Genomic DNA, 57671 nt, shown 5'->3' with positions numbered 1-57671 from the left:
TGATACTTTTTGTAAATGGATTTAGCCGTATTCTCAAACCGTTTTTTATCCGTAACCGAAATAGTTTTCCCTGCTTCCGTATGCGTCCATCCCCCGTCACTGTCTTTCGAGCCTGTGTATGAGGTTGGGCTTGAAGCCGCCCACATGAGAAGGTCAGCATAAAGAAGCTCCTTATCTTTCATCGACAATTCGCTTACATCAGAGTTCTTTTCTATTTCACGGAAAACACGGATTGAGTTTAAAGCGATCTCGTTTACATCGAAGCCGACCAATCCGATTAAATAATCCTCAATCGTCACATAAAAAGCAGCCGTAATTTCTACATCTTCCGTCGATTCGAGTGTGTACGGATTATCCGTAAATGTCGATTCTCCGTTAACGAAATGCTTGAAAGTCCAGCCTACATCGGGAATTGCCGTTAAGGTGATAGAATTTTCATCTATCACCTTTTCGGTCTTTCCTTCACCTGATATGTGTACGGTCGATTTCATATCAGGCTACTGTTAAGTATGTCATGTATTGAGGTTTATCAGGTACAACCAAAGCTGTTAGCTCCGATTCGATGTATTGTGTATTTGTTCGTGTGTCGTACCACTGTTTCAATACGGTTCTTCCCCCGTCGAACCATGCGAACCTTGCCGCAGGGTCAGGTACAACAATAGGCTCTACCGCTTTTATAGTACCCAGTTTGCCGTCGGGAACTAACACCCATACATTCGGCTCGAATGATCTGATTTGGTCTTTGACAACCTTACCGGCTACTTTGTCGAATTTTTCTACTGCAACGATATTATCAATCACTTTAATTGCACAACCGATAATGCCTTCCAGCTTTGTTTTGACAACCGATTCATCCAATACCGCAGCCAAAGGAGCAATGTTATTTGCATCTGCCAACGGATAGATATTTAAAGCAATCGCAGTCCTTATTTTCGAGTGTTCAATTGCACGCCTGAATGTCAGGTAGTCTACTTCAAAGTGCATGGCTGCAACACCTTTCTTCTTAAGGTTGTACACTTGGTCTTTCAAGTTCCTGATAGGGTCTGAGGTCGCACCTTCCGCATTGGTATCATTGGTAAACCAACGAGCCGTAGTCGTAAGTATAGTTCTGTTAGTATCTGGAATTTTCGCACCGAAAGTAATGTCTTTGATACCCGAAGGGTTATTGGCTGCATTCAATGTGAAAGTACCTGTCGAAACCATTCTGTCTCGTTGATAGGTCAAACCGTTGTAGTTACCGCCGATCAGTTTTGATGTATGGTCGAAAGCTAGGTCACGCATTTTTTGACTTAAGTTGGTAGAAAAACGTCCTGTCCTTTGGGCGAAGATCATTTCCTCTCTCAGAATCTTTTCGTTTAGTGCGTACCCGTGTTTAGCTCTGGGTATTGTTCCCGAACTAAGTTCAAAACCTTCGTGATGTTTATACACGGCAGGAGAATCAATATCTACATAAGTAGGCATAGTGTTCAGACCAAGTTCCGCCTGTATTTGATGATATGTGAAATCAATCTGAATATCACTGTCCCATTCAAAACCGTCTGTTTTGCGTCCGTTGTGTAGAGTAGAAAGGTAATTGTCTACAAATTCCTGATACGTTTCGTTTGCGAAGCCGTATTTTATAAGGTCATAATAACTGTTATCTCGTGGTGTCATGGCTTAGATTCCTTTCTGAAATTTAATTTGTGGTAATACTTCTTTGATGCAGTCGGGAATCGGCTGTATGCGATCTTCCATGATCTCGCCATGAAATACCGATGCTACGGTTGCATATTGGTCGCCTTCTTCTACCCAGACATCATTTTCTGTCAGTCCTGATGGTACTGCATATATTTTTGCTCCCGTTCCGGCTTTCGATGCTTTCACCAGAATGTCGCCTTTCGCAAGTGTCCCGAAAGCATTAGCCGCAATCGTAAAAGTGACAACACCGTTTGCAGAATCCAGAGCAACGCCAGCAACGGCAACACCTGTGCCTGTCGTTCCTACTGTGGTGGGCGATTTCATTAGGTTGGTCCCGTTTGTCGGTTTGGGATGGCTTGCATACGCCTGAACTTTCACTGTTGTATCTGTCGCAGTTACATTTTCAGCTACTTCAAAGGTTTCTATGATCTTGGCTTTCCCCCCAGCACCGTCAATGCTGACAAGTGAGCCGGATCTTATGATCGTACCGATAGGTGGAAGATATTCAAGCGTACCGCCTGAACGTTCTTTTTGGTTGATAGTCAGCCATACGGGATAAGAACCGCCGTATTTCTTTGACTTTACACCATTTGTATTAAATGTTCCCATAGTGTAGTTATAAGTTTGTGTTAGGTTATTTTATTCTGCCTGTCTCACGTAAATGCTTCATATAAGCATCTTTGCTGGTTTTGGTTGAGCTGTTGGAAGAGCCACCGCCAAATGCCGGGACATAGCTGTCACCACCATACAGGTCAGCATACGCTTTATCATACATTTCTTTCCCTTTTTTTGCCAGATCGGAAACTGATATTTCTTCGGTAGGTTGCAATTGCGGTAGGATTAGATTTAAAACCGTTTCGTGGCTTGCTCCCTGTTCCTGCATAAGTTTTTTGGCTTCGTCCAGCTTCTCGGTTTTTAGGACAGCTTCTTTTTTTTCCGCTTCTGCCTTCTCAAATCGTTGCATTCGTGATTCCAAATCAGTCAACTTTTCATTATCGGCATTTTGTAGTCCCGATTTGTCTGGATTGTCAACTGTTGGCTGCTGACTGTTAACTGCAATAGGTTTATAACTCTTTTTGAAGTCATTCACCTTTTCCGCTACATCGTGATTCAGTTGCCCATCCATAGATTTCAAAGCATTAGCATGTTTTGAAATGTAATCGCCGATCTTATCTTCCTCTGTCGGTAGAAAAGGCATAACCGAATGTTCCAAATAATCGTCCCATGTTCTCTGTGATAAGCTGGTTTCTCCAACCAATCCTTTTAGGTCTGTGGAAAGTTTTTCTTTCTCCATCGTGTGTGTTAGTAAAGTTTGTGTTAGTACTTGTATGAAAAAGAGAGAGACAAAACGGTCTAAAACCGAAAAAAGCCCGATAAACAGCCATTTATTAGCTGTATATCGGACTTTCAAGTCTCTGTAAAATATGAATAAAGTTTGCGGAAGAAGAAGGATTCGAACCCACACGCCCTTTCAGACGACGGTTTTCAAGACCGCTACAATAGCCATTCTGTCATTCTTCCATTGCGGAAAGCGGAGTAATCGAACCCCAGACTTTACCGCCCAATGTTTTTAGCAAAAACTTACCAACCCTATTGGTTTCACTTTCCGTTAGTTAAAGCGAAGTACGTCAGTGCGAAAAAAGGCTAGTGGAGAATAGCCCCACCATTACTAACGTACTTGCTCCTGTTCTATTGATACAATTTTCTTACAACATCTGCATTTTATCTCAATGGTAAACCCGTCGCTTTGGATTACCTCAAATAAACGCTTCCTGCAATTCGGACAGAATTTCCAGTTAGTTGAATGAGGCAGATTGTAAGAATATGTGTTAAGTTTTTCTAGTATTTCTGGCATTTACCAATCTTTTTTACAAATGTATGCAGTCCTTAATTACTATGCAAATTTCGGTGTTAGGAGCTTTCTACTACATCCCTTATTTGCCTAGAATACTATAAATTCACTATATTTGCTATGTGTAAAAATACATAATCAGAGACATAACAAGTCCGATATTTCCTTTAAGGGAAGTGTCGGGCTTTTTTTATTTTATCGACCTTGATACACGAACTTGACACAACTTTCAATGCTGACGTTTACACCTTAGAATATCTCAATACTCTAAGGAAAGAAGATTCGTCCTATAACATCATCGCTCAAAAAGGCTCTCAGGAACTATTCTTACAATGCGAAGCCGATATATGTATTTTCGGGGGAAAACGTGGAGGTAGTAAAACCTTTTCACTTCTCATGGAAGCATTGGGCGATGTTTCAAACCCTTTCTTCTATGCTACACTATTACGGAAGGAAAAAGAGGACAGCAGAAAAACAGGCGGCATAATTGATAAATCCGACGGTGTATATTCCCAATTCGGGATATATAACAAATCCCAGCAAGACATGACGTGGAATTTTGCTTCTGGCGGCAAACTCAAATTCGACTATTATTCCGACAGCTTCGAAGATTTCAAAAAACGTTTTCAGGGCTTGGAACTTTCCTATGTCGGAGTAGATGAAATAACACACATGCCTTACGAATATTTCAAGTACTTACTTACTTCTAACCGTAACGCTCACGGAATTAAAAATCGTTTTCGTGGAAGTTGCAATCCTGACCCCGATTCTTGGGTGGCAAACTTCATAGATTGGTGGATTGGCGAAGATGGCATGCCGATTCCCGAACGCAACGGAGTAGTCCGCTATTGCTTCATGTATGGCGAAACCGTGAATGAAATCTATTGGGGCGATTCAAAGAAAGAAGTTTACGAGCAAGCCAAAGAACGCATAGACAAACTTTGGAGAAAAGAATACGATGTGTTTGGTAACAAAGAGGATATGTTCATTAAGTCCGTCACATTCATAGAAGGCAAGCTCGAAGAAAACGTAAAGCTAATGAAGTCCGACCCTAACTACTTGGGGAACTTGGCAAACCAAAGTGACGAGCAAGTAGCCAGAGATTTAGACGGAAATTGGAAATTCAAAACTGCGGGAGTAGGATTATTGACGTTCGAGGACATGGAGAAGTTTTTCAACAACTCCTATCAGAATCAGGGCGGTAAATACATAACATGTGATGTGGCATTTGAAGGGGGCGACAAATGTGTCATGTGGTACTGGGAAGGCTATCACGCACGGGATGTTCGTGTTATAGCCGTAGATTCTAAAAAGACCGTAGAATATGCTAAAGAGTTCCTCCAATTACACGGGGTACTCGAAGATAATTTCTTATACGACGTAAACGGATTGGGGCAAGTATTTAAAGGCTACATGCCAAAAGCCAAGCCTTTCAACAACAAGGAAATGCCCACCAATGGCGACCGCACCATGTTCGAGAACCTCAAAGCTGAGTGTGCATATAAATTCGTTCAGAGAATGAAAGCAGGCGGTTACAGCATCGAACATTCTCTCAGGCTACGCAAGTTTAGCGGTAAAAACTATAAGAACGTATCACTCGAAAATATTCTCCTTAAGGAACGTAAAGCAGTAGCACAAGACGACAAAGACACAGACAAAAACTGGAAGCTCATATCCAAAGTCGAAATGAAAAAGATTATCGGACGCTCACCCGATTTCATGGAAAGTTTCTTCATGCGGGAATACTTTGAAATAAAGAAAATCAAAGCCAGACGAACTGGCGTATGGTTTCTATAAAACACACAAACTATACAATGAACCTTAAGCAAAAAATAGATTATTCGGTAAACCTTATAAAAAAAGCGGAGAGGTTGGCACTTCAATATGATCCTTCAAATGGGTTTTATCTGGCTTTCTCTGGTGGTAAAGATTCACAAGTAATATATGAATTAGCAAAAATGGCAGGGGTGAAATTTCAAGCTCACATGAATCTTACCTCTGTTGATCCACCACAGGTAGTAAAGTTTGTAAGAAAACACTACCCCGACGTTCAGCTTCATCGACCTAAAGAAAGTATTTACAAGCTCATACCTAAAAAGAAGTGTTTACCCAGCCGCCTTATCCGTTGGTGCTGCGATGTACTAAAAGAACAGTCAGGGGCGGGTACGGTCACGATACTCGGTATAAGGAAAGCCGAAAGCCTAAGAAGGTCAAAAAGAAACGAAATAGAAACAGGCAAGAATAATTTTTCCGGCTCCTTAGACCAATTCGATACCCATAATGAAACACAGGTGTCATGTATAAAAGGGATAGATAAGATTCTGTTATCCCCGATTCTCGATTGGTCTGAACGTGATGTCTGGGACTTCTTGAAATTAAGAAATTTACCTCACTGCGAATTATACGATTTAGGATATAGAAGAATCGGCTGCATCATGTGTCCGATGGCAGGAAAAAAAGAAATAGCACGGGACAGGCTTATGTTTCCCAAAGTCGAAAAAGCCTATAAAAAAGCAATAAAGAATCTACTTGCATCAAATCCGAAATATGGTTCAAAATTAAATAACGACGAAAATTTGATTTTTGAATGGTGGGCTAGTAGGCAGAAGCAGAATGTATTCATTGCTCTTAACCTTCAACAATACAAAATAAACTTTGACTAACACTAAACTTATACAAATATGCCTATAACCGTAGATCAGATTTATAACCAACGGGAACGCTTTTACAGGAATCAGCCTAATCGTGGATTCCGTACAAATAAGTTCTTGCGACGTGAAATATATCAAGCCGAATACCTCTCGGAACTTGACCCCGAAGGTCACAGAATTAATGATAATACATACTATGAAAACATACTCAAAGAAGTACCTATATTAGACGATAAGAATGAGCCGACAGGCAAAAAAAAGATTGTCGAAACTCCTATTGAACGTGTCTCAGTTCCATTACAAAAAGTAATATTACAGAAACACCTTACACATCTATGTGGCGAGAAAGTAAAGTTCATACATCATAACCTAAATCCTTCCGATCACGAACACGAAACATTTATAAAGTTCAAAAATGGATGGGAGAAAAGGAATATGGAAACTGCAAAATACGAATTTTGCCAGTCAATCAAAGCTACGGGCGATGCAGCGTTTTGTGCCGTTCGTGACAACAAAACCTTTTCATACCGAGTGTTTTCCGTACTCAAAGGCGATGGCTTGCACCCCATACGAGATTCACGGGGGAACTTACGGTTATTCGGACGTAGTTTTACAGCCTACGATTTCGAGCGTCAGGAAGAAGTACCCTATTTGGAAATATGGGACGATAAATATTGTACACTCCTGACATATTCAACCGAAGGCGTAGAAAAACAATCAATATCGTGGGATGCTAAAACCTTCAAACACGTTTTATCCAATACAGCCGATACCGACGGCTGGTACGTCGTAGACAAACCTAAAATTCACGGATTTACTTCTATTCCGATTGAATACCTCAAATGTGAAGAAGGGGCTTGTTGGTCTGGCGTACAGGATTTGATTGATAAACTGGAACTCGCACTTTCTCAACTTTTTGAAAACAACAAATCGTATGCTTTTCGTATTATGCTCGTCAAAGGTGATGTGGAAATCACAGGTGATTTAAGAGGGCAGGCAAGGGCGTTACTTTTCGACAATAGCGATGGCGATGCTAAGTTTATGGAAAAAGCCGATGCTTCAAGCTCTTTCGAATTACAACTTCGGGAAACGTTGAAATACATTCTCATGGGTAGCTTTACAGTCCTTCCCCCTGAAAATACAAATGGCGACCTTCCTAGTGTTTCCATAAAGCTGCTCTATTCCCCTGCGTTGGAACAAGGGCTGAATGACAAAAACTTCTATAATAAATCCATAGACAAAATAGTATCACTATTCAAAGAAGGTTTTGCAATCGAGGAAGGGAACTCGGTTTCAGACTTTGAAAAACTCGACGTTCGTGGCGACCTTGATATTTATATACATCAAAATGACAGTGAAGTCACCAACAACTTAGTGATGGGTGTGACATCTGGATTCACTTCAATCGAAACAGCACAGGAAAACAGCATCTATGCCGCAGCCGATGAACTGAATCGCCTCAAAAAACAGAAAGATCAGGAATTAAAAGACGAAAGAGAGAAGATTTCTTTCGAATCAGCAAATGACGGAATGAATAATAACAATACTCAGCGAAAAATCGTTGCAAAAGCCACATGATACCACTATCCGAAACACTGAAAAGGAAAACCGAAGCAAAAAAATATCTCGATCAGGTAATAGATCAGATGTCATTTGCCGATTCAGACCTTAAGGCAATCATTAAACGAAACGCCATTGATCTGATTAACGTTTCCATGTCATATTCTGATTTGGGAAAGGCTTTCCATTTTTCACATAATCCGACACTTGAAAGTAAGGTCAACGACATACTCTACAAACTCAGAAAAGATATATTCAATATCATTTACCTGCGAGCCGAGTATGTCAATGATCTCGCTTATGAAAAAGAAGGACCCGCAAAAGATAATAAATTCCTGCTTTTGTTTCTATCTTCTAAGATTGCTGAAAAAACACTCGAAGCTCGTATAGATCAATATATAAAACTGATACATTCCGAAGTTGAAGCATACATTGCCGCAGGAATAAATAAAGGTCTATCCGGGTATCAAATCCTTAATGCTTATATCAACTCACTAAAAGTTCCTTACAAAGCATCGTTATTGCTTGAAGCATTTAAACAACAAGGATTCAAAGTAGAGCGTATCCTTAATAAAGGTATCACATTCGGAACGGGTAAATATGTTTCCGCTTTCAATAGTCTTTTACGGCTGGAGCAGCAAACTATATTTCATGCCTACAACAATACCCTCAATCATATTTGGTTGGGTAAAACAAATATAGTCGGTTGGTACACCACCAGAGCAAGTTCTTACCCCTGTATATTATGTGACGACAATGTAGGCGTGTTTCATCCCAAAGAAGAATTTTTCTACGGCTATCATTTACGATGTTGTTGCTTAATGCTTCCTGTATATACTTCGGATATAATTTAATAAAATATGAAACCAACTAACACAAAACTTATCCCCCTTGATAACAAAGGAAAATACACAAACCATTTTGGAAATTTCAAATCAAAAGCCGAAGCCGACAGATACGAAGTACTTTTGAACATGGAGAAAGAAGGACAAATAACCCAACTGCAAAGACGGGTCAGTTTCACATTATTAGAAGCCGTAACTGTCATTCGCTATGAAAAAGAAGTGCTAAAAACTAAGACTAAAACAATAAAGAAAAAAGTCTGCGTCGAATACCCCGTCAACTTTGAGGCAAACTTCACCTATCGCAATATAAAAGGTAAACTTCGTGTCGAAGTCGTTAAAACAGATAAAGAATACAAAGACCCAACTTACATCATTAAACGTAAACTCATGCGTTACTTACATAATATCGTTATAATTGAAAATTGACTTTTCTTAATAAGTTGATGATATTCTTAGTAATATAAAAAAATAAACATACCTTCTTGCATATTTTAGAAAATGATTTTCTATATTTGTCGAACTAGAAATATTTATATAAGTTTATCTATATATAGAAGAATAGCATTTCTACTATCTGATATTTATCTACTATTATTACCAACCTGAACAAAAATAGAATTATCTTGTTCTAATCATAGTAATAGTAGTCTTTCAAAATAGAATAAAGAAAATGAAAAAAGATTTACTTCAACAAGCAATAGACTATATTGCAACAGAAAAAAAGGGTTACAGAGATGACTTGGAAAGACTTTTTGGTGAAGAAATAATCAAGAAACTAGCAAAAAAAGGGTATATTTCTCAAGGCTCAACACAAGACGATAATGATTCTAATAATTTTAAAAGAACTTGGGGGATTGTTTCTGAAAGGATGGATATGCATAATACTATTTTCACCTTTAGTCCTTCCCAAAAAGATAAAGAATTAGGTCGGAAATTATATAATTTGGGATTTAGATAATTTAGTTCCTAAATCCCTGTTTCAGCGAATTGTCTTAGTAGTTAATTAATCTTATGTCTTTTCTACATTGAAAACTCATTGCTATTCTGTGCTGTGGATGCCGACCTTTATCCACGACCATCTTACATATTGTGTTGAAAAACCTGATTTGCTCAAATTAAGTGCAGATCAAACTATAAACCTTGATAACGTAGAAATATCTGACGGAGAAGGTAATAATTATTCTTACATAGATTTGTCGTTAAAAAAGGCTAAAGAGGAAGGTGAACCTGCCAAACGCGATATATGGGTTGGGATAAGAGGAGAGAACAGAAATAATAGATTAAAGAAGCGTAAGTTCTGGGAAGGTGAAAGAAAACCAGATAAAGTAAAATACCTCTATTCATTAGAGTTAGAATGTGTAGATGTCAGCAGGAATGGACTTATTCAATATAAATATAAGATTCCAGAAAAATTCGACTTCGTTAATAAAAAGCACCCATTTATTAGTAGTACAGATTTGAGCCTTACCCATGCTTTATACCATGCTATTAAGGAGTTTTTTCACGAACATAAGTTCCATAAAGATCATAAGGATTCTTTAATAAATCCCTGCCCCAGTAGTACAAAACCACATTCAATCAAGGCTCCGGATAATCCGGCATTATTGCATTATTTAGCGGAGTTTGAGACAATTCTATTAGAATCAATACACGATATAAATAGAGCCTCTAATCGGATTACAAGACTTCGTAAAGTTAAAGATGGACAAGGGTTTAAGAAAGCCATAGATGTTTCAAATACTTTGCTCGAACAATGTGTGAAAATGTTGGGATTCGGTGTCTATTATACTTCACTTTGTTCATCCAGATATAATTGTGCTTTTAAGAAGGAGTATGCGGGCAATGTCCGACATATATCACCAGTTAATACCATCAAAAAAAAAGAATATTACCAATGTGCTATTAATATCGAAAACGCACTTAATTATATTAAAGTCGTTGAAACTCAATATCGGGATTTTATCAATATCGGAAATGCATATTTGTTAAGATTGAATGATGATTATATGTCTCATATTCAGGAACAAACATTGAAAAATATTTCTGATATTAGTGTATTACAACAGAAAAGTGAAAACTCATCAAAACAGACAAATTTGAATAGTATCGTTATAGCCTTAATTAGTATAGCTATTACCCTTTATGGGGTTTTGCTTGCTCCCGATAAGAAGGATATAGAACGTATTTTTCATGGACATTTCCAAAAATCAGATTCTGTTACTAATATGAAAATAAATAATGAAAACACTATCCTACTTGACTCTATAAGGCATTTATTCCCGAAAGAAGAAACTTCTAAAGGCATATCTGGGACAAAAGAAAAAATACCTACTAAGCCCAAACGTCTCTAAACCTTTCTCCTACAATACTCACCCATCAATAACGCATCCACTATCCCGTCATGTGCTTTTTCGGCTCTGGCTGATTTTGTCAAATCCTCATTTGGGAACAAACGCTTTGCCGCCAACAACGAAGTTGCTTTTGTATCTATTGCCTTACTATTCCCCGATTTATACACAGGTCTTACACCCTGCCACATTTCCCGTTGCCATTCCTTCGGAGCAACCTTAGTGTAAGCTATTCCCATCCCTGTAAGCATACCCTCTAAAATCCCCAGCGACCAGCCGAAATTAAAAGTAGATTTTGCCGCAGCCCCGAAGATTGCATGCACATCTTCAACTACAACATGAATATTATTACAGTTGTATGGTGAAAGAATATCCCTTATTCCTGATAGGTCAATTTGATTTCCAATGCACGGAGTAACCATTTTCAAAATGACCCTTTCGTCTTGAAATAGTACGATAGCCCCGTCTTTACCGACATCTATCCCTGCTCTTATTTTCATTGTAAAGTTTGTGTGTCCTTACGCAAAAGTAGCCCTAATTTGCACTATTTTAAAATTTGCGACATTGTAGTTTTGTATGTATATTTAATTAATATTCAATTATTTAAAAACGTTCTATATGACGCAAAATACACATGATAAACAAGACAAGTAAGAAGAAAAAGGGAATACAGATCGGCAACTTTATAGTGACATTCGACACAGGCAATCTTAAAGCAGTAAAAATAACGTCCGTTGCCGAAAATTGGAATGTTCGATACCGGGAAGATAATATACTTTATGCTTGGATTTTGAATGAATTGAAAACTGAAGAAGGGCGAGAAGTTTTGCACCTTGCTTTTGCTTGCTGGTTCGCAGCATCGAACGGTATTCCCGACGACACTTTTTTAGAAGATGTCGTTCAGGCATATACCCGTTCAATAGAGCGTATGAAAGAAGGAGTTAAAAGGCTTTCCGAAGAAGAGGATCAGGAATTATTAGATAAAATGAAATCCGACTTTGGAAGTCCGAAACCTACTACGGATAACACTCATTAAGCCTTTACGAAAAGTATTCTATGTTTTCTATACACTTAGGCTTAATCACTCACTAAATTTGTAATGAACACGTCGTGACGACGGAAAATCATGTAGTTCGCACTGATTTATACTTAAATCGTGTTGAGGGGGAGCGGCAAACTCCCCCTCTTTTTATTTCAGTATTAAAATAACATCCTCAGTAAGACCAGTACATTTTGCAATAACAGATATTTCAACACCGCTTTTCAGTAATTCCTTTGCAATTTGTGCCGTTCTGTTTTCTTCTTCCTTTTGTTTGAATATATCATTGCAAATAAGTTCAATACAATTTTGGAACCTTTTCTTTCCTTCATCAGTATTCAAATTTACGCCACAAAATTCTGAACGGTCTTTATGCAAAATCATATAATAAATCCCACTAATTAATATAGCTGTAAGCATTCTTATGTCAATACAGGAATCTTTAAAATATTTATCATATTCAGCTAAAGAACTATCCGTGTCCAACTCTCTTAATTTCGCTGTTCTTCTGGTAATAGGGTTATCTTCTACTAACTCATAAATCAGAAGTTGTTGCATAGATTTATTGTCCAACAATGAACGGGAAAGTTCAATAATTACTAATTTAAAGTAGCTGGGCAAATCGGATTTATTAAATTCAAAATCTAAAATATCATTCAACCAATAATCATATTTTTTAGTAAATTTTTCAAGAAGTTTATCCAAATCAGGATATCTTTTATAAAACATAGTCGGTACTACATTCGCTCTTTCCCCGATTTTAGCTAAAGTTAATTTTGAAAACCCCAATTCTTCTATAAGTTCTTTGGTAGCGTTCATAATAGCAGCATCTACTTCTTCGCTGTTTCTTCTTGTTTTCTTTGGTGTAGGATTACTCATTAGCATAATAATTTGTCTACTAAGATACTATATATGTTTATGTGAACTGGATTGTTTTGTTTATTTTAACTAATGCAGATAGCAAAATGTTAATATCCGACTTTTTGTGAGTAGCCAAAATCCCCACTCTGATTCTGGCTTCTCTATTTCTTACAGCAGGATAGCAAATCGCATTTGTATATATGCCCTCTTTCAGCAATAATGCAGCTACTTCTTTAGCTTTGAAATTATGCCTTATCATTATAGGAAAGATCGGCGACTTTGTTTCTTTGTAATCAAAACCTTCTTCATCAAGTTTCGATTTCAAATATTCCACATTATCCCATAACCTTTTTCTGATAGAAGGATCTTCCTCAATAAGTTCTATTGCTTTGATAACCGAAGCGGTCACTTGCGGTGTTACAGAAGCCGAAAACATAGTAGTATTGGCATAGTAGCGTAAATATTGTACCAATTCTTTTGAAGTGGCAGCAAATCCCCCTACACACCCGAAGGACTTACTGAAAGTCCCGGTTACAATATCAACCTCACCAAGCATATTATAATATTCCAATGTACCCCTGCCATTTTCACCCATAACACCTATACCATGTGCATCATCTACCATAAGAAAAGCACTATATCTCTTACAAAGGGTTGATATCTCAGGGAGTAAACCTAAGTCACCATCCTGAGAATAGACCCCATCAACTACAACCAGTTTTGTAGTATATAAATTCTGAACATTCTTTAACGTCATTTCAAGATACTCCATATCATTATGACCTATATTCTTAATATTAGTGCCTTTCAATCCGTCAAGTACACTCGTATGTACAAACGAATCAATTAATGCTATATCATTCTTCCCTAAAAGACAATTAAGCACTCCTGTATTTGCACCAAAGCCGGAAGAAAAAATCAATGAATCTTCCTGACCTACAAAATTTGCAATTTTTAGCTCTAATTTCTTGTGGATATCTAAATAACCGCCGATTACAGGAGCAGCACAAGCCCCCGTGCCGTACTTTCTCATCGCTTCGATTCCTGCCGCAATTGTTTCGTCCCGACCCGACATTCCCAAATAGTCATTGGCTACAAAGCTGACAACATCTTTAAATAGACCTTCATTAATATCAAAAATATTCATTCTCGAACTTATCCTAGAATTGCTCTCTACCCAGTAAATCAGATGCTTATTTTCTTTACACTGATTAATCCATAATTGATTAAAAAGTTCGGCTCTTTGGTATATATCCATATCAAGAGATATATTAGTGTCTTTAATTGAATACAACTCTTCCTCTTTCATAATGTTAGATTACATTTTATTAAAAAATAATTAATTAATAGACTAATGGATTAATTAGATAATAAATTATATCTAATTAATCCAATCTGCAAATATAATATATTAGTCTATATATCAATATAATATATATTTAAAAATAATATTTACAATATTATTTCATCTTAATTATAAGATATATATTAGTATCTATATAATTATCTAATTAATAAGTATATATAATAATAATGTCTGTATATCTTAATTATATATGAATAATTAAGATAGTATTGATTATTTAATATACATTTGTAATTACTATATACCACATATTTAATGATAATCAATTTATAATAAATACTAAAAAAAGCACCATTAAACTATATAAACTACTAATTCTTTAATTCAAATTATTATGAAAAAGTTATTATTAATTTTCAGCATTTTGTGCATATGCACAGTAGGTAGCAATGCACAACTAAAGTATCGTTCAAATGGAAAATTGACGATGGGTAATGTTGAGCCGGTTGGCTATTATACGACGCATTTATTCGGTTGGGGGCATTATTACTCTTGGGTCGGCAATGGCTATGATACTTTTATGAAAATATGTCTGGGGGTAGCCTCTCCACGAATATCAGGAACAGGAGATCAGATTGTATTCTACAATTCCGAAACTAGTCAGTACAATAGCATACAGGTTAAAAGTGTTTATAATTACTCCGATGCGAGAGCAAAAACCAATATTGTACCTTTAAGAAATGCGATTGACAAAGTTTTAAGCCTCAATCCTGTTACCTATAATTGGAAAGACCCGGGCATGTCAGTGAGAAAAAGTGCCGCAGGGGGTGAATTGGGTGAAGTTGGATTTTTGGCACAAGAAGTAGAATTGGTACTTCCGGAAGCCGTAACCGAAGATGAAGAAGGTAATAAACTGATAAATTACAGTGCTATCATACCTCTTTTAACTGAATCAATGAAAGAATTAACAGGGCAGATAGAAGCCCTAAATAAAGAAGTGGACGACTTACGAGCAGCCAAATCAACCTCTGGAATAGAATCTGAAATGATCAAAGATGCAAATAAACCAATCTTATATCAGAATACACCTAATCCTTTTGGTACGGAAACAACAATAAAATATTATATTCCAAAAGGTAGACAATCAGCAAGCATCTGCGTATTTAATCTGCAAGGAAGCATGTTATTGAAAAAACCGATTACAACTGGCGTTGGAGAAGGGCAGATTACACTAAGTGCAAGCGACTTGAAATCTGGTATTTATCTCTACACTTTACTTATAGACAATAAGGAAGTTGACACAAAAAGAATGTTAATTACCACTAATTGATACTGAAATGATAAGTAATCTCAAAAAGAAAATATTTAAGCACCTAGATTTTGAAAACTATTTACGGTTACACCAAAGAGGCTTCTTCTTTATGTATAATACCTCTCTGCTTAAATTTAGTGATAGTTACAAATACCATTATTATATTAAGAATTTGATTAACAAAGGTGATGTGGTTCTCGATATTGGTGCAAACTTGGGCTATTATTCCATCCCCTTTGCTAAGCAAGTTGGTAAAAGTGGTAAAGTCCATTCAGTAGAGCCGATCAAGGTGTTCAATAAAATTTTTAATGAGATTGCAAAAAAATATGATAATATCATATTGTACCCCTTCGCTTTGGGAACGGAAGAAAAACTGATTCAATTGGTTTCTTCTCCGCAAACTGGTTATTTCAGAACAGGATTGCCACATGTTTATGATTCGGTAAAGGACGGGGATTTAAGCAGTAGTGAATTTTCATTTGAAGCACAGATGAAAATACCATCAAAGCTGTTTGGGTCTTTAGATAGGATTGATTACATAAAATGCGACATCGAGGGTTTTGAATACCTTGTGCTTTCCGAGATGAAAGAAGTTATCAGGCGGCATAAACCGAAAGTACAAGTGGAAGTATGGGGACAAAATGAAAAAACAATAAAAGAGCTATTTGATGAAATGGGGTATACACCCTTTAAACTCAATAAAAACAAGTTGGTTTCATTAAATAGTAATTCTTCAAAAATTGAGGGTGATTATATATTTATTCATAAACAACAGGCAAGTAATGTAATTTGAAGTTGATTATTTGATATTTATCATCCTGATATTAATAATTTATATAATGATAAAATGAAGCGGATAATATTCTATATAATCCTGATAATTGCCTCGCAGAGCATAATGTGCCAAAATTATTACTGGTACAAAGGTGCTAAAATTCCTTTGACAGAAAAGAGTGATAAAAGATTTATCTTAACGACATCATCTAACAGCACTCAGGTAGCGAGTACTTTACAGCAACAGGGGCTTAAATACTCAGCTTTTCAAGCCATGTCAATTGCAGGGGTTAATACATACAGTGCTGGTACACAAAGCACCAGTTGGTCTTTTGTCGAAGGAAGTACAGTTCAAACAGCTACTGCCAATAATACGACAATAATCTATGAAGCTCCATTCTATATTATGAATGGGAAAGAAGTTGGTTTGTCTCAGATATTTTATGTGAAACTAAAGAGCTCAGCAGGTGTAAATGATCTTATGAACTTGGCGTCATTGCATAAAGTTGAGATTGTAGGAGAAAATAAATTCATGCCTTTATGGTTCACGCTGACATGTACTAAAGCGTCAACAGGTAACGCCCTTAAAATGGCAAATTTATTTTTTGAAAGTAATAAATTTGCAGCAGCAGTACCTGATATTATAGACAATATAAAAACTACTTGCGATAATGATCCACTTTTTAGCAGCCAGTGGGCATTAAGAAACACAGCACAAAAAGGAGGAACATCAGGGATAGACATTAATTATTGTAACGCTAAAACCCTATCAACAGGAAGCACAAGTTTAGTTATTGCAGTATTCGATACTGGATTTGAACTGAATCATCCTGACCTAAATGCTTCGTCACTCAGTTACGATACCAAAACGGCAACTTCACCAAGTAAAATTTATGGACATCATGGGACTGCGTGTGCAGGAATTATTACTGCAAAATCCAATAATAGTCTGGGAGTATCCGGCATAGCACCTTCCAGTAAGTCAATGTCACTTAGTTTTCAATTTGGTTATAGCCCCAATGCCGCACAGGAGATTTCTAATGGAATTAATTATGCTACCAATAATGGGGCTAGTGTTATTAGTAACTCGTGGGGTGGAGGAGCAAGTAGTGATATGATTGACGATGCTTATACCAATGCTTTAACTAAGGGTCGCAATGGTCTTGGCTGTGTTGTCGTTTTTGCCGCAGGTAATGACAATTCCGGTTACATTGGTTATCCAGCCAACAGCAATCCGGATTTTATAGTAGTAGGAGCAATGAATCAGTGTGCCCAAAGAAAATCACCAACTTCTTGCGATGGAGAAACCACGTGGGGGGGGAATTATGGGACTATATTAGATGTTAGTGCTCCCGGTGTTCTTATTCCGACAACAGACCGTCAAGGATCAGCAGGCTATGCTACTGGAGATTATGTAATGAACTTTAATGGAACCTCAGCCGCTTGTCCGCACGTTGCAGGGACTGCCGCTCTTATGTTATCAGTAAACCCAAGTCTGACACAAAAACAAGTAGCAGACATCATAGAATCTACCTCCAGAAAAATAGGCAGCTATACTTATTCTACAACATCAGGAAGAACTAACGGTACATGGAATAATGAACTAGGCTATGGTTTGGTTGATGCGTATGCTGCTGTTTTAAAAGCCAAAGCTGGAAGTTGTAGTACTATTACTTATTCAAATCAAACTGTAACGGCAAATACGGCTGTAACTGGTTGTATAGTAAATGCAGCAAATGATTATGTAAATAGTGGTAAACTTACAGTTACCGCTACGGATTATACAATCATTAATCCAATTTTTGAGGTAAAACTTGGGGCAGAATTAGAACTTAAATAAGCGGAAGATACCAAATAAATTTCCTGTAAATACTTAAATAAAAGACGCATACATTCAAAATGTCATGCGTCTTTTTCAATAATTAAGGTGGCATCCGTTAATCACTTATCAATTTTAGCCTGTTACCACGATAGAGCATTGTCGGATTAATAAAATACAATCCGCAACTATAAGCATTTGCTAATACATTATGCCCTTTCAGTTCTGTAATAGCCCGATATATAACAGCATCACTTTTATAACCCGTCACCTTCTTCGCTTTAGATAAATTCAACCTGACTACATCATCATATCCCATACCGTCTATTAAGAACCACAGTACCTTAGTTGCCGATACGCTCAGTTTAGGTAAAACCTCTCGCCCATTCGCATACAACTTCACAAAACGCTCCGAATCGTATTGTTTATCCCTCACAATAGCATTAAACCCGTTCCCCTTTACCTCACCCGTGCTTTCATCCACAAGCGATACCATATCCCCTCGTGCATATACCGAAGTCCGCATTTTGGTTTTTAGGTCGTAAATCGTTTCAATAAAAGGATTTGTAGCATTTAGCTTTCCCATGAATCATAAATTGTGTTATCATAAATACACGAAATAGTTGTGACCGATTAGTATAGTATTAGTGACTGAAACAGTCATAAATAAATATTTTATATATCTTATATTCAATTGTTTATATTTGTATCTATATAATCTTATAATAGAGAAGCTATTTATTAAATAGCAGTTCCTTCACTTACACATTATAAAATAGGCGTATAGGCTCTAAGTGTAAATCATACATTACAGCCGAATACAACCACTAAGTCAAGACTGCGGCACTCTATTATCAAATCCTTTGTCATAGCCACTATCAGCCTTAAAACAGCCTGTATTTTATTGATTCGATCCATACTGAATATACTTTTGAATATATCTTTTCCACCAAAAATAGTACGGTAATTACTACTATATAAAAACCAAAAAAAAATACCCAAAAAATTTAGCTGTATCGAAAGCGATTTTCTGTCGGTTTCTAAAGGGGGTGGGGCGTACCCTTTGTTCCGCTTCTGCTTTGCCCCCTATACCCTTCTTTTATCCCATTCTTTGAGGTTTATATTATATTCAACTCCGTTAATATATCATCTTTTGACCTATTTACGTTATCGGGGTTGTTTTCGTTCCCTTCCCCATCGCTACTTGCTAATCTTTTTGTCTGATCTAATTTGAAAAGTTGTTCTTTTCTCTGCTCAATGTAGTATCTACATTTATCGCTGTTTATCCATTTACGAGCCTGCATATAAATAGATTGGCGGTTTGCTTGGCTCTCCTTTGGTCTACTGATCTCGTATGCAATTATTAATTTTTCGCTTGATGGTGCATCAAAAATCAAGTAAGCATTTAAAACGAATTTTTCTAAACTAGAAAGTTTATCTATTTCTTTGTTTTTGTCTGCGGTGGTGGCTGGTATTGTGTGTTGTGTAGCCATGTTATTTAGTTTGTGTTTGTACATAAAATAAGCCCGTTGTTAGCTGATTAACAACGGGCTTTTATCTTGCCTCTTAAGGTGTCAAAGCAAAGTTAATGATTAATCTAGTAGCTTGCAAACAGGCTTGTTTGTCATTTTTCTTGTTATTCTTCTTCCTCTCTGATTACCTGTCTGTTATCCGATACTCCATATAGTTAATAAATGTTATTACTAGTCATAAATATGAATATTTATGACAAATATGTTTGGTTTTTCAATTGCAATACGCTATCTTTACTATTGTAATAATGAGATGGTTAACGACTATATTATAGCTTTAAAGGCTGATTTATTACTGAGCGTTACGAGGATTAACGCCTACGTGTCTGCCACGTATAAAGCAGACGGTAAGCACCGTGTAAGTGTAGCTGCCTGAACTCGAAAAGTATTAAAATATCGAGAGGGTGAAGTTTATTAATGTAGCCAGTTGAAAAATTGAGTGTTACAAGCCACTAAAATACAGAGTAATAAATAAAAAAGATAGGGTTGCGAAGTTTGGCGACCTACAACCCTATCAAAGTCAAACATCAGACACGGGATATAATAAGCCCCTGCCGTGTTCAGGGCAAATTTATGACAAATAAAAACAATCCGCAATTTCTAAATGCAGCAAATTGTATTTTTTGCATTTCCTTCCGTTACAACAACACCTCTGAAAAGAAATTTTTATGTACACCCGAAAACCTTATGGGAATTATCAAACAGTACGATAATAATAGGGGTATCGAGTACATAAAAGTCTTTGAACCCTCCAAAATGACATTCCAAAGAATCGCTAAAGAAAGAATTTTAAAAATAGTTGACTGGCATACAGAAAGCTATATCTATCTGCAAAATCACTACTACTTTAATTAATCCCACTTATTGAAAATTTGCCCTATGAAAACTAAAAGAATAAACAAATATATCTATTACTGGATTATCTGGTCAAATTACGGCACAGGTTGGGAACGTGAAAGTTGGTACGATAAAAGAGATTCTACCTACGGACAAGTAAAGAGAGATTTAAAAGAATATCGCTTTGCCTGTCCCAAAGCAAGTTACCAAATCAGAGAAAGAAGGGAGTTAAACCCGGATTACCAACCCAATAACAATTAACACATAAATATAGAATTATGAGTAGTTTTATATGTAGTGCAAAGCATTTCAACTCAGTTGAAAAAGCTATCTGAGAACTAAGCCTAAAAAGTGACTTTTATTTTTGTTCTCAAACAGTAAAAAATTATCCTCATTTATCATACGGACACAGAAACGAAAAACTAATGTTTCAAACAATTACCTCTATAATGGATGAACTAAGAAAATTATCTGTTTTGTGTGTCAGTCTGCAATATAAACACCATTACGAGGGTACACTCGACAAAGAAATACAGGAACAAACATATATACTAATGAGCGATAAAAAAAGTTGTCGCCACTTAGATAACGTCAATCTTTTTTCTACTGTCGGGTGTATAGATTATCAAATTGAACTCTGCCACCTTGAAGAGCTTAGACCTTTGACACAAGCGGAAAATAATGCTTGGAAGTTCTTGCAATCATTCAAAAGCGACCTAGCTAAATATATTGTTTACAGGCTTGCTGATTCAGACGGTGCAGTTTATTCAATTGATTAACACGAACTACAACTAAATGAACGGCAAAGATTAAAAAAAGTCTTTGCCGTCTTTCATTAAAAGATAAAAGATTATGGAAATAACAGATTATACCTCATGTTCCTGCGGTGCAATAACCGTCTATTTTAAAAATGGAGAAAATAACAGCCTCAAAAGAAGTAACAAAAAGAGATTTAACATATCACTAAGAGGCGTTAAAAAGCTAAATGATACCTATTGCTGCGATCACTGTGTAAACCATTACGGCTTGGATATTTGCGAGTGCGGAAGCGGTAAAACACCAGAAAAATGCTGCAATAAAGGCACTCGTGAACAACTAGGCAAAAGCGTAAAGCTATTTGACGAAATGAAATTTAACCCCGAAGTAATTCAATATTTAAAATCATTAACCGACTAAATAACAAAATCATGCAAGTATATTTCAACTATATAACCGCCTCCCTGAACATAACCAAAAAGATAGCCGATTTAGGCTATCATTCAGGGCAATGTGACGAAGACATAGATCGTATCATGAAATTACCCGAAATCAAACGGCAGCTAAAGAAAATTGATCCTGAACAACTTAAAAAAGAACTCTATGATTATGGAGCTTGGGACGATTCAGAACTCGAAAATCATAATGGAAATTTGCAGCGTATCCTCTGGATAGCCTGTGGCGATATTGTAGACGGTAAATATAAAGGAGATTAAAACCATGAAAAAGGAATTACTAACAATAGAATTTAGATATAATGATAAGCCCAAAAATCCAGATTTTTCAGGATATACCACAAAAACAATCACGATAGGGATTTTTGACACATTAGACGAAGCAATAAAAGCCGGAAATGAGGCAGTAAAAGAATTGGCGAAAAGTTTTGAAGTGAGACAAGATGACAAATTTCAATTAATCTATTTGGATGGTTATCCAAATAGATTAGTTTCTAATTGTTGCTATTCTGGGCAAAAAGCTACTTTTTACGCAAAAATTAAAACTTTAGATTTTTGTGATTTGCCCTCTACTGTTTCGGATATTTTAGAAGCTAACGAAAGATATAAAAGTTATAAACTTAGTGAAGACAAATAAACCACAAATAATAAAAATCAATAACCCGAACCAATATGAAAACAACTATAAACGAGCCGACAAAACGAATAGCAAGGCGAAATTTACCCATCAACGATACATACCGATTTATCCGTTCCTACTATAACGGTGGAATATACGAAGGTAACGGCGAATGTTGTGAGAACTGTAACAAACCCCTAGCCAATATAGCGATCATCGAAAACAGCAGCCAAAAACAATTTATCGTAGGAATGGATTGTGCCTCAACATTAAGCGGTATAAAAAATTCCGATGCCTACGAAATAGCAGAGAGCAATTTTAAAGAAGCTAAAGCAGTCAGGGCGAAAATCAACAAACATCTCAAAAACGAAGGTGCAAAAATGAAAATAGAAAACACCTGTGCAGGCGATATTAGCATATACATAGCCAAAGAACAACGTGCCTATTTGCATGAATGGGTAAACAAAGAATTTTTCTTTACCTACCTGTCCGATTTGAAAAGCAAAGTTAAAAACCCTGAAAAGAACGACTTTAAAACACTTGCAACCGATAACGACCTGAACGACTATGATTTTAGTAAGCTATCATACAGAGAAGGATTTGAGCCTGTAAAAATCACACTACACGGCTTTGATTTTGTCCTGCACCATACCGAAGTACAAGCCCCTGCGGGTAACTACAATAAAATGTTCGACCTGAAAATGTACGAAAATGGAAAACTGCTAGAAACAGATAATTTCTATTCTCAAAGAGAAATCAAGTCAAATATTAAGTGGAATATTAACAAAGTATTGTTTGAAAGATTTTAAAACAGTGATACAATGAAAGCACAAAAACGAATTATCATACTCCTAAATGCAGATATAGAGGACGTTCTAACCTTCTCCAATCCGCAAATAGCAGAACGAACGTACCATACCCTGCTAAAATCGAATAACAGAGTTTGAGGACTTAGTGAACGATCAGGAGCTTGAAACCTTTAAAAATGTAGAAATAAGTATCAAACTAAACAACGAGTAGCATTATGGAAACAAAATATACCTTCAAACAAAACAAATCAGGAAATTGGGATATTCTCAAAGGAAAGCAACTTATCTGCGGTGGTTATCGCACACAAAACGATGCAGCCATAGGTTTGGCAACAGATATAAAACGAAATCGTCTGTATGATGAACTGGTAGCTAAAGGAGTAGCAACCGAAAAACTGTTATTCAAAAACTACGAAGAACTGCTCGAAATAGAAGCAGACCACACTAGATACGACAAAGCCCGAAAGAATCTTGAAGCAACACAGCAAAAAGTCCTTACTTCCGGCAAAGGAAAAATGTTCTACGGAATAACTGGAAATGAAGTTACCGCCAATTATGAGTATGGCGACTATAAAACACGAATTACCACGATAGATCCCCGAACACTATTTTTTGTGGACGATTTTTGCGATAGTGTGAAAAAAGCATTAGAAATTCCCGAACCAATTAACCTAGATGATTTAATCAGAAAAGCAGGCGGCAATCCTCCGGCTGAACTAAAAACTAAATATTATGATTAAAAAACTTTCCCTCTACACAATCGCCACTAATTGCACCGATTTAAGTGATTTGCAGGGCGGTATTAACGATATGAAGGAAGCCATAAGGCAATATGAGAATAAGGGGCGTAAAGTCCCTTATTTCTTTTATAATCGCCTTAGAAAGCTAAATGACAAGGTAGCCAAACTCGAACAGCACATCTTTCTTGTCAATTCGGGCGAATACACTCCATTCTGTATGTTCCAATATGCAAGTACGAAAGAGAACGCTGCCAAATTAGCTATATCGTTGATAAGTCAAAGTATGGGTGAACTTATAATTACGAAAGAACCCGTAGTAGTTGAACAATACAAAACAACTGAATATTACGAGTTTTCGGCACGAATCAAAGGAGAAGAAGAATACGAATCAACGTTTCAGTTCTGCCTTCAAACCTTGAAAGTGTTTGACCCCAATCTTGACTAGAAATGAAGAATAATACTCATTCAGTGTAATAAATACTTAGTTTTTCAATAATAATTAGACAACTGTAAATAAGTTGATTACAAAATACTTTTCTAAAAAATAACAATTATGAAAAATAACAGACTTACTTTTGAAGAAGCATACGAGTACTTATATCGTAGAAGGAAAGAATTAAATCTGGTGAAAGTTGCTCCCTTAATAGGGATTGCACGAACTCAACTTTCAGCCTGCCTAAACGGTACAAAGGACAAAGACGGTAAACCAAACAAGTTGCCGAAAAAGCATCAAGCCGGAGTGATTAGATATGTGTTATCAACACAAATCTCTGCCATATTCCAAGATGCAGAATAAACTAAATCAGTAAGAACTACAAGCGGTTAAGCCTTTGGCTTAGTCTGTAAAAGAAATTGCCAAGCTGTTTGCCAAACGGATGAATGGGCTTGCCTTGTCTTAAATTTTAACTGTAATCAATATGAAAAGACATTCGTTATGGAAATTTACAAACATCAATATCACGACATAGTGCGAATTGAGATTCAAGCTAAAGAGAATAAAGAATTAAAGGAATCTAAATCAATATCCTTTATAAAAGCCACTTTGAACGAAGTTGTAAAGCACTTTGTCGAACGCTGCAATTCCTGTTTAGTCGTAGATGGCGGTGTTAAGGTGAAAGTAACTATTCGTATTTCGCATCCTGTAAAACGTTGGGGCGATCAGAAAAGTTACACCCTACGAATATCTTCAATAGAAAATTTAGTTAAGTGTCTGTCCGAAGGGATAGACGAATTTTAAATCAAAACGAACTATAATTATGAAAAGAAATAGAACAAAAAAACAGATAGATAAATTTGAAGTCGCATTTTACAACAAATATCCTGATTATAGTAAAGCTACTATTAAATGCCTGAAAACTTATAACTCAGGTAAAAATGTCGATTGGGACGACTTTACCAAGCTATTTTTAATACGCTTCGTATCATACCTACATACAATATTGTCACCTAATTCTGTGCGAACATATTGTGCCAGAATTAAAAGTCTACTTAATGATTATGTCGAATCGGTAGAGCTTCCTTGTAGAGATTTCAGAAAGATTCTCAGTGTGAAAGAAGTTGATACCCATAACGTTTATTTGACTAATGAAGAAATTCAAAAGTTAATCGACTATCAACCTCACAATATTCGTGAACGGGTAGTGCGAAATCAATTTGTAAATTCTTGTTTGACCGGATTACGATTTTCAGATGTAACCGAACTGGATGAAACAAATATTGTCGAAAATGAAATCCTCATAATGTGCCGTTCGCAAAAAACCAAAAATGTAGTTTTCACTGCAAATAACAAAATTACGGCGAAGTACATTCTTGAATGTGTCGGACACAAATATTCTGCACAGACATATAATAGAACCATTCGTGAAATTTGTAAAAAAGTGGGTATAAACGATATTGTTCGGGTTATTCAGGCAGGAATAGAGATCAGGGGCGAAAAATATAGATTTATCACAAGTCATACAGCCAGACATTCTTTTGCAACTAATCTCCATAAAGCTACAAGAAATTTGATGCTTGTATGTAAATGTATGGGACATTCAGACGTAAAGCAAACACAAAGGTATATCAATATGGACGATACTAACAGTGCAGCAGTCGCCGAATATGCAAGCATGTTTACTTTTAAAAACAACTAATATGATTTCTGTCAATATACACATCTTAAACGAATCCGTTCTGCACCCCTTCATGGATAAATGTGATCTCACAGACAGGGGACGGAAAGTATTTTGTAATCCAATAGGCAACAACCAACTAAACCTACTCAGCATTAACTATCTATTGGAGAAATCCGAGAATCTGGAGAAATCCATGTCGGTAATACTAAATACAAAGCATTTAAACGGAAATGAAAATCCGATCAGACCTGTTTTCGCTTTGGCAAAAGGGAGCAACGGGTTCGTGGGTGTGTATTGGCGAGAAAATGTAAATCAGATCAGCGATGGTAAATATATAATACTGTATCACAAGTTTGTCAGTACTGTTCTGTATGCTTATAACCCTAAAATTGAATTGAATGAGAATGTTACGATCAAAGGAATCTCATTAACCATACAAGAGCAAATTATCAAAATGGAGAATCTAAACAGTATATCAATCTAATAATAAGCAATATGGAACAGGAAAACAAACATTCCACCCCAAATCAAGTAGTGAGTAATATCGTTTACGAATTAAAGACACTGGAAGAATACATGAAGATCACAAAAGACAAAAATACCTCCGTGATTATGCTTAGTAGTATCGGTGACAGTCGTATTCATGGTATTTTCGGAAACAATGTATCATTAATAAGCCTATTAGCAGGTAAGATGATGTCAGATTCAAATTTTGCATCAATTATTTTAAAAGCAAGTATGTGCTTTTTGCATAAAAGTGATAATGTACAGGGAAGGGTTATTCAATTATCAAGCGATAATCCTTTAGTAGAAACTATCATGGACTTTTTAAGTACCATATTAAATGATTCAGATAAAGATAAACAAAACGATAAATAATCAACTCTATGGAAAACACCAACAATTCAGGGGACGTAAACCCCACGCTCCTTAAAATCATTGAAGCCTGTAATAACTACGGAGAGAGCCTAGAAGGATCAGGCGATTCAATTCTTTTAGTTGCCTCAATTAAGGCTGGCGATCATACAAAAGCGGCTATCTCCATCGCTGGAGAGCCTAGCCGTACATCTGTGTCAATTTACAAAGCGATGATGCAGGAAACAGGTATTGCCAAAATTATACTTAATGCCTCACGTCTTTTCTTGCAAGATGGAATTGGCAACAGGAAACCTAATATTCTATCACTGCTGTTTAGTGAATTATTAGGTGAAAAAGATGACTGCAATTGCGAAAATTGTGTCGAACGCCGTGCCGAAATGAGAAGGGGCAACTAATACACACCACTCAATTATTATGAGAGGTTGACGTTGTGAAACGCCAGCCTCTCTTTTTTCTGCTATTGATGCTATCTCAACCCACCAATTCTAATTCTTTCACATCAACTTTCTTTTTCTTTTTTCCTACCTTCTTCCTTCCAAAAACAAAATCAATCACTTCACTATTTAATACTTCAATGGGTTTAAAAATATCTTTAACATACAATCTAGTGACCTTGTGTGCGGAAATATGATTCAGGCACAGAGCTACACTATCTATTGAAGCTCCACAATCAATGTAAGCAATCGTAGCCCATGAATGACGGAAAGTATAAGTTCCGACCTGTGGAATACCTAACGTATCAGAAATCGTTTTCAATCCGATATTTATTTGCTTATTGAAACTTCTTGCATTACAGTAGCCAAAGTCAAATAACCTTTCTTCACCTTTATATATTTCAAATAAATATAGTATATCAGGATGCACCGTTATCTCAATATAGGCTTTATCTGTTCGTGAATCTTTTGTTTTACTCCGATTGTAACAGATTTTCCCATTAATGTAATTACTATGCTTTAGATTAAATAAATCTACGGTATTAATACCTACTAAATAAAATACAAGTTTAGCAATATCTCTGGCTTTCTTTGTTTGTTCTGTTATTGCCTCAAATTCCAATATTGATTTTATAACAGAGGCATCTATTGCCTTTTTAGGAGCTACATCATGCTTGGGTATCTTCACTCCCGTAAAGGGGCGAGACGGTATGCGAATAATATTTCTGTTATAATCGTTGTACTCTGAACAGCCAGCATCAAACATCGTTTTCAGATATTTAGGATATGATTCCTTAGCCCTTTTCATATCACCTAACGACTTAATCCAGTTTGTTAACTCTATTGAATTAATTTCTTGAAATGTTACATTATTTCCAGAATGTCTAACAAAGGAATTTAAGGCACACATGTAATTTGTAGCACTTCTGCCTCTATTTTCCTTTCTCATTTCTTCAATAAAAGATTTACAGAACGGAATGAAGGGGATATCCGTTTGTTCGGTTGTCAGGAAATCGACAATATCATTAACCGACCATCTATTTACATTATCAGCATTGTTTAGCTTATCCAAATACCCCTTTATCTTGATTGCACACTGCCCTAAAATAGTTTGGTCTATTATCTCACCTCCTTTGATTTTCCTTTCATGCACATATAAATCTGTTTTGATGTACTTGATCGACCTGTTGTGCGTACATCTTATGTAAACGACATACGTGTTATCACTTCTTTTCTTCTGAACTAATGCTTTAAAAGTTGCCATAATATACTAATTAAATTGTTTAACACTCGTTTTTAGTACGTTTAGAAGTCTAAACTATTTCTAAACATATTGACTTAAACCGTGTAAAACCGTCTTAGAATAGTATGCTTTTCGTGTGATTTACTTGGGGTAAAAACACAAAAAAAGCGATTACTTTTTGTAGTAATCGCCTGATTTTTAGTATTTGTGCGGATGAAGGGACTCGAACCCCCACGTCTCTCGACACCAGATCCTAAGTCTGGCGCGGCTACCAATTACGCCACATCCGCGGCTGCTATTGTGTTAGCGGGTACAAAGATAAATCTAATATTTAATAAAACAAGCTTTTTGGCAAAAATATTCGAAAATAAAGTAGAGAAAATACATCTGGCATTAAATGAGCCTTATTATTAAAATAAATGTATTTTTACATTGTCTTATTTCAATAGAAAAGTATGCACGATACCGACCGGGTAGATATTGTATTGACATGGGTGGATGGAAATAATCCCCAATGGAGGACTCTTTATCAAAAATATAGTAACGAAGTTTCAGAAGGAGATAAAAGAAATATCCGTTTCAGAGACTGGGGTTTACTTAAATATTGGTTTAGAGGTATAGAAGCATTTGCTCCATGGGTTGGAACAATACATTTGGTGACTTCAGGGGAACGTCCTGATTGGCTCGATATAAATCATCCTAAGTTGCACTGGGTGAAACACGAGGACTTTATGCCTGAGGAGTTCTTGCCTACCTTTAATATTAACGCAATAGAAACTAACTTACATCGAATTGAAGGATTGAGTGATCAGTTTATTTTCTTCAATGACGATGTGTTTCTGATCGATACAGCTAAAGAGTCCGATTTCTTTCGAAACAACCGACCTTGCGACTTTGCGATTCTGGATCCTATTTTTCCGGAAGAGTATCCCGAAATCTTTGTGAATGATATAAGGATAATCAACCGGCATTTTTCGAAAAGAGAGGTGATAAATAAGGATTTATTAAAATGGATAAATCCGAAATACGGGAAATACCTCTTTAAGAGTATACTGCTTTTACCGTGGAAAAAGTTTCCGGGATTGCTCGATGCACATTTGGCTCATTCGTTTCGTAAGGAAACTTTCGAAGAGGTCTGGAGAGCCGAACCTGAGATATTGCATAAAACGGGGCGTGCTCGTTTTCGTTCACATGCAGATGTCAATCAATGGCTGTTCAGATTCTGGCATATAGCAAAAGGAGAGTTTACCCCGACTGATATCCTGTCTCAAGGGCAAACTTTTGAAATATCAACATCTACTATTGAAGAGATATGCGAGGTGATCCGTACAAAGAAGTATATGCAAATTTGTATCAATGATGGCGAGGATATTCCCGATTTCGAGGGAATGAGCCGAAAACTACAGGAAGCATTCCATGATATTCTCCCCCATAAATCATCATTTGAAATAGTATGATAATAAGCTTTATAATACCTGTTTACAATATGGGGCATTATCTGGAAAGATGTGTCGGCAGTATACTGAATCAGGGTATAAAGGAGAGCTTGTTTGAGATTATCATTGTTAATGACGGTTCAACGGATAATTCGGCTCAGGTAATAAATGATCTGGCGAAAGACAGCCCTTGTATCAAATATCTGCATACCGAAAATCAGGGATTGGGTGCTGCCCGTAATAAGGGGATGAACGTTGCCCGCGGGAAGTACTTCTTCTTTGTAGATTCGGATGATTATCTCTTCGATAACTCATTGCCTGAACTATTCAGATACGCAGAGTCGGACACTTCTGATATAATAGGTTTTGATTGGGCACAGGTCTATTCCGATGGTTCTGCACTAAAGAAGAAGAGGGAAGCATCCATCTATAACTCTCTTATGTCGGGAGCTGAGTATTTGAGTAAACTGAATCTCAGTGGAGGAGTCTGTCCTTATTTGTTTTCTGCTTCCTTTCTGAAAGAGAGGTCAATCGTAATGCCCGAGGGTATTTATCACGAAGACGAACTGTTTCTTTCAGAGTCTTTTATATATGCACATCAGATTGTATTTATAGACCGATTGGTGTATGCCTATTATCAACGTGAAGATTCTATCACGAATAGCAAAGATAAGAATCAGGTAAGCAGACGGATAAGTGATACCCTCTATGTCTTGGATCAACTTGTCACTTTAGAGGAAAGGACAAACTTAAACGAGTTGCAGAAAGAAGGATTAAGGCGAAAGATCATTTCTCTCACAACTGATTTTATTGTGAACCTCATTCGCTTTAGAGTTGATAAAGCACAGGTAAAAAGCAATATTCAAGAATTAAGTAATCGCAAACTCTATCCTCTGCCTGATATATCCTATTCGTGGAAATATATCCTTTTCCGTCTTGTTTTCAATTATACACCAAGTATCGTTTTAGCATCGAGGCTCGGTCTGTTCAAAAAAGAATGATAGATAATGCCAATCGGTAATATACGCTCTTTTTTACTGACGCACCCTCTATCGAGGTTTGTCTTTCATTTTGCCTTGATGCAAAACGAAACAAAAGATCAAGACTGTGCCTCATTGCCCGACCCGATAGGTGCTCCGTGCAACCGCCAAGGTCGGAGAGCCTGACGGGCGTAAGCAAAGCCGGCGTTTACTTCGGGGGTGAGGTATCCGTTCAACGAAGCTGTCGTTAAGAATAAAATGTAAAGAGTCCGACAGGACGGCTTATTTTATTCCGACGGCAAGTTGTTAACGGATCACCACCGTAAGTGGTCGGCAAAGACTTTTTGGTTCCTTTTGCGGCTTTGGGCAAAAGGAACACAAGCAATCTGTGATTGCGCGTAGTATAAATAGCTTAAAAGAGCGTTTTATATAATCCAACAATTATAAAGATATAATACACTCAGGATGATTAATCGAAAATTAAAAGAAATACTATGTTTTCAAAAGAAACCTATATTAAACGCCGTAGCATATTAAAAGAAACAATCGGTTCGGGAGTTCTGTTATTTATCGGGAACGACGATTGCGGGATGAATTACGAGGATAACACATATCCTTTCAGGCAAGATTCCACATTTCTGTATTATTTCGGACTTTCCTACCCCAGATTAACAGCCATTATCAATATAGATGACGATAAGGAAATTATCTTCGGTGATGAGCTTACCATGGATGAAATTGTATGGATGGGAATACAGCCTTCACTAAAAGAAAAAAGCGAAAAAACAGGAATCTATTCAACCTTACCCTATAATTCGATACACGATTATTTATCGAAGGCGACCGATAAAGGGCAAAAAACACATTACCTGCCCCCATACAGAGCCGAACATGAAATAAAACTCATGAACTGGTTCGGCATAAAGCCATCTCGGCAAACGGCTTCTATCCCCTTTATACAGGGAGTTGTAAATCAGCGGATTTATAAATCGAAAGAAGAAATTGTCGAAATAGAGAAAGCATGTGATATTACCGCCGAAATGCATTTAGCTGCAATAAGATCGGTTCGAGTCGGCATGAAAGAATACGAGATTGCCGCAGCTCTTGAGGAGGTAGCCTATGCTTCGGGAGGAAGGCTTTCGTTTCCGACCATTGCCACAATAAACGGCGAAACACTACACAATCATTTTCACGGAAATACAATAAAAGAAGGAGACATGGTACTGATAGATGCCGGAGCCGAAACCCCAATGGGATATGCCGGAGATATGTCGTCTACAATACCTGCCGGAAAGAAATTCACATCCCGTCAGAAAGAGATATATGATATTCAGGTAGCCTCTCATACGGCATCCGTTGAGGCTTTACGTCCCCGAATTCCGTTCAGTGATGTATACGATCTTTCGGCTAAAGTTATTTGCGAAGGCCTTGCCTCTTTAGGCTTGATGAAAGGCAGTGCCGAAGATGCAGTCCGTGCAGGGGCCCACGCCTTGTTTTACCCTTGCGGTCTGGGGCATATGATGGGGCTCGATGTACATGATATGGAGAATCTGGGCGAAGTCTGGGTGGGTTATAACGGCAAGCCCAAAAGCACACAGTTCGGGCGGAAATCACTTCGTCTGGGACGGGAGCTTGAAGCAGGCTTTGTGCTCACAATCGAACCGGGAATCTATTTCATTCCCCAATTAATAGACCAATGGAGAGCCGAAAAGAAGTTCACCGAATTTATCGATTACGATAAAGTGGAGGCATACAAAAACTTCGGAGGCTTAAGAAACGAGGAAGACTATCTGATAACAGAAACAGGATCTCACAGGCTGGGCAAGAAAATTCCGTTGACTACTAACGAAGTCGAAGCTTTGAGATGACAAATTCCCAAGAGAACAACAAAGCCCTGCTATATACAACAATAGCAGTGTTAAGCTGGTCAACAGTGGCTACTATGTTTAAGATGGCGTTGCGTCATTTTTCTCATTTCGAAATGTTACTGGTCGCCAGTCTGACCGCTTTAATCATTTTCGGTATTGTTATGACCATTCAGAAGAAATGGACTGATCTCGGAAAAGTCCCTGCCCGACAATGGGAGTGGTTTGCCTTAGTCGGTCTCGTAAATCCCGTTGCTTATTATCTGGTTTTATTCAAGGCGTATGCCCTTCTGCCTGCGCAGATAGCACAGCCTATCAATTACTCATGGCCTATTATACTTTTGATTTTACTGGCAATATTTGCACACAAACCGATCCCGAAAGTCAAGTACGCAGGAATGTTCCTGTCTTTGAGCGGAGTAGCTCTTATCTCTTTGTTATCGGGGGGAATAGGCGGGCAGAGTTTACCTATGGCAGGGTTACTTTTAGCTCTGTTAAGTGCTTGCCTATGGGCTTTATACTGGATTATAAACAATCTGAATAAAGCGGTAGATGGTACAATTGCCCTTTTCCTCAGTTTCTTATTCGGCTCTGTTTATTTACTGATAGCGTCTGTTTTTGTAGGCATCAACCTGAGTTCGGCTCAGGGTTTATTATCCAGTATCTATGTGGGAATATTCGAGATGGGAATACCTTTTGTGTTTTTCGGCTTGGCTATCCGCAAAACGAATAATCCTGCTCTGATCAACCAAATGTGCTATCTTTCTCCTTTCCTTTCGCTATTCTTGATACATATCATCTTAGGAGAACAAATCTATTTCACGACCTATCTGGGGCTATTCCTCATTGTATTCGGGATTGTCTTTAATGAATATCTGGCGAAATATTTTTCGAAAGAAAGTAAAGTGTAAATTTAGCCCGATACTATTCCCATCTTAGAAGACTCATAATTAGTGAAATAAGACTTCTTAAGGATGGTAATAAATAATTTATTTTTACCTTTAATCGTTTAATGGCTTTTCTATGCTTTACAACTATATATAACACTCAATATCTGAATGCTATGAGAAAATTATTAATCCCGTTTATCTGTTTCTCCTGCTGTATACAACTGTGTATAGCTCAATCTGACCAGAAAAAAGTAGAGATAAGTTCTATCCCCAAAGAAATAAGCTGGGTCAATACTCCGCTTAACTGGAATGTGTCGGGTAATACGTTTACGCTCAATGCGGGAAAAGGCTCCCGTCTATTTGTTGATCCGCAAGGGTTATCCCGTGCCGATACTGCACCAATGGCTTTATTTACTCCCGACGAAACCTTCTTATTCAGTTGTAAGGTGTCGGTGAAGTTTAAATCGGTTTTTGATGCGGGGGTACTTATGATTTACGGAAATACAAACCAGTGGGCAAAACTATGCTTTGAATATTCACCTCAATACAAACCTATGGTTGTTACGGTAGTTAATAATGAGTTTTCGGACGACAGTAACAACGAAGTAATTCCAAAAGAAGAAGTATACCTGAGAATTGCAGGACTTGGAAACGGTGCTTATGCATTTCATTATTCCACAGACGGAAAATATTGGAATATGGCTCGTTATTTTTACCTCAATCCGGCAAGCAATCTGAAAATAGGATTTTTATCACAATCGCCTAAAGGAGAATCTTTTGAAAGCGTGTTTTCGGATATAAGTTATTCTGTAAAAAAACTGAATGATATAAGAAGCGGTGAGTAATAAATGCTCATTTAAGTTATTTATCCTACGCGCAATCAGAGATTGCTTGTGTTCCTTTTGCCCAAAGCCGCAAAAGGAACCAAAAAGTCTTTGCCGACCACTACGGGTGTGATCCGTTATCAACTTGCCGTCGGAATAAAATAAGCCGTCCTGTCGGACTCTTTACATTTTATTCTTATCGACTGCTTCGTTGAACGGATACCTCACCCCCGAAGTAAACGTCGGCTTTGCTTACGCCCGTCAGGCTCTCCGACCTTGTCTATTGCACGGGGCACCCGATGTGGGAGGAAAGCGTAAAAAACAAAAAGAAATCAAAGTCAAAGGTAATTTTTTGTTTTCGCTTTCGGATCACCTATCAAGGCCAAAGCAAAGAGGCACAGTCTTGATCTTTTGTTTCGTTTTGCATCAAGGCAAAATGAAAGACAAACCTCGATAGAGGTGCGTCAGTAAAAAATGAGCCTTTATTACCACCTATTCAACTACTGATTGGCATACGGGAATATATATAGACAAAAAAATCAAAAGAATACGATTACTAAAACATGGCAAAAAAGCGAAAAGTATCTTTAAGTATGGACTAGACAATATAGCACAATGGTTGTTAAACCCTTATTGTCAGATAAATACAAATCCTATAAAATTTTTGTCATGTACTTAGACTTTTGTCACCTTTTAAATCATTAATTACTGATAAACAACATATTAACAAAATCAGAAAAGTAACACTTTTTAGTCACCTTTGTTACTTTATCGATTACTTTTTGTGACTCTTGTCACCCTGTTGTGTAACTATTTTCTATTGGATTGAAGGTGGAGACGTGAGACATCAAAAAAAACAAACCCATAAATTTGAGATATACCCATTTATACTAACTTTGCTAAAATCGAGCTTCAAAACCACTATATGAAAAATTTTTGGCAGAAATTACGAAAAGACTATAAGAAGAAAGATCCCAAATTAAAGTCGGGAGCTTTTGAACTGTTAAAATACATAGGTCCCGGATTATTAGTTACGGTAGGCTTTATTGATCCCGGAAACTGGGCTTCCAACTTTGCGGCAGGGTCGGAATTCGGATATACTCTCTTATGGGTCGTAACACTATCCACTGTTATGTTGGTAATACTCCAGCACAATGTCGCTCACTTAGGCATTGTTACAGGATTATGTTTATCGGAAGCCGCCAACAAATACCTGTCTCGCCGAGCCTCACGGGTCACGCTATGGTCTGCTATCGGTGCATCTGTCTCCACATCACTTGCCGAAATACTGGGAGGAGCTATTGCCCTTCAGATGCTTTTTGATGTGCCTATAAAGATAGGCGCTATTCTGGTCACGATCTTTGTGGCTTGCATGATGTTCTCCAATTCATACAAGAAGATAGAACGGTATATCATTGCCTTTGTGTCTCTTATCGGATTATCATTTATATATGAACTTTTTCTGGTCGATATAGAATGGAAGGAAGCTGCTGTAGCATGGGTTACGCCTTCTATGCCCGAAGGGAGTATTCTTATTATTATGAGTGTATTGGGCGCAGTGGTTATGCCCCACAACCTTTTTCTACACTCGGAAGTTATTCAAAGCAGGGAATGGAACCTGAAAGATGATAAAGTCATTGAAAAGCAACTGAAATATGAGTTTTTCGACACCCTGTTCTCGATGGTTATCGGATGGGCAATCAATAGTGCCATGATTTTATTGGCTGCCTCCACATTCTTCAGAGAGGGATTGATTGTGGACGATTTACAACAAGCCAAAAGCCTCCTGGAACCATTATTAGGCACAAATGCCGCTGTTGTCTTTGCTATCGCTCTTTTATTTGCAGGTATATCGTCTTCCATGACTTCGGGAATTGCCGCAGGTTCTATTTTTGCAGGAATGTACGACGAACCTTATAATATCAAAGATATACATTCGCGCACAGGAGTCGCCATCTCTTTGGGAGTGGCTCTCCTGATTATATTCGTTATCAGCAATCCGTTTAAGGGGCTGATTATTTCTCAGGCAGTATTGAGCATGCAATTACCAATTACAGTATTTTTACAGGTACGCCTGACCTCATCCAAAGAGGTAATGGGAAAATATGCCAATAAGTCACGGACTAAATATATGCTCTATACAATAGCCGCTATTGTGACATTATTAAACTTATGGCTGCTTTACACTTTAGCAACAGGATGGGTGATAACCGACTAATTATTTATGGGAATCAGTAGTTGGATTGTCGCTAACAGATGTTCTTTTTTAATTTATTAATTTCCTACGCACAATCAAAGATTGCTTGTGTTCCTTTTGCCCAAAGCCGCAAAAGGAACCAAAAAGTCTTTGCCGACCACTTACGGTGGTGATCCGTTAGCAACTTGCTGTCGGAATAAAATAAGCCGTCCTGTCGGACTCTTTACATTTTATTCTTAACGACTGCTTCGTTGAACGGATTCCTCACCCCCGAAGTAAACGTCGGCTTTGCTTACGCCCGTCAGGCTTTCGACATTGGCGGTTGTACGGGGTACCCGATGTGGGAAGAAAGCGTAAAAAACAAAAAGAAATCAAAGTCGAAAGTATTTTTTTGTTTTCGCTTTCGGAGCACGTATCGAGGCCAAAGCAAAAGGCAGAGTCTTGATCTTTTGTTTCGTTTTGCATCAAGGCAAAATGAAAGACAAACCTCGATAGAGGTGCGTCAGTAAAAAATGAGCGTATATTACAGCCTATTCAACTACCGGTTCGATTTATTTACAAGAATATACAAAAATCGCCTGCAAAAAATGCAGGCGATTTTCTTATGTCCTTTTTGATACAAACTCTTCGAAGAATGAGTCTCTGTAAAAGCTGCCTATTGCAATTTCATATTTTTGAATAAATATATCATTGTTATCGAACGAATCGATGTGAGTGCTATTCACTATATATGATCTGTTTATCCTTAAGAAATTATTTTTCGGAAGCAGTTCGTGCATCGTTTTCAGGTTCATTCGGGTAATGATACGCTGTTCTGCCAATTGGATAATAACGTAATCTTTCAAACCCTCAATAAAAAGGATATCCTTTAGATTTACTTTAAAATATCGGCGATCTGATTTTACGAAAATATATTCATCTTCTACATTGCCTACACTTTTGTTTTCTTCCGACAATAAAAGGGTATGATACGAAATAGCCTTGTCCACCGCTTTTTTGAGCCTTTCGGGTTCTATTGGTTTTACGAGATAACCTATAGCTTCTACTTCGTAACTGTCCAAAGCATATTCGGAGTAAGCAGTCGTGAAGATAATCAGCGTATTTTTGGGTATGTTCCGCGCAAATTCTATTCCGTTTATGCCCGGCATCTGTATATCGAGAAAAACCAGATCGACCTGATTGCCCATCATAAACATAGAGGCTGCTTCTGCACTGTTAAAACTATCGAGTAACTCCAGTTCAGAGATTTGGTCTACTATTTTTTGTATCCCTTTTCGAGCTATCGGCTCGTCATCAACAATAATACATCTCATAATTTTAATTGTAAAGTGGCTGTATAAGTTGTTTCTGTTTCTTCTAATTCTAAGGAATAGTTATTCCCATACAATAAATCTAACCGCCTTCGGATATTTGCTAAACCTAATCCGCCAACTTTTCGCTGAATGGGTCTATCCGGCTTCGAGTTTTTACATTTAAATGTTAACTCATTGTCTTTTAATTCAAAAAAAAGATACACATACGATAGATTATTATTATCGGGATTGTGCTTAACGGCATTCTCCACAAAGGGGATGAACAATAATGGAGGCACTTCTATATGATCTAAATCTCCCTCTTGGGTAATGCTATATTCGAAGTGATCGCGGCGTGTCTTTTCTAAATCCAGAAAGCTGGTCAGGAATAGTATATCTTCTTTTAAATCGACCTTATCTCTCGTACTGTCATTGATCTGATAACGGAGCATACCATCGAGTTTTGTCAGTATCCGGGAAGCCATTTCTGGGTCTTCATCCACCATTATATTGGCGTTGTTCAGCATATTAAATAAGAAATGCGGATTTATCTGGCTCTTTAGAAAATTCAGTTCCGATTGCAAGGTTTCCGATTTCAGATCGCTGATACGTTGGTTGTTCATTATCCAGTATCTAAAAAGCATAAAGGCTGATACTCCGGCAATAAGAAGTGATGTTCCGAATATGGATGAAGTGATCCCGACTACAGCCGCTAAGATTAGTCCCGATTGATCTTCTTCCGCCGGATAAGCATTGGGATTAATCTCATTTTCTACAACATGTTCCCGGGCAATGCCGGGTGTACTATACAGAAACTCCTGCATCATCACAATTGCAATTAATGAAAATGTTACTAAACCGATGGCAGACAGAATGTATTGGGTGAATTTATTCTTTATCAGGAATTTTGGCACTAATACATAGATATTAAAGTATATCATCACCATAGTTGTACCCAGGTATATAATGGCTATACCGATGCGGCTACCTGTCCAGATAATCTTATCAGGCACATCCCACAATATATTCATTGCAACAGCTACAGAGGCGAGCAATAGAAATAAATGCCTGTAAATTCTGAATTGAGGCTTTAATAAAAAATCATTTAAAGTATCCTCTATCTTCTTTATCATTATATCTTCATATTTAAGTAATACAAAATATCTAATGCTATATTTTTAGTCGTAGGGGCAGACCTGTGTGTCAGCCCGATACAGATGGGTGAACACATAGATTCACCCCTACACCAGGACAATAAAAAGGTCTAAGACCTTAGTTTCAATCCGATCATTCCTTTCGAGGTCGTAAGATCGTAGTTGCTGTTGTACAACAAATTGAGCCTTTGTTTAATACCCGAAAATTCGGAATCATCTATCAGCATTTTGTTGTTGCTGAGGTCGTATGTGAAATAAACCGTATCGTCATCCGCCTTAAAGTGGAGGTGCATAAAAGATTCTATATCCAGAGTCTGTATCCGATTTATTGTGCTTTGTACAAAAGGAGTGAAAAGCATAGGAGAAACAAATACCCTGTGTACATCTCCCTGCGAAGATATAGAGTAGTCAAACTTATCGAAATACAATTTTTCGAGATCGAGATAATTGGTCAGGAAGGTGATTTCGGAACTCAGCAACACTTTGTCCCTGCTGCAATCATAGAGCTGATATCTCAACAGATGGCTTAATTTCAACAGCATATCCGATGCTAACTTCGGATCGGTCTTGGTTAATGTACTCGCCCTGTTTAAAATATTGAACAGGAATTGAGGATTGATCTGGTCTTTTAGCTGTTCGACCTCCGATTGCATCTGCTCATTTCGAAGTTGGTTCACAACCTGTTCGTTTTCCATCCAGTATTTTAGCAAAACGACCATCGAACCTCCCGAGATACACAACATATTGATTGTGAAGTTGGATATACCATCGAGTAATGTTACATAATTGAGGTACGAACTCCGTACATGAGGTATATCTAACAGGGTATATGCGATGTATTCCTGAGCGTTAATAGCTATAACAAGCAGCAAAACCAAAGCCGATAATGCAGTAATATATGAAACGTATTTTTTCTTTAAAAGCAATTTTGGTACCAGCACATACAGATTAAAGTAAACAATAACTATATATGCGACCGTGGTAATGAATGCCAGTAAGTATAGTTTAGATCCTAATGCTTTCAAACTGGGCTGATACGTAATATATGTTTGATTAAAGCATATGACAACCAATACAAAGAAAATCAGTAGTACATGTCTAAATATTCTATACTTGGAATCGGTAAGAAAGCTATACAGGAATGTTGTTTTTATTGATTCTGACATATACTGTTGATTTTATCTTCGAAATTAGTCTTTTTATGTTTTACTTGCATTTAAGTAATGTAAAATATTTATTGCTAGATCTTATCACTATAACAATCTCTGGTTGTTATGCCCAGCCAAAGCAATAGAAAGGTCTTAGACTTAGAACTCCAATTTATAGCTGATATTGGGTATCGATGTTGCTTGTCGGTGAGGTTCTATTTCTCCTGTTTTCAGATTGTACTGATGCCCGAAATACTCCTTGAATCCTGTTGTATTAAGCGATTTGATAGCAAATTCGTGTGTAACCTTTTTCTTATTCATTCTAAAGTTGATCGTTGCATTTGTTACGAACATAGGTGAAAACTGTTTCGAAAAAGCTCTGGTTTCGTCATATTGGGTTTCTTTATCAGGACGGTTTAATGTTGCTTCAACATCCACAGGCGAGTAACGTTCGCCGCCTTGCAGCGTAAATTTCAGGTTAGCACCGAAGGTATTTTGTCTGTTATTTCCCATAGTCCACTCTTTACCTACCAAAACATTAAAAGCAAAGTTGCGATTAAATCTTGTATTGTGCCAAACTCCGTCTCCACCTTTGTATCTGGAGTCAAATATCGATCCTGTTACCATATAATACAGTCCTTTATCCAAATATCTTTCCAATGTAATGTCAATACCGTAATTACGGCCTTTACCTTTGTTTACAAGAGCATCCTCTACATAGAATGTGCTGCGGTTAAGTACCGAGAAAGAACTGTCAGCCATTACAGGTACATCATATAAGTATTGGACATACGGTTCAATTTTAAGATTTACATTCTCTGAGATGTTATAATTGAAGGTCAGCATAAGATGATGAGCTTTCGTGAAATCGAGATCCCGATTGACAGGCTTACCTTGCGACCCTGCTGTTTTTACATAAAACACATCCATTTTCTCCATGCGGCTATGTAGTCCATATGCTAATGCAAATGAGGTTTTAGTGCTTGTCTGCCATTTTATACCCAGACGAGGTTCTATCGTAAAATGATTATTCAAAGTAAGTAACTGACCGTTTACACCCAGATTTAAAGTAACCTTATCGCTAAGCCCTATCGAAGAACTGGTATATCCCGAAATGAGATTAGTATTACCGTCTCCCTGCGAAATAGTCTCAAGAGGCTGGTCTCTGTAAGGAGCAAGAGCGAGATCCATATTATAATACATTTTGGTGAATGTAAAACCTGTTTTGTTGGTATGTTTAGCATTGAATTTACGATTCAACGAGGTTGAAAAAATCAGATTGGTATAGCGATTTTTTAAAGCCAGATTTGGGGTCGAATTAAGTTCTCTGTCATATACATCTTCATGGGCATCGTTGCTCGAATAAGTTGTAGCCAATGTGGTCTTCAATTGTGCATTGTTATTGAATAAATAACGGTGGGTTACTCCGGCAGCCAGCATATATTGTTTTGCTCTCGCTTTTTTATTGTCATCGATAAACTCCCATTTCTCAGGGTTCTTCTCAAGATCATCCGAATAGTTGTCTATTAAACCCGTTCCCCAAACCGAAAATGTGCCCGCTTTCTTTGTCGGAAAATTCATTTTGAAATTCAAATCCTGATAATCCAGATTGCCTGCCAGCTTTAATAAACTTGTTGTAGAATAACGGTAATTGAATATATAAGACGAATTGTGTTTTTTACTGATAGGACCTTCTGAGGCTGCATCTATACCTAATATGCCCACTTGGAAAGTATTCTGTCTTTTCTGATTATTACCGTTTCGCAATTTCATATCGAATACACCCGATACGGCATTACCGTATTCGGCAGGGAAAGCTCCTGTGAAGAAATCCGAATTCCCCAGAACATTACTGCTTAATGAGGACAATATACCTCCACCCAATGTCGAAATATCTGCAAAGTGGTTTGGGTTGGGTATTTCCACGTCTTCCAACTTCCACTGCAATAAATGCGGAGCGTTACCATGTACCGATATACCATTGTTCGATACACTCGATACCACTCCGGCAAAAGAACTCACCAAACGGGCAGGGTCGTCCATTCCGCCTGCAAATCGGCTGGCTTCCTCCACGCTCAACATACGGGCTCCTGTTGTAGCCATATTATTAAGAGGTGCGTTTTTATTGGTTTGCGCATGAACAACCACTTCACCCAACTCATTTATGTTTTCGGTCAATGGGATTTCAATAAAAACTTCTTTGGCAGAAGTCACCAGTATTTCACGGAAAATATTCGATTCGTAACCTACGGACGTTGCCTGAAGGTTGTGCCTTCCTAAAGGAACATTCTTTAGCGTAAATTGTCCGTTATCGTCTGTAGTTGCGCCGATTTCGGGCAAGTCCAAGAGACCGATAGAAACATAGGATAGGGGAGCAGATGAATTTTTATCAACAACAACACCTCTGATCGTCTGAGTGAGTTGGTTATTGCCTTTCTGTGCGAATGCTCCTATTGAAATCAGGAATAAGGATAGTATGATTATTAGTTTAGTTTTGTAGTACATAATATTTAATTTTTTAAGATTCTTATTTATTGTCTTTTTTGCTTTTTATGAAACTCGTCATACTATATGTTTTATAAAAAGCTCCGCTTATACAGTCCGATAATCTTTCGCTTAATACTACTTCGAAAGCATTCAGAACCTTTCTGCAATCATTTTCATTTACACCCGATTTATCAGAAACTTTCAAAATCACTTCTGCCTTATTCATTTTATTTAATTTTTGATTTATTATTTACGATTCTGATACGAAAGTAGGGCTTGAGAGAAAGGGAAATCTAAAGAATATACAGAGTACCCTTTTTTGTATACGTAATAGTGTTTTTTGTATACATAGATTTTGGATAAGCTTATAATCTATGATCGGAATGTAGTATATTCGCTTCTCCTTATTAAAAGTCGAGACATGGTTATTGAAAAAGCTATACCGAAAGATATAGATGAACTGGAAGCTCTGTATAATGATTTGAATGATTATCTGGAAGCAAATGTTAACTATCCGGGGTGGATCAAGCATATCTATCCTGTTCGTGAAACTGCAATAGAAGGAATTAAAGAAGATAATTTATTTGTACTAAGAACGGATGGCATTATTGCAGGGAGCGTTATCTTAAATAACGAACCCGAAAAAGCCTATGATGAAGTGGAGTGGGGAATTGAAGCTGGTTATGATGAGATTATCGTAGTACATACTTTGGTTATCAACCCAAAGTGTATGCAGAAAGGGGTAGCTTTGGAACTAATGAACTATGCTCAAAAATATGCAGTTAAGCAAAATATGAAATCGATACGGTTAGATGTCTCAGTGAATAATGTTCCGGCTATTGCATTGTATGAAAAGCTCGGGTATAAGTATATCGGTACTGTTGATCTGGGGTTAAATTACGATCATCTCAAATGGTTCAGGCTATACGAAAAGTTATTATAGTTATATTTGAATGAACAACAAACAGGTCTGAGACCTTAAATAAATATAGATGAAAAACATACTGCTTTTATTCTTTTTATTTTTGAATGTATGCGTGTTTGCTTCTAATAAGGTAGATTCGTTATTGAAAGTGCTGGACGTTACTATAAAGCAACGCTCTCAATACGAACAGATAAGAGAATTGCGAATAGATAGTCTAAACATAGAATTAAATAAAATAAACGATCCGGAGGAGCGCTTTGGCCTTTATTACAAACTGCTCAGAGAATACCGTAGCTACAATATGGACTCTGCTTTATGGATCGCTAATGAAAGACTGGAAATTGCGCAAAAGTTAAATAAGAAAGAGCACATTTCTACTGCTAATATGAATGTTGCGGAGATATTGGGTATAATGGGCATGTACAAAGAATCTCTGGATATTATAGACCAGATAGACGGGCAGAAGTTAGACGATAGACAAAGGGCGTACTATTTTCACCTGTATCACTCAATATATACGCTGATGTCCGAAAACTCGTTTTCGAAAAAGGAAAAAACACACTATGAGAATCTCCTGAGTCAATATAAAGATTCACTCCTGTTAGTAAACGATCCGAAATCATTAGGATATGCTCTTGTTTGGAATGGAAAATTAGTGGAAAAAGGCAAATATGAGGAAGCACTGGCACTGATGAGCGAGTGTTATCAGAAATACGGCGAAGACCAATCGCTGGTTGGAACTATAGCATATGGACTATCGGATGTTTATAGAAGAATGGGCGATCATGAGCAGGAAAAGAAATATTTGATAATCTCAGCGATAGGAGATCAGAGAAAGGCTGTCAAAGGATATATAGCACTGCGTAAATTAGCTATCCTGCTTTATCAGGAAGGTGATGTCGACAGGGCATATAACTACATTAAATGTGCGATGGAAGATGCTATTTTCTGTAAAGCACGCTTCAGAACGCTTGAGATATCGCAGACGTTACCTATTATTGTAGCTGCATATGACAAGAAAGTGAAGCAGGAAAAGGAGAATTTGATAAAATACCTGTTTCTTATTTCTATTCTTTCCCTCGTTTTGGTAATCAGTGTCTTCTATATCTATAAACAGATGAAGAAATTATCTGCCGCCCGAAAATCGATAAATGAGATGTATGAAGATGTGAAGCGTATGAACGGCGATTTGAATGAGCTTAATAAAAAGCTGTCCGAATCTAATTTAGTGAAAGAAGAATACATCGGCTCGGTATTTAACCTTTGCTCAACATATATAGACAAGATGGAAGCTTACAGAATAGACATAAACCGTAAGTTAAAATCGGGTCAAATAGCAGAAGCTACCAAGATGACAAATTCTACGTCACTTGTTTCTGATGAACTAAAAGAGTTCTTCCGCAATTTTGATGCAATTTTCTTAAATATATATCCCAATTTTGTAGAAGAATTTAACTCTTTACTGTTGGAGAACGAGCAGATACTACCTAAAGCAGGCGATATTCTGACTCCCGAACTTCGGGTTTTTGCTCTGGTGCGACTTGGTATAGCAGACAGTAGCAAGATTGCAAGTTTCTTACATTACTCTCCTCAGACTGTATACAATTATCGGCTTAAAGTACACAATAAGCTAGTTGTCTCAAAGGACGAATTTGCAATTGCAATTCAGCAGATTGGTAAATAATAGCTAAATATATTATACCCATAGGATAAAAATAATCTACTTTCTTTTATTTTAACAGATAGTGCAATCGTCTATATAATAGGTGATTGCATTTTGTTTGAGTAGCATCTTACCTACTTATAGCTTCTACTATGCCGTACAGATACATAAAAGGTGTAATAGATTTGTGTTTCGTTAACTCACGAATCTTAAAAGCACTAATTCTTTATTCTAAAAAGATCTGATACCGTTCGAAGATTTAAGAGAAACCGAAAAAAACTAATAACCAGAAATCTGTTAATCTAACCATGATGAAAGAAAAGTCGATTAAACAAAACAAAAAAAGAACGAGGGAAATACTCTTACTATTATTAGTAGGAATATTCACGTTTTCTACTTCATTAGCCCAGAATTCGGGAACAATCCATGTTTCAGGAACTGTGAAGGATAATAAATCCGGAGAAACAGTAATCGGAGCAAGTGTAATGGTAAAGGGAAGTTCTACAGGAACTGTCACCGATTTTGATGGAAAATTCCAATTATCTGCACCGGCAGATGGAACTTTGGTAGTCTCGTATATAGGCTATACAACAAAAGAAGTAGCTGTTGGCAATAAAACAAATCTCTCTATCGTTCTCGATGAAGACTCAGAATTATTGAGCGAAGTAGTCGTTATTGGTTACGGACAGGTAAGGAAAGGTGATGCAACAGGTGCACTAACGTCCGTAAAACCCAATGAACTGAACAAAGGTCTTCAGATAACTGCACAAGATGCTCTTATAGGTCGTGTGGCAGGTGTAAATATCGTACCCGGAGACGGCGCCCCCGGCAGTGGCGGAACTATCCGTATCCGTATGGGAGCATCATTATCAGCCAATCAAGATCCTTTGATTGTAATTGATGGAGTTCCTGTGAATAATACTTCTATCAGTTTTATAAATCCGAACGATATCGAAACATTTACAGTGCTTAAAGATGCATCGGCTACAGCGATCTACGGGTCACGTGCCTCTAACGGTGTAATTATTATTACAACTAAAAAAGGAGGTCTTGGAGGAAGCTCTAAACCTCAGATTAATTATAGCTCAAATTTCTCTATAAGCAAAATACCCGAGTATTATGAAGTGTTGTCTGCCGAAGAATACCGCAATGTATATAGCAATGGAACTATAAAGTTACCCGAAGGAGAGAGTTTTACATTAGGAACAGCCTCTACAGACTGGCAAAAGGAGATTTACAGAGCTGCTTTTGGTACCGAGCATAACCTTTCGGTAGGAGGTACAACCAAACAAGTTCCGTATCGTGTATCGATAGGATACCTGAGTCAGGACGGTGTGTTGCATGCCAATAATTACAAACGTTTTAATGGAGGTCTTGGCTTGTCTCCAAAACTTTTCGATAAACATTTGTCGTTGGATATCAATGTGAAGGGAAGTATGGAACGCGAAAACCCTGTTTCGACAGGTGTAGTAGGCGGTGCTATCTCATTTGATCCTACCCGCCCTGTATACGAAAGTTATCCCGGCAATGTGGGGCTCGGATATTATATGTGGATGGACAATAATGGAAAACCCAGAAGCCAGGGAGCAGCCAATCCTGTAGCTGAGCTCAAACTCAGTGATAAATTGCATACTACATACCGTACGCTGGGTAACGTAGCCGCCGATTATAAAATTCATGGCTTTGAAGACTTGCACCTGAATCTGAATCTGGGTTATGACATACGCCGGAAGAAAGAAGAAGAAACCATACCCGATTTGGCACCCTCTATGTATATATCGAACAGAAATGACGGAAGAGGTAAATTTCATTCGGAGGACTACAGAAACTCCAATTATGTGCTTTCAGCATTTGCTAACTATATAAAAGACATAAGTCCCAAGCACAACATCAATGCTATGGCAGGTTATGAGTGGCAACGCTTTTGGTATAGTAACAATCCGAAAGATGTTGTAAAAGATGTAGTGGATACCTCTATATCCGATGAAGATGTATTATACCTGATTTCGTTTTTCGGGCGTCTCAATTATTCGTTCAACCAAAAATTATTGGTGACAGCTACTTTCCGTGCAGATGGCTCGTCCCGCTTTTCACCGGACAATCGTTGGGGATATTTTCCTTCATTGGCTTTAGCGTATCGTTTGACTGAAGAAAAATTTATCAGGGATATAAAGCCTCTGTCTGATTTAAAACTTCGTGTGAGCTACGGGCAAACCGGTCAGCAAGACATAAGCGGGTATCACCCTTATTTACCACTTTATACAATATCATCTAATGCCGCCCAATATCCATTTGGAGACCAGTGGTTATATATGTACCGCCCTAATGGATATGATCCGCATATCAAATGGGAGACTACAAGTACGTACAATATAGGTCTCGATTACGGGTTTCTTAACAACCGTATCTATGGTAGTATAGATGCATATAAACGCTATACCAAAGATTTGCTGAACGATATTTATGTTCCGGGAGGAAGTAACTTCACCAATAAACTGAACACCAATGTCGGCGATATGGAAGGACAAGGACTTGAGCTTGCCATAAGTGCTATACCTGTGAAAACCAAAGATTGGGAATGGACTATCAGTGGAAATTTTACCTACGGAAAGTCTAAAATTACCAAACTTACCACTATTGACACAGAAGGCAGTTACGTAAAAACAGGAGGTGTCGACAGAAACGATCTTCAGATTCATAAAGTTGGCGAAACGCCCAATACCTTCTTCTTGCTTAAACAGGCATATGATGACAATGGTAAACCGTTGGAAGGACAATATATAGCAAAAGACGGGTCTGTAACTACCGTACAAAGTGATGATAATAAGTATATAACCGATAAAAGTTCAAGAGTTCCTTATTTCTACGGACTATCTACACATTTGACATACAAAAAATGGGATTTCGGTATAAACGGGCATGGTAGCTTTGGTAATTATGTATTTAACTATCAGGAAGCAAAACAGTCTTTAACCCGTCTCTATGGTGATGGAATGTCAGGTAATATATCAAAGACAGCATTGGAAAGAGGTTTTGCTAAAGAGCAGTATTTCTCTGATTATTTTCTTGAAAGTGCAGCATTCTTTAAATTTGATAATATAACATTAGGCTATACCTTCAACAAACTATGGAATTCATCAAGCTCGTTGCGTATGGCATTCAGTGCACAGAATATAGCTATAATAACCAATTATTCGGGATCTGATCCTGAGATATATAAGGGGATTGATAACAATATTTACCAACGCCCGAGAACTTATACTTTATCATTTAACTTAAATTTTTAAGGTCTTAGACCTACTTTACTAAATAATTGCGGAGGAAACATTTATGAAAATAATAAATTCACTAAAATATATAGCGACAGTTGTCATTCTGGGAATACTATTCTCCTCGTGCCTTGACGACTTGAATACAGAACCCCTTAATAAGAAACAACTTCTGAATATAAACGTATACAAAACAGCCGATGGTTATCGGGGAGTACTGGCCAAATGTTACGGTTCGTTGATATTAAATGGACAGGATGGCCCCGATAAAGACGGCGATGTTGGCGGTATGGATACCGGATATAGCGGATACACACGGTCTTTGTTTTACTTGCAGGAATGTTCTACTGACGAAATAGTACTTCATTCGGGTAGCTCACAAGGTAGCTGGGACCTTTTGTTTATGAACTGGAACCAATCGACTAAGATTATCAGTTATTCATACTATCGTCTTTATATGACTATCAACTACTGTAATGAGTTCTTGCGTGAGTCGACAGACGGTAACTTGAAAAACAGGGGATTATATGATGAATTGAAAGACGAGATGCCGTATTATCGCGCTGAAGCACGTTTTATCCGTGCATATTGTTACAGTATGATTTGTGATCTTTACGGATCGGGACCGTTTGTAGACGAAACGATGGCCATAGGAACTATTCCCAATCAAGTAACACGTGAATATATTTACAACTATGTTGTTTCGGAAACAGAGGCGTTGACCACTGAAATGAGACCTGTCGGGACAAATCAATACGGACGTGTTGATCAGGCTGCAGCATGGTTTTTATTATCCCGTGTATATCTGAATGCCGAGGCATGGGTAGGAAAGAATGAATATGAAAAAGCATACCAATACTCAAAAAAGATTATCGACAGTAATACATACCCTTTAGCTTCCGATTACCGTCATATTTTCCTTGCCGATAACAATACATGTAAAGAAATTATATGGAATCTGCCGCAAGATGGCGTAAATACAATTAACAGTGCTGGTACAAATTTTATTCTCAAGGCATTGAGTAATGGTGATATGAATAAATATATAGGGCTTTCTTCTTCTTGGGGGAATGCTCGTGTAAAATCTCAGTTAGTGGATATGTTTGATCCGGCAGACCAGACCTTCGATATCAATGATACTTGGGGCGATAATAAGAAAGACAAAAGAGCTCAGTTTTATACCCCTAAACATACCAAAGATACATGGATCGTTGGAAGTAATTTTCAGGCAACGAAATTTGAGAACGGATATGCTTGCATAAAATGGCGTAATATGACCAAAGATCGTAAGGTGCTGGAAGAAGGAGGTACAACTTATAGTTCTATCGATTATCCGATGTTTCGTACTGCAGATGCTTACCTGATGGCGGCCGAAGCAATTCTGAGGGGAGCGAATGCCAGCCGTTCACAGGCTTTGGATTATGTGAATGAGATCAGAGACAGAGCTTACATGTCGGGAGCATACGGTAATGGAGTATCGGGAAGAATAAATGACAGTCAACTGACTCTTGATTTCATCCTGGACGAACGTGCACGCGAATTGCATACCGAACTTGTACGCCGTACCGATCTGGTTCGCTTTAATAGGTTTACCAAAGGATACAACTGGGATTGGAAAGGAAGTGATGGAGCAGTAGGAAATTATCAGGGTAAAGATGTAAATGATAAGTATAACCTTTTCCCTATTCCTCAGGATGAGTTTACGGTGAATCCATATCTGACTCAAAATCCCGACTATGCAAATAAGTAAATGAAAGTATTTTAAGAATATACTTTCTATTCATAACTACCGATTGCTTTTTGCTTACCAAAGCAATAAAAAGGTCTGGGATATTAAATAGGAAAATGTAATACAAGATAAAAACACGACATCCTTTTTTTAAGGGCGCGTGATGCGTCCTTTTCATGTGACGAAAGCTGCCTTGATTTTTGAGGCAGCTTTTAGTAACAGCTTTTGGGGATGATCGGTTTTTTAATAAAAAGAGACTGGAATTTTAAATAAAGCAACTAACTGTGAGTATATTTAATATAATATCTGCACCTCTAAAAGGTAATTATATTTATGCTTGCAAATTAATAAACAGGTCTGTGACCTTACTCCTAAAATATAAATAATGAAAAGATTAAATCAGAAGAGTGGCTATTTCCTTTTTTTCCTTTTGTTTCTCAACATTTGCTCTGTATCGGCACAAACGACAAAAGAGGAGATATTCGAAACACCCGAAAAAACAGGTAGTGTATATTATGCCTATCCATCAGACGAAATAGTGGCTCAGACTCCTGTACCTAAAGGATACGAACCTTTTTATATAAGCCATTACGGTCGTCATGGTTCTCGTTATCTTATAAGCGATCAGGATTATAAATGGGTACTTGATCTTCTTGAAGAGGCATATAAAAAAGATGCTCTTACTCCATTGGGTATAGATGCATACAATCGTTTGTCTAAGGTTTGGATAGAAGCTGAAGGACATGGAGGAGATCTTTCTCCTTTGGGAGTACGTCAGCAAAGAGGCATTGCCGAACGTATGTATAAATCGTTTCCTCAAGTATTCACCGATAATGTTAAGATGTCTGCTCGCTCGACAATTATTATTCGCTGCGTTCTTAGTATGGATGCCTTTAGCGAGCGTCTGAAAGAATTTAATCCTACATTGGATATTGAGCGCGAATCGAGTAATAAATATATGAAGTACATGAATTTCCATACAGAGGAAGCTCTATCTTTCAGAGCCAAGGATGGCGGAATCTGGCGTGAGGAGTACCGTAAATTTGAAGAAAGCCATACAAATCCACAACGGTTGGTATCTTCTTTATTTTCCGATAATACATTTATTACCAAAAGGGTTAATCCTTTTTCTTTTATGTGGGCTTTGTATTGGATTGCAAGTGATATGCAGAATATGGAAACCGACATTTCTTTTTATGACTTGTTCGAAAAACAGGAACTTTTTGACCTTTGGCAATGCGTAAACTACCGACACTATGTATGTGATGCAACTTCGGCACAAAACGGAGGTATAATGATGGGCAATGCCAAACCACTTCTTCGGAATATACTCGATAGTGCCAATGAGGTTATTAATTCAGAAGGAAAAGGAGCAACCTTTCGTTTCGGGCACGATGGTAATCTGATGCCTTTGGCTGCCCTTTTGCATTTACAGGATTGTTATGCAAGTGTATCTGAGCCTTCGGAATTTTATAAAGCATGGAGCGATTTCAAAATTGTACCGATGGCAGGAAATGCTCAGATCATATTCTTTAAAAAGAAAAACTCAGATGATATACTTGTGAAATTTCTCCTTCACGAGAAAGAGACTCTTATCCCTCCGGTAAAAAGCGATATATTACCATATTATCACTGGAAGGATGTGGAAGCTTTTTATCTGTCGTTGTTAGATTTGGATACAAAATAAGTAAACACAATCAAATAACATAAAAGAAGTAAGCGAGTTTTTCTCGCTTACTTCTTTTATTGCTTAAAACCTTATTAGAAGAAATAGCCTGCTGATAGACTCAGGTTACCTGTTTTCATCTTGCCCTTTTCAGATCCGCTGATATCATTCATTCCTATTTGGTTACCAAGACTTATTACGAATTTGTTTACTTCGATACCTACGCCGATTCCTACACCATAATCAAAGCGTTTCATATTCGAATCCTTGGTATATAATTCATTATCTACTGCTTTACCGTCTACCTTACCTGCTACTTTGCCATATATATTGTAGCCGATATAAGGACCTCCATATACAAACACCTTACTGTTCGATTTACCCATATTAAAAGATGCTTTCAAATTAATTGGCAATTGCAGTGTGTTTAAAGTAATATGCCCGTCTTTCATCCCAAAAGAATTATCTTTCTTTAAGCTTGCACCATGATTAAGATACATTAATTCGGGTTGAATAGAGAATATCTCAGACAAAGAATATTCCATCACACCTCCAAAATGATAACCGAATCTCCCGTTATATTGATCTGAATTGAAACCTTCATTGCTTCCACTTGTATATAAGAAAGACAGATTTCCTCCGGCTTTAATTCCATAACGGATTTGAGCGCTAACAGTTGCAACAAAACACAGAACGATTGATAATAAAATAAGCTTTTTCATAACGGTTGTTTTATTTTTAATTTATATTTTCTGATTATTTATACTGCGAAGATATAGCCTATCTGCACACTGTTTTTTGATAAGAGACAGAATGGCTTTATTTGTATACCAAGCCCGTTATTTTATATATCAATCTTATACACCTTACTCTAAAAATCAAAAAAAAGCAGGCAGTTACATTTATTGTAACTGCCTGCTTTTTTTTGTTGGTTTGGTTTATAAAGGATAGGTTCTGCTACGCAACCATTGCTCTTCTTCTCTACTCAATAATGGGGACAGACGTTCATAAACTGTTTTGTGATAGTTGTTGAGCCATGTAATCTCTTCGTCTGATAGCATTTCTTTAATAATAGGAATAGTATCTATAGGGCATAACGAAATAGTTTCGAATGCGTAAAACTTTCCGAATTCTGTCGATAGATGCTCTTTGGTAAGCATCAGGTTTTCTATACGTACTCCATATTTATTATCACGGTATATGCCCGGCTCATTTGACGTAATCATTCCAACATGTATTGGTATCGGATTCTCTTCGAGGCGAATACTGTGTGGTCCTTCGTGTACATTCAGATAATGACCGATGCCATGACCTGTTCCATGTAAAAAGTTGATACCGTTTTCCCACATTGCTTTTCGTGCCAGAATGTCGATCTGGGAGCCACGTGTTCCTTCGGGAAATACAGCAGATACCAAACCTATATGTCCTTTTAAGACTAGCGTATAATCTTTTTTCATCTCATTGCTTATACGACCAACAGCAACGGTGCGGGTAATATCGGTAGTCCCATCCAGATATTGTGCACCCGAATCAATCAGAAGAAAACCTTCGGGTTTGACTTCTAGACAAGTATCAGGGTGGGGGTGATAGTGGTTTATTGCTCCATTAGCAGCGTATCCGGCAATAGTGCCAAAGCTTTCTCCGGCAAAGTTAGTTTGTTGGCTGCGGTATTCAACTAATTTTGTCCCGATGTTATATTCTGTAACTTCACCTTTGGGAACAGCTTTTTCGAGCCACATGAAAAATTTGACAAGAGCAACACCGTCACGTTTCATGGCTTCTTTAAAACCGTTTATCTCGGTTTCATTCTTAATGCTTTTCATTAAATCGGCAGGAGACAGAATATCTAGAATCCTATTCTCTAGCGGAATTGCATTGTAAAGGCTTAGAGTTGTTTTACTACTATCAAGACATACGGAGGTTTTTATTTTGGAAGTAAAATCATATATATTATCATAACCCAAGATCGTAATACCTTCCGAAGCCAGATACTCTTGTATTTCGTTAGACAGCTTTTCAGGGTTAATAAATAACACAGTCTCCTTTCTCGAAATATAAGCATAAGCAACTGCGACAGGATTATATATGACATCATTTCCTCTGATATTAAATATCCACGCAATAGTGTCAAGCGTGCTTACTAATAAAGATTCAGCTCCAGCTTTTTCTATATTCTCTATGATCCGAGATACCTTACTCTTGGCTGATTCTCCAGTAAATAGTTCGGATAAAATAAATATCCCCATCTATATACATTGATGCACTAAACTAATACATAAACATTAATTCCATAAAAGGTATTATATCATATAAGGATTAGATAAACAATCCACCTATTTCGTAGATAGGTGGATTTTACTAACATTTAGGCAACTATAAATTGAAGCGATTCAATAATTATAGTTTCAATTAATAACTTAAGTTCTGGTTTTTCTTCTAGGCAGATTAGCAACCAGATTACTTGTTCATAGATTTTTAGAACATAACCCATCTATATACATTGATGCACCTTAATTATTCTGAAAAGTTATCTATAAAAATTAGTAGCTATAAATTTGTCATACTATGTCATTATCATATCTTTGTTGACTTAATATTTAAAGTATACAATAATGGAAAATACAAATTTTAAGAAAGGTGATATCGTTAAATCTAAATTAGCTAACCGTACTATGGTAGTTGTAGGGGATGTAGATGAAGACAATTATGTTGAGTGCATGTGGCATGATGCAAATGAAAATATATTCAAAGAATTTCCTGTTTGCTCTCTTGAATATGCTAAAACTCAATTATAACATACTTTATTTATAACGATTATTGCCTTGATAATCTTTAAAAATTTTACGGTATATTCTTATTCCTAAGAAATATACCTTTACTTCTTTAATGTCAGTAGACTGTCTATAAACTACTTTTGTAATCATAATTTTATTCTTTAATTAGTATTTAATCTATTTACTTCAATATTTCCTTGATTGCTCAGTCAAGGTAACTTCTTCATGCCTAAATATTTGACAATTTTTAAGTTTAATTAATAGTACACTATTTTCGGCCACATGTTCATTTTAAGTATCTGATATTTAATCAGTTAAAATATTTTGATTATATTTATATAATCTTATTAAACATAATAAAATGAACAAAAGATTGCCATATCTGTATTATCCCATTTTTAACGAAACAGGGTAATATGAAACCAAAGTCACTTTTAGACCTACTAAGGAATTTACATGATCGAAAATCATGTAGGGAGTTCCTAGAAGGACTTAGGTGGCAAGGCATTCCGAAGTGTCCACACTGTAATTGTCAATCTGAAAAGCATTATAAACTAAAGAACAGAGGTGAATTTAACGGTCTATATAAATGTAGAGAGTGTAAGACAAGGTTTACTGTAACAATAGGTACTATGTTTGAGGGTAGTAATGTTCCCTTAGAAAAATGGTTCTATGCAATATATGTATTTCTATCACATAAGAAAGGCATAAGTAGCATTCAATTATCTAAAGACATCGGAGTTACTCAAAAGACAGCTTGGTTTATGCTTACTAAAATAAGACATAATCTTAATGAAACAGATAGATTTATAGCTAACAAATTTGACAGTGAAGTACAAATAGATGAAACCTATGTAGGTGGAAAACCTAAAGGGCGTATTTGGCAAAATCAAGGACGAAGTCTTAAACAAAAGACTCCAGTGGTTGGCATACTATCACATGATAGAGTATATACACTTGTTGTTCCTAATACAAGTGGTAGAACACTGAAAACGATAATTTATAGTCTAATTAAACCTGGCACTACTATTGTAACAGATGGATGGAAAGGTTATCATGGAATATCACCTGAATACGTACATCAAGTAGTATATCATAAAAAAGGCAGCTATAAAAACAAAGAAGGCTTTCATACTAATGGAATTGAAGGCTTTTGGTCTCATTTAAAACGAGGACTAATAGGTATTTACCATTCCGTTAGTCCTAAATATTTACAATTCTATTGCAATGAGTTTACATATAGGTATAATACGCTAAATCTTCTTGATGGAGAACGATTTATACAGTTTATAACATCAATTCATAAGCGATTAAAATACCATGATTTAGCATATGCATAAGTTCAATTTTAATAAAGTTTAGTATATTTGTAATGTCCTTTTGGACAACATAATTATAGGAAGCGTTTAGTGCTTTTTCTCGATGATGAATCTGGACAATTCAATCCGTATGAGGAAATAGTGAAAAATGTTCTCCTTTGGTTTGCGTGTGTATAACTACATATAACGACCAAAGGCGTGAGCTGTTTTTCTTATATTCATACGGGGTCGTCCAGAACCTATCATTGATATAAGTCTAATAGTCTCACGCCTTTCCTTTGTATATAACTTTTCTTTGGGACTGAGAAAGCAAATCTAATTTATTATGGGATTTTTAGACAGTGTACAAAATGCATTTGGCAAGAAAACAGGAAACGCAATTGGTAACAGTTTGTATGGCAGACATGCAGATGACAATAGAATTGGTATTAGAGAAGACACAAATAGAAGCCAATCTGTAAACCAGATTAGAGTTGATTATGTTGCTATTGAAAAGGAAAAACGAAAAACATTAGCATATGAACAGAACTCTAAATTATTAGACAGTATTATAAGTATTGAATTTAGTGCTGATAACAAAAATGCTGTAATTAAAGAATTAACAACATTGTCAACCTGCGTAGATTTATGGCTTAAGGAATCAAATAAGAATCTAAGTGTCGCTAAATCGAAATTTGATACAGGATTAGCTATACTAAGTACTATAGACCCTAAAAGTCCAATGATAGACTATTTTACGAATAAAAAGAGTGATTGGGCTGTATTCGAGGAAAAACGAAGAAAGCGAATATTTTGGCTTGCTGGTTCTGCTATAATTATTACAACCTTATGTTTCGTATTAGCCAAGTTTTTGTAATTATATGCATATGAAACTAAAACTTACTGTAAGCGTAATCTGTCTATTTATGCTTTCACTGCAATTATTCGCTCAACGTACCATTACTAAACGACTATGCCCATCATGTAGACCATATGCACAGTATCAAGTAAATGCTAATGGGGATTATAATGGGTTTTTCACGTCATGGGATAGACATGGTAGATTAGCTGGTACATTAAACTATCAACATGGCCAATTGCATGGAATGTGCGTGACATATTTCGAAAATGGTTCAATCAATGAACAAGCTGAATATTATCAAGGTACGCAAATTAGCTTGAAAATATATGCATACGAAGATGGCAAACGTAAATTAGTACGAAATGCAACTTGGGATAGGTCAGGAAATATAATAACTGATGGTGATAATGCTGGCAAACTGCCTAATGGTAGATGGCGTTTTAATTATCCAAGATATGGTGATTACTCTGAAACATATAATGGCAATGATACACTTTATATCTGGGATGATAGAGCTAAACAAAGATTCTTAGGTAAATACTTAGATGGCACACGTGTATATACTAAAGAAGAGACTATGATTATGAAAGAACAAGCAATACAAGATTCTATATCATATGTCATGGAACTTGAAGAGGAAGAAAGACTATATTTAATAGAAGAAGCGAAGGAACAAGCTACACAAGATTCAATTAAACAAGTTAAAATAAAGTACAATAATTTAGTAGACTCAATTATTGATACTAA

At 37.0% G+C, this 57671-nt stretch carries 61 protein-coding genes and 2 tRNA genes (1 of these 63 running past the window's edge); 43 read left to right on the top strand and 20 right to left on the bottom strand.

What is annotated here, in order from left to right; all coding sequences use genetic code 11:
- The 6 genes from CLV62_RS14545 to CLV62_RS21550 all read right to left on the bottom strand — a co-directional run.
- On the bottom strand, positions 1-491 hold the 5' portion of the coding sequence (locus CLV62_RS14545) for an InlB B-repeat-containing protein (protein WP_110311506.1). Its footprint begins 46 nt before the window's first position; 491 of the gene's 537 nt are visible here — the first part of the coding sequence; the start codon lies at positions 489-491; its stop codon lies off the left edge, out of view.
- Between the two features lies 1 nt (position 492).
- Positions 493-1653, bottom strand: coding sequence for a major capsid protein (locus CLV62_RS14540; RefSeq protein WP_110311505.1), 1161 nt, complete (start codon positions 1651-1653; stop codon positions 493-495).
- A 3-nt stretch (positions 1654-1656) separates the two neighbouring features.
- The gene (locus CLV62_RS14535; RefSeq protein WP_110311504.1) at positions 1657-2286 is read right to left on the bottom strand and encodes a hypothetical protein; all 630 of its coding nucleotides are present in this window, start codon (positions 2284-2286) and stop codon (positions 1657-1659) included.
- 25 nt (positions 2287-2311) lie between these two features.
- Positions 2312-2971, bottom strand: a complete 660-nt coding sequence (locus tag CLV62_RS14530) for a hypothetical protein (protein ID WP_110311503.1) — start codon at positions 2969-2971, stop codon at positions 2312-2314.
- Between the two features lie 144 nt (positions 2972-3115).
- Positions 3116-3198 (bottom strand) — tRNA-Ser (locus tag CLV62_RS14525).
- Between the two features lie 148 nt (positions 3199-3346).
- On the bottom strand, positions 3347-3532 hold the full coding sequence (locus CLV62_RS21550; RefSeq protein WP_146212758.1) for a hypothetical protein: 186 nt from the start codon (positions 3530-3532) through the stop codon (positions 3347-3349).
- A 201-nt stretch (positions 3533-3733) separates the two neighbouring features.
- Between CLV62_RS21550 and CLV62_RS14520 the strand changes: the two genes are divergently transcribed.
- The 7 genes from CLV62_RS14520 (at position 3734) to CLV62_RS14490 (ending at position 10936) form a co-directional block, all read left to right on the top strand.
- Positions 3734-5326, top strand: a complete 1593-nt coding sequence (locus CLV62_RS14520; RefSeq protein ID WP_245904099.1) for a terminase large subunit domain-containing protein — start codon at positions 3734-3736, stop codon at positions 5324-5326.
- A 17-nt stretch (positions 5327-5343) separates the two neighbouring features.
- Positions 5344-6192: a phosphoadenosine phosphosulfate reductase family protein gene (locus CLV62_RS14515; RefSeq protein ID WP_110311530.1), complete on the top strand. Its 849-nt coding sequence runs from the start codon at positions 5344-5346 to the stop codon at positions 6190-6192.
- 18 nt (positions 6193-6210) lie between these two features.
- On the top strand, positions 6211-7758 hold the full coding sequence (locus CLV62_RS14510; RefSeq protein ID WP_110311501.1) for a phage portal protein: 1548 nt from the start codon (positions 6211-6213) through the stop codon (positions 7756-7758).
- Positions 7755-8594: a hypothetical protein gene (locus CLV62_RS14505; protein WP_110311500.1), complete on the top strand. Its 840-nt coding sequence runs from the start codon at positions 7755-7757 to the stop codon at positions 8592-8594. The genes CLV62_RS14510 and CLV62_RS14505 overlap by 4 nt, the downstream gene beginning before the upstream one ends.
- A 6-nt stretch (positions 8595-8600) precedes the next feature.
- Positions 8601-9011, top strand: coding sequence for a hypothetical protein (locus CLV62_RS14500; protein WP_110311499.1), 411 nt, complete (start codon positions 8601-8603; stop codon positions 9009-9011).
- A 244-nt stretch (positions 9012-9255) separates the two neighbouring features.
- Positions 9256-9543: a hypothetical protein gene (locus CLV62_RS14495; RefSeq protein WP_110311498.1), complete on the top strand. Its 288-nt coding sequence runs from the start codon at positions 9256-9258 to the stop codon at positions 9541-9543.
- Between the two features lie 97 nt (positions 9544-9640).
- Positions 9641-10936, top strand: coding sequence for a hypothetical protein (locus CLV62_RS14490; protein WP_110311497.1), 1296 nt, complete (start codon positions 9641-9643; stop codon positions 10934-10936).
- On the opposite strand, the gene CLV62_RS14485 is transcribed toward CLV62_RS14490, so the two are convergent.
- Entirely contained in the window at positions 10933-11433 is a 501-nt protein-coding gene (locus CLV62_RS14485; RefSeq protein ID WP_110311496.1) for a RuvC family protein, read from the bottom strand. The genes CLV62_RS14490 and CLV62_RS14485 overlap by 4 nt on opposite strands.
- 134 nt (positions 11434-11567) lie before the next feature.
- Here CLV62_RS14485 and CLV62_RS14480 point away from each other — a divergent pair, with 134 nt between their 5' ends.
- Positions 11568-11969, top strand: a complete 402-nt coding sequence (locus tag CLV62_RS14480) for a hypothetical protein (protein ID WP_110311495.1) — start codon at positions 11568-11570, stop codon at positions 11967-11969.
- A gap of 153 nt (positions 11970-12122) precedes the next feature.
- Here the strand turns inward: CLV62_RS14480 and CLV62_RS14475 are convergent, their stop codons facing one another.
- Both CLV62_RS14475 and CLV62_RS14470 read right to left on the bottom strand, forming a co-directional pair.
- Positions 12123-12851, bottom strand: coding sequence for a TetR/AcrR family transcriptional regulator (locus CLV62_RS14475; protein ID WP_170120062.1), 729 nt, complete (start codon positions 12849-12851; stop codon positions 12123-12125).
- A 37-nt stretch (positions 12852-12888) separates the two neighbouring features.
- Positions 12889-14142: an aminotransferase class I/II-fold pyridoxal phosphate-dependent enzyme gene (locus CLV62_RS14470; protein WP_245904098.1), complete on the bottom strand. Its 1254-nt coding sequence runs from the start codon at positions 14140-14142 to the stop codon at positions 12889-12891.
- 391 nt (positions 14143-14533) lie between these two features.
- Here CLV62_RS14470 and CLV62_RS14465 point away from each other — a divergent pair, with 391 nt between their 5' ends.
- From CLV62_RS14465 to CLV62_RS14455, 3 genes are all read left to right on the top strand, one after another.
- Positions 14534-15469 (top strand): tail fiber domain-containing protein, encoded by a 936-nt coding sequence (locus CLV62_RS14465; RefSeq protein WP_110311493.1) that lies wholly within the window; start codon positions 14534-14536, stop codon positions 15467-15469.
- 154 nt (positions 15470-15623) lie between these two features.
- On the top strand, positions 15624-16244 hold the full coding sequence (locus CLV62_RS14460; protein ID WP_170120061.1) for an FkbM family methyltransferase: 621 nt from the start codon (positions 15624-15626) through the stop codon (positions 16242-16244).
- 54 nt (positions 16245-16298) lie between these two features.
- Positions 16299-18065, top strand: a complete 1767-nt coding sequence (locus tag CLV62_RS14455) for a S8 family serine peptidase (RefSeq protein ID WP_110311491.1) — start codon at positions 16299-16301, stop codon at positions 18063-18065.
- Between the two features lie 97 nt (positions 18066-18162).
- Here CLV62_RS14455 and CLV62_RS14450 read toward each other — a convergent pair whose 3' ends face one another.
- Both CLV62_RS14450 and CLV62_RS14445 read right to left on the bottom strand, forming a co-directional pair.
- The gene (locus tag CLV62_RS14450; protein ID WP_110311490.1) at positions 18163-18630 is read right to left on the bottom strand and encodes a replication/maintenance protein RepL; all 468 of its coding nucleotides are present in this window, start codon (positions 18628-18630) and stop codon (positions 18163-18165) included.
- 532 nt (positions 18631-19162) lie between these two features.
- Entirely contained in the window at positions 19163-19537 is a 375-nt protein-coding gene (locus CLV62_RS14445; RefSeq protein ID WP_146212757.1) for a hypothetical protein, read from the bottom strand.
- Between the two features lie 918 nt (positions 19538-20455).
- On the opposite strand from CLV62_RS14445, the gene CLV62_RS14435 reads away from it, so the two are divergent.
- The 15 genes from CLV62_RS14435 (at position 20456) to CLV62_RS14370 (ending at position 27183) form a co-directional block, all read left to right on the top strand.
- Positions 20456-20674, top strand: coding sequence for a hypothetical protein (locus CLV62_RS14435; RefSeq protein WP_110311487.1), 219 nt, complete (start codon positions 20456-20458; stop codon positions 20672-20674).
- Between the two features lie 164 nt (positions 20675-20838).
- Positions 20839-21192: a hypothetical protein gene (locus CLV62_RS14430; protein WP_110311486.1), complete on the top strand. Its 354-nt coding sequence runs from the start codon at positions 20839-20841 to the stop codon at positions 21190-21192.
- A 73-nt stretch (positions 21193-21265) separates the two neighbouring features.
- Positions 21266-21589 carry a hypothetical protein gene (locus tag CLV62_RS14425; protein ID WP_110311485.1) on the top strand — a complete coding sequence of 108 codons (324 nt, stop codon included), beginning with the start codon at positions 21266-21268 and terminating at the stop codon, positions 21587-21589.
- 11 nt (positions 21590-21600) lie between these two features.
- Complete coding sequence (locus CLV62_RS14420) at positions 21601-21885, top strand: hypothetical protein (RefSeq protein WP_221409247.1); 285 nt, start codon at positions 21601-21603, stop codon at positions 21883-21885.
- Positions 21886-21889: 4 nt separating this feature from the next.
- Positions 21890-22261 carry a hypothetical protein gene (locus tag CLV62_RS14415; RefSeq protein WP_110311484.1) on the top strand — a complete coding sequence of 124 codons (372 nt, stop codon included), beginning with the start codon at positions 21890-21892 and terminating at the stop codon, positions 22259-22261.
- 35 nt (positions 22262-22296) lie between these two features.
- Positions 22297-23052, top strand: coding sequence for a hypothetical protein (locus tag CLV62_RS14410; RefSeq protein WP_110311483.1), 756 nt, complete (start codon positions 22297-22299; stop codon positions 23050-23052).
- 12 nt (positions 23053-23064) lie between these two features.
- Positions 23065-23190: a hypothetical protein gene (locus CLV62_RS22175; RefSeq protein ID WP_262509960.1), complete on the top strand. Its 126-nt coding sequence runs from the start codon at positions 23065-23067 to the stop codon at positions 23188-23190.
- 77 nt (positions 23191-23267) lie between these two features.
- Positions 23268-23792: a hypothetical protein gene (locus tag CLV62_RS14405; RefSeq protein ID WP_110311482.1), complete on the top strand. Its 525-nt coding sequence runs from the start codon at positions 23268-23270 to the stop codon at positions 23790-23792.
- The gene (locus CLV62_RS14400) at positions 23785-24237 is read left to right on the top strand and encodes a hypothetical protein (protein WP_110311481.1); all 453 of its coding nucleotides are present in this window, start codon (positions 23785-23787) and stop codon (positions 24235-24237) included. Before CLV62_RS14405 ends, CLV62_RS14400 begins: the two co-directional genes overlap by 8 nt.
- Before the next feature lie 108 nt (positions 24238-24345).
- A complete protein-coding gene (locus CLV62_RS14395; RefSeq protein WP_110311480.1) occupies positions 24346-24588 on the top strand; it encodes a hypothetical protein in 243 nt (80 codons plus the stop codon).
- A gap of 138 nt (positions 24589-24726) precedes the next feature.
- Positions 24727-25029 (top strand): hypothetical protein, encoded by a 303-nt coding sequence (locus tag CLV62_RS14390; RefSeq protein ID WP_110311479.1) that lies wholly within the window; start codon positions 24727-24729, stop codon positions 25027-25029.
- Between the two features lie 19 nt (positions 25030-25048).
- On the top strand, positions 25049-25927 hold the full coding sequence (locus CLV62_RS14385) for a tyrosine-type recombinase/integrase (protein ID WP_110311478.1): 879 nt from the start codon (positions 25049-25051) through the stop codon (positions 25925-25927).
- A gap of 1 nt (position 25928) precedes the next feature.
- Positions 25929-26393, top strand: coding sequence for a hypothetical protein (locus CLV62_RS14380; RefSeq protein WP_110311477.1), 465 nt, complete (start codon positions 25929-25931; stop codon positions 26391-26393).
- Between the two features lie 11 nt (positions 26394-26404).
- On the top strand, positions 26405-26788 hold the full coding sequence (locus CLV62_RS14375; RefSeq protein WP_110311476.1) for a hypothetical protein: 384 nt from the start codon (positions 26405-26407) through the stop codon (positions 26786-26788).
- A gap of 8 nt (positions 26789-26796) precedes the next feature.
- A complete protein-coding gene (locus CLV62_RS14370) occupies positions 26797-27183 on the top strand; it encodes a hypothetical protein (RefSeq protein WP_110311475.1) in 387 nt (128 codons plus the stop codon).
- Between the two features lie 76 nt (positions 27184-27259).
- Here the strand turns inward: CLV62_RS14370 and CLV62_RS14365 are convergent, their stop codons facing one another.
- Positions 27260-28486 (bottom strand): tyrosine-type recombinase/integrase, encoded by a 1227-nt coding sequence (locus tag CLV62_RS14365; RefSeq protein WP_110311474.1) that lies wholly within the window; start codon positions 28484-28486, stop codon positions 27260-27262.
- A 187-nt stretch (positions 28487-28673) separates the two neighbouring features.
- Positions 28674-28755, bottom strand: a tRNA-Leu gene (locus CLV62_RS14360).
- 165 nt (positions 28756-28920) lie between these two features.
- On the opposite strand from CLV62_RS14360, the gene CLV62_RS14355 reads away from it, so the two are divergent.
- The 8 genes from CLV62_RS14355 (at position 28921) to CLV62_RS21540 (ending at position 37166) form a co-directional block, all read left to right on the top strand.
- Complete coding sequence (locus tag CLV62_RS14355) at positions 28921-29922, top strand: stealth conserved region 3 domain-containing protein (RefSeq protein ID WP_110311473.1); 1002 nt, start codon at positions 28921-28923, stop codon at positions 29920-29922.
- Positions 29919-30902: a glycosyltransferase family 2 protein gene (locus tag CLV62_RS14350; RefSeq protein WP_110311472.1), complete on the top strand. Its 984-nt coding sequence runs from the start codon at positions 29919-29921 to the stop codon at positions 30900-30902. The genes CLV62_RS14355 and CLV62_RS14350 overlap by 4 nt, the downstream gene beginning before the upstream one ends.
- 473 nt (positions 30903-31375) lie before the next feature.
- Positions 31376-32749 (top strand): aminopeptidase P family protein, encoded by a 1374-nt coding sequence (locus CLV62_RS14345; RefSeq protein ID WP_110311471.1) that lies wholly within the window; start codon positions 31376-31378, stop codon positions 32747-32749.
- Positions 32746-33657 carry a DMT family transporter gene (locus CLV62_RS14340; protein WP_110311470.1) on the top strand — a complete coding sequence of 304 codons (912 nt, stop codon included), beginning with the start codon at positions 32746-32748 and terminating at the stop codon, positions 33655-33657. The genes CLV62_RS14345 and CLV62_RS14340 overlap by 4 nt, the downstream gene beginning before the upstream one ends.
- A 152-nt stretch (positions 33658-33809) precedes the next feature.
- A complete protein-coding gene (locus CLV62_RS14335) occupies positions 33810-34481 on the top strand; it encodes a DUF1349 domain-containing protein (protein ID WP_170120060.1) in 672 nt (223 codons plus the stop codon).
- A gap of 190 nt (positions 34482-34671) precedes the next feature.
- Positions 34672-34917, top strand: coding sequence for a hypothetical protein (locus CLV62_RS21545; protein ID WP_146212756.1), 246 nt, complete (start codon positions 34672-34674; stop codon positions 34915-34917).
- Between the two features lie 468 nt (positions 34918-35385).
- Positions 35386-36678, top strand: a complete 1293-nt coding sequence (locus CLV62_RS14330) for an Nramp family divalent metal transporter (protein ID WP_110311468.1) — start codon at positions 35386-35388, stop codon at positions 36676-36678.
- Between the two features lie 230 nt (positions 36679-36908).
- Positions 36909-37166 carry a hypothetical protein gene (locus tag CLV62_RS21540; protein ID WP_146212755.1) on the top strand — a complete coding sequence of 86 codons (258 nt, stop codon included), beginning with the start codon at positions 36909-36911 and terminating at the stop codon, positions 37164-37166.
- A 93-nt stretch (positions 37167-37259) separates the two neighbouring features.
- On the opposite strand, the gene CLV62_RS14325 is transcribed toward CLV62_RS21540, so the two are convergent.
- From CLV62_RS14325 to CLV62_RS14305, 5 genes are all read right to left on the bottom strand, one after another.
- Positions 37260-37970: a LytR/AlgR family response regulator transcription factor gene (locus tag CLV62_RS14325; protein ID WP_110311467.1), complete on the bottom strand. Its 711-nt coding sequence runs from the start codon at positions 37968-37970 to the stop codon at positions 37260-37262.
- A complete protein-coding gene (locus CLV62_RS14320) occupies positions 37967-39082 on the bottom strand; it encodes a sensor histidine kinase (protein WP_110311466.1) in 1116 nt (371 codons plus the stop codon). Before CLV62_RS14320 ends, CLV62_RS14325 begins: the two co-directional genes overlap by 4 nt.
- A gap of 131 nt (positions 39083-39213) precedes the next feature.
- Positions 39214-40269: a sensor histidine kinase gene (locus CLV62_RS14315; protein WP_110311465.1), complete on the bottom strand. Its 1056-nt coding sequence runs from the start codon at positions 40267-40269 to the stop codon at positions 39214-39216.
- A gap of 141 nt (positions 40270-40410) precedes the next feature.
- The gene (locus CLV62_RS14310; RefSeq protein ID WP_110311464.1) at positions 40411-42756 is read right to left on the bottom strand and encodes a TonB-dependent receptor; all 2346 of its coding nucleotides are present in this window, start codon (positions 42754-42756) and stop codon (positions 40411-40413) included.
- A 22-nt stretch (positions 42757-42778) separates the two neighbouring features.
- Positions 42779-42964: an HU family DNA-binding protein gene (locus CLV62_RS14305; protein ID WP_110311463.1), complete on the bottom strand. Its 186-nt coding sequence runs from the start codon at positions 42962-42964 to the stop codon at positions 42779-42781.
- Positions 42965-43159: 195 nt separating this feature from the next.
- Between CLV62_RS14305 and CLV62_RS14300 the strand changes: the two genes are divergently transcribed.
- From CLV62_RS14300 to CLV62_RS14280, 5 genes are all read left to right on the top strand, one after another.
- Positions 43160-43681, top strand: coding sequence for a GNAT family N-acetyltransferase (locus CLV62_RS14300; protein ID WP_110311462.1), 522 nt, complete (start codon positions 43160-43162; stop codon positions 43679-43681).
- Between the two features lie 49 nt (positions 43682-43730).
- On the top strand, positions 43731-45347 hold the full coding sequence (locus CLV62_RS14295) for a DUF6377 domain-containing protein (protein WP_110311461.1): 1617 nt from the start codon (positions 43731-43733) through the stop codon (positions 45345-45347).
- Positions 45348-45637: 290 nt separating this feature from the next.
- The gene (locus CLV62_RS14290) at positions 45638-48613 is read left to right on the top strand and encodes a SusC/RagA family TonB-linked outer membrane protein (protein WP_394337209.1); all 2976 of its coding nucleotides are present in this window, start codon (positions 45638-45640) and stop codon (positions 48611-48613) included.
- Between the two features lie 43 nt (positions 48614-48656).
- Positions 48657-50345 (top strand): RagB/SusD family nutrient uptake outer membrane protein, encoded by a 1689-nt coding sequence (locus tag CLV62_RS14285; protein ID WP_110311459.1) that lies wholly within the window; start codon positions 48657-48659, stop codon positions 50343-50345.
- A gap of 364 nt (positions 50346-50709) precedes the next feature.
- Positions 50710-52011 (top strand): histidine-type phosphatase, encoded by a 1302-nt coding sequence (locus CLV62_RS14280; protein WP_110311458.1) that lies wholly within the window; start codon positions 50710-50712, stop codon positions 52009-52011.
- Positions 52012-52085: 74 nt separating this feature from the next.
- Here the strand turns inward: CLV62_RS14280 and CLV62_RS14275 are convergent, their stop codons facing one another.
- Both CLV62_RS14275 and CLV62_RS14270 read right to left on the bottom strand, forming a co-directional pair.
- The gene (locus CLV62_RS14275; RefSeq protein WP_110311457.1) at positions 52086-52712 is read right to left on the bottom strand and encodes a porin family protein; all 627 of its coding nucleotides are present in this window, start codon (positions 52710-52712) and stop codon (positions 52086-52088) included.
- A gap of 216 nt (positions 52713-52928) precedes the next feature.
- Positions 52929-54236, bottom strand: coding sequence for an aminopeptidase family protein P (locus CLV62_RS14270; protein WP_110311456.1), 1308 nt, complete (start codon positions 54234-54236; stop codon positions 52929-52931).
- A gap of 366 nt (positions 54237-54602) precedes the next feature.
- On the opposite strand from CLV62_RS14270, the gene CLV62_RS14265 reads away from it, so the two are divergent.
- The 4 genes from CLV62_RS14265 to CLV62_RS14250 all read left to right on the top strand — a co-directional run.
- Positions 54603-54785: a hypothetical protein gene (locus CLV62_RS14265; protein ID WP_110311455.1), complete on the top strand. Its 183-nt coding sequence runs from the start codon at positions 54603-54605 to the stop codon at positions 54783-54785.
- A gap of 395 nt (positions 54786-55180) precedes the next feature.
- Positions 55181-56104 carry an IS1595 family transposase gene (locus tag CLV62_RS14260; protein ID WP_110311454.1) on the top strand — a complete coding sequence of 308 codons (924 nt, stop codon included), beginning with the start codon at positions 55181-55183 and terminating at the stop codon, positions 56102-56104.
- Between the two features lie 304 nt (positions 56105-56408).
- Positions 56409-56939 carry a hypothetical protein gene (locus tag CLV62_RS14255; protein ID WP_110311453.1) on the top strand — a complete coding sequence of 177 codons (531 nt, stop codon included), beginning with the start codon at positions 56409-56411 and terminating at the stop codon, positions 56937-56939.
- Positions 56940-56949: 10 nt separating this feature from the next.
- The coding region (locus CLV62_RS14250) for a toxin-antitoxin system YwqK family antitoxin (RefSeq protein WP_146212754.1) at positions 56950-57671 on the top strand (722 nt) is incomplete at its 3' end.

Origin of the sequence: Indolivaga alginatilytica, from assembly GCF_003201355.1 — a bacterium.
Classification (GTDB): domain Bacteria; phylum Bacteroidota; class Bacteroidia; order Bacteroidales; family Dysgonomonadaceae; genus Dysgonomonas_A; species Dysgonomonas_A alginatilytica.
The sequence above is the reverse complement of the archived record's forward strand: the minus strand, read 5'-3'. Positions and strand labels throughout refer to the sequence as shown.

What these genes read in the sequence shown, in the direction of transcription:
- CLV62_RS14540 (WP_110311505.1), bottom strand. Translation starts at nt 1,653, where the DNA reads ATGACACCACGAGATAACAGTTATTATGACCTTATAAAATACGGCTTC.
- CLV62_RS14535 (WP_110311504.1), bottom strand. Translation starts at nt 2,286, where the DNA reads ATGGGAACATTTAATACAAATGGTGTAAAGTCAAAGAAATACGGCGGT.
- CLV62_RS14530 (WP_110311503.1), bottom strand. Translation starts at nt 2,971, where the DNA reads ATGGAGAAAGAAAAACTTTCCACAGACCTAAAAGGATTGGTTGGAGAA.
- CLV62_RS21550 (WP_146212758.1), bottom strand. Translation starts at nt 3,532, where the DNA reads ATGCCAGAAATACTAGAAAAACTTAACACATATTCTTACAATCTGCCT.
- CLV62_RS14515 (WP_110311530.1), top strand. Translation starts at nt 5,344, where the DNA reads ATGAACCTTAAGCAAAAAATAGATTATTCGGTAAACCTTATAAAAAAA.
- CLV62_RS14510 (WP_110311501.1), top strand. Translation starts at nt 6,211, where the DNA reads ATGCCTATAACCGTAGATCAGATTTATAACCAACGGGAACGCTTTTAC.
- CLV62_RS14505 (WP_110311500.1), top strand. Translation starts at nt 7,755, where the DNA reads ATGATACCACTATCCGAAACACTGAAAAGGAAAACCGAAGCAAAAAAA.
- CLV62_RS14500 (WP_110311499.1), top strand. Translation starts at nt 8,601, where the DNA reads ATGAAACCAACTAACACAAAACTTATCCCCCTTGATAACAAAGGAAAA.
- CLV62_RS14495 (WP_110311498.1), top strand. Translation starts at nt 9,256, where the DNA reads ATGAAAAAAGATTTACTTCAACAAGCAATAGACTATATTGCAACAGAA.
- CLV62_RS14490 (WP_110311497.1), top strand. Translation starts at nt 9,641, where the DNA reads ATGCCGACCTTTATCCACGACCATCTTACATATTGTGTTGAAAAACCT.
- CLV62_RS14485 (WP_110311496.1), bottom strand. Translation starts at nt 11,433, where the DNA reads ATGAAAATAAGAGCAGGGATAGATGTCGGTAAAGACGGGGCTATCGTA.
- CLV62_RS14480 (WP_110311495.1), top strand. Translation starts at nt 11,568, where the DNA reads ATGATAAACAAGACAAGTAAGAAGAAAAAGGGAATACAGATCGGCAAC.
- CLV62_RS14475 (WP_170120062.1), bottom strand. Translation starts at nt 12,851, where the DNA reads ATGAGTAATCCTACACCAAAGAAAACAAGAAGAAACAGCGAAGAAGTA.
- CLV62_RS14470 (WP_245904098.1), bottom strand. Translation starts at nt 14,142, where the DNA reads ATGAAAGAGGAAGAGTTGTATTCAATTAAAGACACTAATATATCTCTT.
- CLV62_RS14465 (WP_110311493.1), top strand. Translation starts at nt 14,534, where the DNA reads ATGAAAAAGTTATTATTAATTTTCAGCATTTTGTGCATATGCACAGTA.
- CLV62_RS14455 (WP_110311491.1), top strand. Translation starts at nt 16,299, where the DNA reads ATGAAGCGGATAATATTCTATATAATCCTGATAATTGCCTCGCAGAGC.
- CLV62_RS14450 (WP_110311490.1), bottom strand. Translation starts at nt 18,630, where the DNA reads ATGGGAAAGCTAAATGCTACAAATCCTTTTATTGAAACGATTTACGAC.
- CLV62_RS14445 (WP_146212757.1), bottom strand. Translation starts at nt 19,537, where the DNA reads ATGGCTACACAACACACAATACCAGCCACCACCGCAGACAAAAACAAA.
- CLV62_RS14435 (WP_110311487.1), top strand. Translation starts at nt 20,456, where the DNA reads ATGAAAACTAAAAGAATAAACAAATATATCTATTACTGGATTATCTGG.
- CLV62_RS14430 (WP_110311486.1), top strand. Translation starts at nt 20,839, where the DNA reads ATGTTTCAAACAATTACCTCTATAATGGATGAACTAAGAAAATTATCT.
- CLV62_RS14425 (WP_110311485.1), top strand. Translation starts at nt 21,266, where the DNA reads ATGGAAATAACAGATTATACCTCATGTTCCTGCGGTGCAATAACCGTC.
- CLV62_RS14420 (WP_221409247.1), top strand. Translation starts at nt 21,601, where the DNA reads ATGCAAGTATATTTCAACTATATAACCGCCTCCCTGAACATAACCAAA.
- CLV62_RS14415 (WP_110311484.1), top strand. Translation starts at nt 21,890, where the DNA reads ATGAAAAAGGAATTACTAACAATAGAATTTAGATATAATGATAAGCCC.
- CLV62_RS14410 (WP_110311483.1), top strand. Translation starts at nt 22,297, where the DNA reads ATGAAAACAACTATAAACGAGCCGACAAAACGAATAGCAAGGCGAAAT.
- CLV62_RS22175 (WP_262509960.1), top strand. Translation starts at nt 23,065, where the DNA reads ATGAAAGCACAAAAACGAATTATCATACTCCTAAATGCAGATATAGAG.
- CLV62_RS14405 (WP_110311482.1), top strand. Translation starts at nt 23,268, where the DNA reads ATGGAAACAAAATATACCTTCAAACAAAACAAATCAGGAAATTGGGAT.
- CLV62_RS14400 (WP_110311481.1), top strand. Translation starts at nt 23,785, where the DNA reads ATGATTAAAAAACTTTCCCTCTACACAATCGCCACTAATTGCACCGAT.
- CLV62_RS14395 (WP_110311480.1), top strand. Translation starts at nt 24,346, where the DNA reads ATGAAAAATAACAGACTTACTTTTGAAGAAGCATACGAGTACTTATAT.
- CLV62_RS14390 (WP_110311479.1), top strand. Translation starts at nt 24,727, where the DNA reads ATGGAAATTTACAAACATCAATATCACGACATAGTGCGAATTGAGATT.
- CLV62_RS14385 (WP_110311478.1), top strand. Translation starts at nt 25,049, where the DNA reads ATGAAAAGAAATAGAACAAAAAAACAGATAGATAAATTTGAAGTCGCA.
- CLV62_RS14380 (WP_110311477.1), top strand. Translation starts at nt 25,929, where the DNA reads ATGATTTCTGTCAATATACACATCTTAAACGAATCCGTTCTGCACCCC.
- CLV62_RS14375 (WP_110311476.1), top strand. Translation starts at nt 26,405, where the DNA reads ATGGAACAGGAAAACAAACATTCCACCCCAAATCAAGTAGTGAGTAAT.
- CLV62_RS14370 (WP_110311475.1), top strand. Translation starts at nt 26,797, where the DNA reads ATGGAAAACACCAACAATTCAGGGGACGTAAACCCCACGCTCCTTAAA.
- CLV62_RS14365 (WP_110311474.1), bottom strand. Translation starts at nt 28,486, where the DNA reads ATGGCAACTTTTAAAGCATTAGTTCAGAAGAAAAGAAGTGATAACACG.
- CLV62_RS14355 (WP_110311473.1), top strand. Translation starts at nt 28,921, where the DNA reads ATGCACGATACCGACCGGGTAGATATTGTATTGACATGGGTGGATGGA.
- CLV62_RS14350 (WP_110311472.1), top strand. Translation starts at nt 29,919, where the DNA reads ATGATAATAAGCTTTATAATACCTGTTTACAATATGGGGCATTATCTG.
- CLV62_RS14345 (WP_110311471.1), top strand. Translation starts at nt 31,376, where the DNA reads ATGTTTTCAAAAGAAACCTATATTAAACGCCGTAGCATATTAAAAGAA.
- CLV62_RS14340 (WP_110311470.1), top strand. Translation starts at nt 32,746, where the DNA reads ATGACAAATTCCCAAGAGAACAACAAAGCCCTGCTATATACAACAATA.
- CLV62_RS14335 (WP_170120060.1), top strand. Translation starts at nt 33,810, where the DNA reads ATGAGAAAATTATTAATCCCGTTTATCTGTTTCTCCTGCTGTATACAA.
- CLV62_RS14330 (WP_110311468.1), top strand. Translation starts at nt 35,386, where the DNA reads ATGAAAAATTTTTGGCAGAAATTACGAAAAGACTATAAGAAGAAAGAT.
- CLV62_RS14325 (WP_110311467.1), bottom strand. Translation starts at nt 37,970, where the DNA reads ATGAGATGTATTATTGTTGATGACGAGCCGATAGCTCGAAAAGGGATA.
- CLV62_RS14320 (WP_110311466.1), bottom strand. Translation starts at nt 39,082, where the DNA reads ATGATAAAGAAGATAGAGGATACTTTAAATGATTTTTTATTAAAGCCT.
- CLV62_RS14315 (WP_110311465.1), bottom strand. Translation starts at nt 40,269, where the DNA reads ATGTCAGAATCAATAAAAACAACATTCCTGTATAGCTTTCTTACCGAT.
- CLV62_RS14310 (WP_110311464.1), bottom strand. Translation starts at nt 42,756, where the DNA reads ATGTACTACAAAACTAAACTAATAATCATACTATCCTTATTCCTGATT.
- CLV62_RS14305 (WP_110311463.1), bottom strand. Translation starts at nt 42,964, where the DNA reads ATGAATAAGGCAGAAGTGATTTTGAAAGTTTCTGATAAATCGGGTGTA.
- CLV62_RS14300 (WP_110311462.1), top strand. Translation starts at nt 43,160, where the DNA reads ATGGTTATTGAAAAAGCTATACCGAAAGATATAGATGAACTGGAAGCT.
- CLV62_RS14295 (WP_110311461.1), top strand. Translation starts at nt 43,731, where the DNA reads ATGAAAAACATACTGCTTTTATTCTTTTTATTTTTGAATGTATGCGTG.
- CLV62_RS14290 (WP_394337209.1), top strand. Translation starts at nt 45,638, where the DNA reads ATGAAAGAAAAGTCGATTAAACAAAACAAAAAAAGAACGAGGGAAATA.
- CLV62_RS14285 (WP_110311459.1), top strand. Translation starts at nt 48,657, where the DNA reads ATGAAAATAATAAATTCACTAAAATATATAGCGACAGTTGTCATTCTG.
- CLV62_RS14280 (WP_110311458.1), top strand. Translation starts at nt 50,710, where the DNA reads ATGAAAAGATTAAATCAGAAGAGTGGCTATTTCCTTTTTTTCCTTTTG.
- CLV62_RS14275 (WP_110311457.1), bottom strand. Translation starts at nt 52,712, where the DNA reads ATGAAAAAGCTTATTTTATTATCAATCGTTCTGTGTTTTGTTGCAACT.
- CLV62_RS14270 (WP_110311456.1), bottom strand. Translation starts at nt 54,236, where the DNA reads ATGGGGATATTTATTTTATCCGAACTATTTACTGGAGAATCAGCCAAG.
- CLV62_RS14265 (WP_110311455.1), top strand. Translation starts at nt 54,603, where the DNA reads ATGGAAAATACAAATTTTAAGAAAGGTGATATCGTTAAATCTAAATTA.
- CLV62_RS14260 (WP_110311454.1), top strand. Translation starts at nt 55,181, where the DNA reads ATGAAACCAAAGTCACTTTTAGACCTACTAAGGAATTTACATGATCGA.
- CLV62_RS14255 (WP_110311453.1), top strand. Translation starts at nt 56,409, where the DNA reads ATGGGATTTTTAGACAGTGTACAAAATGCATTTGGCAAGAAAACAGGA.